This is a genomic window from Corynebacterium callunae (assembly GCF_046592015.1).
In the GTDB taxonomy this organism is placed as follows: domain Bacteria; phylum Actinomycetota; class Actinomycetes; order Mycobacteriales; family Mycobacteriaceae; genus Corynebacterium; species Corynebacterium callunae_A.
Window position 1 is genome coordinate 1 of the sequence record NZ_JAWVOB010000005.1, and the last position, 57671, is coordinate 57671.

Here is a 57671-nt window from a genome sequence, read left to right on the forward strand (position 1 = left end):
AGGAAGCAAGAATTTCGCGAGTATAAAATGTGTTGGGATGGTCATGGCTGAGGACTCGGTTCTGTTCGACAAGAAGAGCCTCTAATAAGATGATCGCTTCGTCAATTCTTCCTGCCTGGCCAACTAGGTCAGCAAGGTTACAGCGAGTGGCAAATGTCTTGGGGTATTCAATATCATATACCCTAGTCTGATCGACAAGAAGAGCCTCTAATAAGATGATCGCTTCGTCAATTCTTCCTGCCTTGCCAATGTAGATGGCAAGATTATGACGAGCTCGCAAGGTGTCTGGGCTATCTGCTCCAAGAACTCTGGTCTGGTCGCCAATCAACGACTCGAATTCAGATATCGCCTCCTGCACCCGCCCAGCTTCCCCCAGGAAGGAGGCAAGATGGCTGCGGGTAGTCAAGGTGTTGGGGTGGTTCGCTCCAAGAACTCTGGTCTGGTCCTTAAGCAACGACTCTAATTCAGATATCGCCTCCTGCACCCGCCCAGCCTGGCCCCGTAGGGAAGCAAGATTGCTGCGGGTAGTCAAGGTGTTGGGGTGGTTCGCTCCAAGAACTCTGGTCTGGTCCTTAAGCAACGACTCTAATTCAGATATCGCCTCCTGCACCCGCCCAGCCTCACCCAGCGCAAGACCAAAGTTGTTGCGGACGACGAACGTGTTAATGTTATCTACGCCAAGGACCTGAATTGCAATCTTCACCAAAGTCTCTAGTTGCAATATCGCCTCCTGCACCCGCCCAGCTTTACCCAGTATGGAAGCAAGAATGGTCCGGGTAGCCAAGGTGTCAGGGTGGTTCGCTCCAAGAACTCTGGTCTGATCCTTAAGCAACGACTCTAATTCAGATATCGCCTCCTGCACCCGCCCCGCGATCCCTAAAAAGGTGGCGAGCTTATTGCGGCTCTTCAAAGCATCCAGGTGGTCTGAACCCAGTGCCGGGACCTGATCGTCAATCAAAGTCTCAAACTCAAGAATCGCTTCAAAAAGGTGTCCGGATTCCCCAAGCCATTCAGCAAGTGATTGTCTCATAGTGAGAGCAAGCTCAGATGAGTTGTCTGGAACTAATGTAAGGGCGCGTCTAACCTTCTTGATAGCAAGTTGGTAATGATAATTCTTCGCATCATTGACCGCGACATTCCATAGTGCGATAGCATCTACGCTGATCGACGCCATTCTTCTGGTTTCCGACATATTCACTAACCATTGGCACGCCAAAGTGGCTTCCTCAGTGTCAGGAAGCACAAATCCGTTCTTGTTCTCATCAATCCACTGTCGTAATAGATTTGCAGCATGCTCAGGAATTTTGTCAATCTCATAGAATTCATCCTCGGCGTGTTTCCGTGCGAGATTGGTGTACATCGCCTCAGTGAAATACTGCACTTCGCTATTTCGGCGACACCATAGTGCTGGATTCACCGCCTGGGCAAGCGCAGTCTGTGCCTCATCGCGGGAGAGATTTATCATGGAGCCGAGGTCCTCGATGATCTGGACAATTGGCTCATACGGAAAATAACCCAGCGGGTCATTAAGAGGATTCGCGGAAGCAGCAACCATTAGTGTTTTACGAACGGTGTTGGGAAGTTCATTCCACCTGTAATTAAGAAGCCAGGTCAAATCCTTATGTCGCAGAGTTCCATTTTTAGCAAGCTCATCACGTAATGAGGATGACACAGCCTTGTTATTCTGGTTGATCGCTTGGCTGACACTCCCGATTGTCAGCCACAATTTGAGCATGAAAGGTGTGGGCAGGTACCTCACAATGTCGCGGGCAATCTGCAGATCCGTTTCCGGCGCGTAATCAAGAAGAAGCTTGACGAGGTCGTTGCCAGAAAGTTCAACAACGTCACAAATCTCAACAGTGTTTGCTACTTTTCCCGCGCGTACCCAGTTTGTAAAAGTGTCGTCCTCAAAGCCGTCGGCAAAGGCTTCTGCCAAGGCCGTACCAATAACGAGCACAGGTCGACCAGTAGGACAATTGATAAGTTCGTCAACTAGTCTGATCAGATCAGAGCCCATTCGATGCATGTCTTCGATAACAACAATGGCTGGGAAGCCTGGAGACGCAACAGCCTTGACTAACTCAGAAAGCTCGCTACCAGCGGTCTCACTTTGAGAAGCAACCTGAATGCCAAGATCAAGTTCTTCAACTAGATTGCGGCGACTAATATAGGAGTTCTTCCTATATTGATCCACTTTGAATCCCCATTTGGCAAGAATAATAGAAAAAGGACCAAAAATTCCTGTCATTTCTAAGGAAGTAAGAGCCCAATCGAGTTTCTCTTCAGGGGGAGCATCACGAACTTTACTAATAACCTTTTTTGTTTGGTCAGTGACTTTCCTCCGGAAATCGGTTGTTTCCTTATAAGCCAGAAGGTATGCGGGCATGTGTGCTAATAATTGAGGTCGCATAGACGTTACTACATCATAGGATCCACCAACCTCCCTGCGTTCACAGTTAAGGCCCCACCAGCTAAACGTTGGTAGCGCATTTTCCGGCCAAAAAAATTCACCCTCCCCAGCCACCGAAGGAGTGATAAGTTTACGGCTCGCCATTGGGTCGCCACCAGCACGGATATCAGAGGTACGAGCATCGGAATCAATAAACCTAGGCCAGTATAAATCCCTTCGTTCTCTACGAAGACGATTAAACAACTCCCGAACGATACGGGTCTTACCTGTGCCCGTCGGCCCGCGCAGAATTACCACATTTGATTCACGACGATCGCCCTCATCAAGCGCAATAACACGCTCATAGAGGTAATTCACTAGCTGATTATGATGTCCAAGAAGTTCCATGACATGATCTTTGCACGCTGTAGCAGATTACGCACCAATTTAAGGCATCGGATTTACTGTGAACCTTTCCCAAAGCGGAGCTCGCCGATACCCACAAAAACCAAGAAACCTCCTGACCTTAGAACGTGAAGTCCAAGATCAGGAGGTAAGAAATCGCTGCGTGCTCCGCGTGCTGCTAATTAGCCACGCATTTCAGCGTTGAAGCGCTCCTTGGCCAAGTCGGCGGCCTTGAGTCGAGACTCATTGGCTTCCTCATCGGTAAGGGTGCGGTCGCTAGCGCGGAAGCGAATGGAGAAGGCCAAAGACTTCTTGCCTTCACCCAGCTGCTCGGAGCGGTAGATATCAAAGAGCTCCACAGCCTCAACAAGTTCGCCAGCACCTTCTTCAACGGTGGCGCGAACTGCTTCTGCAGGCACAGTTTCATCTACAACCAGGGCAATATCCTGGTGCAGGGATGGGAATGCAGAAAGAACAGGTGCAGGCAGCTTTTCGGCGAATGGCAATGCGGTGACATTAAGTTCCATTGCGCAGGTGCGAGCTGGCAAGCCCAGCTTCTCAACAACCTGAGGGTGCAGCTCACCTGCATGACCGACCACCTGTCCGTCGACAAGCAAGGCAGCGCAGCGACCTGGGTGCCAAGGAAGGTACTCAGCGTTGGCCAATTCCACGTCTACACCAGCTGCGCGCGCAACCACGAGTGCGGATTCGATGGCGTCGGCGTAGGTGTACTCGCGGCCCTTGCCCCATGGTCCTTCGAACTCAATGTTGCCGGTGCCCACAGTTGCCACATAAAGAGGCTGCTTAGGCAGGGAATCAATGAGCTCAGCAACAACGGCTTCGGAAGGACGCTCAGCAACGGAAGGCATTGGAGAAACGCCACTGCCCTGCTTGATGGAGACCTGCTGCAGGCCAAAGAGGGAGAAATCCTTGTGTCCGCGGGCCACATTGCGCTTAACGGCATCCAGCATGGAAGGCAGCAAGGTGGTGCCCAAAACATTGCGGTCTGCTTCCAAAGGATTAAGCACAGCCACGGTCTGGCGGCGCTCGTCATCAGCTGCAAGGCCCCAATCATCAAAGGTGGTGCCATCGATGAATGGGCTTGGGATGATCTCGGCGTAGCCGTTATAAGCCAGTGCGTGTCCAACGGCGCGACGGCGCTTTTGCTTATCGCTCAGACCACGGCCAGCAGGTGCGGTTGGCACAATGGTAGGAATTGCTTCCAAACCTTCCAGGCGCAGCACCTCTTCCACGAGGTCAGCAGCCATGGAAATATCAGAACGCCAGGTAGGAGGAGTGACCTCCAGGGTCTCACCATTTACCACCACGGTGCAGCCAACCTCTTCAAGGCGAGCAACAACAGTCTCAGCGGAGTAGTCCACACCCGCAAGCTGGGATGGGCGGTTCACAGACATGGTGATGGTTGGCATGGTTGGAACCTCGCCAACCAAGGTGCGACCAGCATCAACAGTGCCGCCGGCGATCTCAACCAACAAGGTCGCTGCGATATCCAAAGCGATTTCCACAATCGCAGGATCAACACCGCGCTCGTAGCGTCGAGAAGCCTCAGAGCTCAACTTGTGGCGGCGTGAGGTGCGCGCAACGGTGATGCTATCCCAGATTGCAGCCTCAAAGTAGACGTCGGTGGTGGTATCAGAGATCTCGGAGGTAAGTCCACCCATAACGCCGGCCAGGGACTGAATGCCCTTGTCATCGGTGATAACTACGTCTTCTTCGTGGAGTTCACGCTTGACGTGGTCGAGGGTTTCAAACTTCTCCCCTGCCTGTGCATTGCGCACAACCAGGTTGCCTTCAATGAGGTTGGCATCAAAAGCATGCATAGGCTGGCCCAGCAGCAGCATCACATAGTTGGTGACGTCAGTTGCTGCGTTAACCGGACGCTGGCCGGAAAGCATCAGCTCACGCTGCATCCAGAAGGGGGATTCTGCCTTTGGATCAATGCCGGAGACTTTACGCAGGCCAAAGCGCACGGCCTTGGTCTCAGGGCGCAGCTCAATATCAATCAGGCTGCCTGCAACCTCAGGAACTTTAACCTCAATGCCTGCAACCTCTGGGTTGAGGGCGGGGTCGGTGTAGGTCAGCTGGAATGCGGAAGCCAGTTCGCGGGTAAGGCCACGAGCAGAAAGTGCATAGCCGCGGTCTGGGGTGATGTTGACATCAAAAATGGTGTCAGCAAGGCCGAGGATGGGGCGGGCATCCACACCAGGCTCACCCACGGATGGGTCGAGGGTGATAATGCCGGAGTTTTGCTTATCGGCCAGGCCCAATTCTGCAGCGGAGCAGATCATGCCGGCGGACATGCGGCCATAGGTCTCGCGGGCAGCAATGGCGAAGTTGCCAGGCAGTACTGCGCCGGGAAGGCTGACCACAACGGTGTCTCCCTCAGCGAAGTTGCGGGCGCCACAGACGATGGACTGTAGTTCGCCGGTGCCGTTGGCATCGCCAACATTGACGTGGCAATGGCGGATAGGCTTTTTGAAGCCGGTGAGTTCCTCGATGGTTTCTACGCGGCCAATGACCAATGGGCCGGTGGTCTCTGGGATGGCGTGGTAGCCCTCGGTTTCAAAACCGACGCGGACGTATCCGGAATCGAGCTCAGCTGCGGGAACGGACCAACCTGCATTGGCATGGCGAAGCAGTCCCGTCACCCAGTTTTGTGCAATCAACATGGTGGATGTAACTCCTAAAGTTTTTCTAAAAGGTGCGGGGAATTAGGCCTGGATACCGAATGGCAGGGTGAAGCGAATATCGCCCTCGACCATATCGCGCATATCGCTGAGACCATTGCGGAACTGCAGGGTGCGTTCAATACCCATGCCGAAGGCAAAGCCGGTGTATTCCTCAGGGTCAATACCTACTGCACGCAGCACGTTTGGGTTGACCATGCCACAGCCACCCCATTCAATCCAGCCTGCGCCACCCTTCTTATTGGGGAACCAGACGTCAACTTCAGCGGAAGGCTCGGTGAAGGGGAAGTAATTGGAGCGCATGCGGGTCTTGGTTTCCGGTCCAAAGAGCTCCTTGGCCAGGTGATCCAAGGTGCCGCGCAGGTGCGCCATGGTCAGGCCCTTATCCACAGCCAAGCCTTCGATCTGGTGGAACACTGGGGTGTGGGTGGCGTCGAGCTCATCGGTGCGGAAAACGCGGCCAGGGCAGGCGATGTAAATAGGAACTTCGCGGTCCAGCATGGTGCGTACCTGCACTGGTGAGGTGTGGGTACGCATAACCTGGCGGGAGCCCTCTGGTCCGATGTGGAAGGTGTCCTGCAGGGTACGTGCAGGGTGATCAGGCAGGAAGTTTAGGGCGTCGAAGTTGAAGTATTCTGCCTCGACCTCTGGTCCCTCGGAGATTTCCCAGCCCATGCCCACGAAGATATCGGCAATCTGCTCATTCAAAATGGTGATGGGGTGCAGTGCACCAACCTGCTCGCGGGTGGTGTTGACGGTAACGTCCACGCGCTCCAGCTCCAGCACCTCGGCGTTGCGCTTTTCTTCCAGGACTACCTTGACCTGGGCAAAGTGCTTTTCTGCACGGCCGAGTGCCATGTTGACAAAACGGCCCGCATCCTTGCGCTGATCCTTCGGAATGCTGCCGAGGGCGCGACGTGCCTGTGGGATTGGTGCTGCTTCTCCGAGGTGGTCACGGCGCAGTGCGGCGAGCTCCTCAAGGTTTTGAGCGCCGTCGAAAGCCTTGATTGCAGCATCTGCTGCCTCATTCAAACTGGCTTCGGTCAACTGAATTTCGGACACCGTGTAGTCCAGCCCTTCCCTAAAGTTCTAAAAATCAAAGATTAAAATCTGCTCAACTAACCCCGCCATCATACTCCGTTGTGGTAGCTGCTGCGGGGTGAGGTTGCTATAACTGCGCTAGATTACTGCGCGTCTGCTTCATCTTCGCTGGCAAAAAGTGCCTTAGAAGACTCATAAAGGCAAATGGCGGCAGCCGTTGCCAGGTTCAATGATTCCGCACGTCCCCTAATTGGAATGCGAATGCGGTGATCAGCCTTGGCCAAAAGTTCATCGCTTAGGCCATGGGCTTCATTGCCAAAAAGCCAGGCAGTGGGCTTGGAAAGCAGCTCCTCGGCATCATCAAGGTCCACTTCACCATCGGCGGAGGTGGCCAAAATTTGCAGGCCCTTGGAGCGCAGCTGGCCCAGTACGTCATTGACGTCGGTGTTGCGGGCCACCGGAATGTGGAATAGGGAGCCAGCCGAGGCACGCACAGCCTTGGCGCCCTGGGGGTCCACGGTTTCGCCGGCAAAGACGACGGCGTCGGCGCCCACAGAATCAGAAACGCGGATGAGGGTGCCGGCATTGCCGGGCTCGCGGGTTTCTACCGGCACGCTCACCAAGCGTGGCTGGCCGTTGATCGCCTTGCCCACTGACCACATCACGTCGTCGCAAAGCGCAAAAATGCCGGTGGTGGTGACGGTATCGCTGAGGTGCTTGGCAGCTTTATCGGTGATGGGATGGGTGTAGACGTTCATATAACCGGCGGTGCGCACGATTTCCTCGAAGCGCTCGGCGGCCTCCTCGGTGACAAAAAGATCGCGGGCAGCGCCGGTGGCGATTGCTGCCTCAACGGAGTTTTCACCCTCCACGAGGAATTTTTTATCCTTGCGGCGCTGTGCTGCGCGGTGAAGTTTGGCGGCATTTACAATCCGCGGGGTGCGTTCGGTGAACGCCTCATTAAAGTCCAAAGCCATGCGTTAAGACTAACAGGGGCACCATTAAACAACAGATGACACCATTGATTCACCTTGGCGCAACCTTAATAACTTATTCTTGGGCTTTAATTTTTGCCTGCTTGAGTTAAGGAAGATTTATGCATATTGTTGCCCATCGCGGTGCCGAAGACCTGCACTTGGAAAATTCCATGGCCGCATTCCAGGCGGCTGCTCCCGCCGATGCTTTTGAACTTGATATACACGCCACCTTTGATAACCACCTGGTTGTGATGCATGACCGCACCGCCGCGCGCGTGGCCAGCCCGGAATCCCCCTACCGCGACCAACCGCTCGCCTCTTTAACCTTGGAGCAGGTCAAAGAAATAACGCTTATCGACGGCTCCCAGGTCCCAACACTGGAGGAAGTCTTGGCAGCCACCAAGTTGCCCATCCAGGTTGAAATCAAAGCAGCGGGCGCCGTGCCGACGTTGCAGACGCTGCTCGCCTCCCGCCCTTCCGAGCTAGAACGCCTGCTTTTTATCTGCTTTATGGACCCCGCCCTTGAGGAACTAGCAGACCGCATCCCCGCTGCGCGTTTAGGCTTTTTGCGCGAGCATGGCTTTGGCGATCTCAGCATTATTGACCGCGTTCCCGCCCGCAACCTGGCAGCACTTTTACCCAATTGGAAGGGTTTGGAGCTGGCCACCATTTCCGAGCTGCACGCCCGTGATATCAAGGTTGGTTGCTGGACTATCCGCGATGAGCACTCCTTTGCCATTGCCCAGCAAGCAGGTGTGGATTTTGCCACCGTGAGTGATCCCACGCGCTTTTTGAATCCTGGAAAGCCTGGAGCTTTGCACTGGTAGGTAGCCAAAAGCGCGGCCCCGTCTGGACTGACGGGGCCGCGCTTTAATATTTTTTAGGACTGCTTGAGGGCAGCGTTGATGGACCCGATGCGACGGCCATCGCGACCATCAAAGAGGTGAGCATCCTCAGGTGCTGCCACCACATGCACCTTATCTCCTGGACGCAGGCCATGATGGCGGTCAACGCGCACACCAATCTGTGCCCTATCCCCTGCCTCAGCTGGGATAACCTGGACTCGCATATCCTCTGGAATGCCTTCGCCCAGTACATCGGTGTTGGGGTTCTTCACACCTTCAGCCATAATGTAAACCATGGAGTCCGCACCGAGCTCATCGATGTGGCTGACTTCTGCAGCGATCGCACCAGTCTCCTGCGCGGAGGTGATGTACATATGCTCTGGACGGGCGCCGACGATGACCGGGCGGCCTTCATTTTGTGCTGGATCTTGGCGCAATTCCGCCACCAGGTGGTCCGGCAAATTGATGCGGACTCCCCCGCCAACTGTGACGGCTCCACCTTCGAGGGTGCCCTCAATGAGGTTCATCGAAGGAGAACCGATAAAGCTAGCGACGAATGCATTGGCTGGGAAATCATAAAGATTTTGTGGTGTATCCACCTGCTGTAGCACGCCGAGTAGCAGCACTGCGACGCGATCACCCATGGTCATGGCCTCAACCTGATCGTGGGTGACGTAGACGGTCGTAACACCCATGCGACGCTGCAGTGCAGAGATTTCTGCACGGGTGGAGACACGCAGCTTGGCATCCAAGTTGGACAGTGGCTCATCCATGCAGAAAACTGCTGGTTCACGCACGATGGCGCGGCCCATGGCCACACGCTGGCGCTGACCACCGGAAAGTGCTGCAGGCTTGCGGTCTAAATAAGGATCGAGCTGCAAAATGCGAGAGGCTTCCGCCACGCGCTTTTCGATCTCAGTCTTCTTCACCTTTTGGTTTTTCAGAGCAAAGGCCATGTTCTCCCGGACGGTCATATTGGGATAAAGGGCGTAGCTCTGGAAAACCATGGCGATATCACGGTCTTGAGGACGTACCCCCGTGGCGTCTTTGCCGTCGATAAGCAAACGTCCTTCGTCGATAGGCTCAAGGCCGGCGAGCATGCGCAATGAGGTGGACTTGCCGCAGCCCGAGGGGCCGACCAGTACCAAAAACTCACCGTCGGCAATTTCCAAATTGAGCTTATCGACGGCAGCCCGAGCGCCTGGGGTGTACCTTCGGGTGACGTTTTCAAAGACGATTGACGCCATGGTGGTAGCTTCCTTTCGAACAGCGCTGCCCCTCGATGGAGCAGCGCATGGGGGTCGGGCAGATGGGTGTTACTTAGATGAGTGGCTCAATGTCGCGGGTGTAGATGGTGTTGAGCTGGGTCTCGACCTCAGCCAAGGTGACATCGATATCTGCACCGGTGAGGCAGATCTTCTCCAGGGCGTCGCCGATGGTGCGGTCACCGTTTGGCAGCAGCACGCGGAAGTTGTCCTGGGAACGGGTGTGTGGCAACTGCTCCACAGCAACGTTGTAGGCAGGGTTTTCCTTGAGGAATGCAGCGTGCTCGGTGTCCTGAGCAGCATCCTTACGCACTGGCATGTAGCCGGTCTCGCGGGACCAGTAGCCGGTGTTGGAGGTGTTGGTGATGAAGTCAATGAACTTCATAGCGTTGTTCTGGCGCTCCTCGGAGATGCCGGAAGGAATGCCGAGGCCTGCACCGCCGGTTGGGCAAGCGCCTTCGCCTGTTGGGTTTGGCAGTGGAGCAACGCCCCAGTTGAAGGTTGCAGCCTCTGCCACGGAGGAAAGATCACCGGTGGACTGGATGCAGGATCCGATAAGTCCGGTTGCGAACTCGTTGGTGACGTCGGTGGAGACGGTGGCGTAACCGTTATCAACGGTGGACTTGAGCCACTCCACTGCACGGATGGTCTCAGGGGTGGTCAGACGAGACTCCCAGCCCTCAGAGTAGTTGCCGCCGAGGGACCACATTGGGCCTTCGAAGGTCCAGGAGAGGTAGTTGGTTGCGTCGCCCCAACCGTGTGCAAAACCGCTGCCGATTGCTTCCTGCAGCTTAGGACCCCACTCGGAGAATTCTTCCCAAGAGTTTGGACCGCGGTCCTCAAGGCCAGCCTTAGCCCACAGATCCTTGTTGTAGTAGAAGAGGACGGTGGAGCGAGCGAAAGGCAGACCATAGTGGCCACCCTGGTGGGTGTAGTCATTGTAAAGGGAATCAACATAGGTGGAGGTGTCAATGTTGTTGCGCTTTGCAACCTCATCAATGTTGGCGGTTGCACCGTTGATGGCAAAGTTGAACCACTCGGTGTCAGAAAGAACGACGAGATCAGGAAGGTCGCCACCGGAAAGAGCAGCGTTGAACTTCTGGGAAACTTCCTTGTAGTTAGCGCCAGCGTCAATCAGCTGCACCTTAAGGTCTGGGTTTTCTGCCTCGAAGCGGGAGATCAGCTCCAGCTCAACATCCTTGGAGTTTGCAGGGTGGTTGGACCACCAAACGATGGTGTTGGTTGCGCCCTCTGCGGAGGAGCCCTCTTCAGAGGAGGTGCTTCCACCGGTGCCAGCACAAGCAGCCAAGGTAGCGCCAGCGCCAGCGACGCCAACTGCTGCGAGGAAATTACGACGAGAAATCTGAGGATTAAAAGACATTATTTTTCCTTTAATAGTGAGGGTGTTGAGTCGTTCTTTGGGGTTCGAGTGGTTTTGTTTACAGCCGGCGGGCTGGAGTTAGCCCTTAACTGCACCAGAGATGAGACCCTTAATCATGTACTGCTGAAGTGCCAAGAACATCACAAGCACTGGCAGCATGGTCATGATGGTGGCGGCCATGACTGGTCCCCAGTTGGAAACGCCTTCATTGTTTTGCAGCATGGTTAAACCAATAGGCAAGGTTGCGGAGTTTTCCGTTTCGGCCATCAGGAATGGCCACAGGTATTGATTCCATTCATTGACCACGGTGATCATGGAGAAAGCCACCAAGGTAGGCATGGAGATTGGCAGCAACACCTTCCACAACATGCGGAAATGCCCGCAGTGATCCATACGTGCCGCTTCAATAAGTTCCGTAGGAATAGACATGAAGTGGTTACGCATGAGGAAGGTGCCAAACGCAATGCCGGCCAGTGGAATGATGATGCCCTGGTAGGTATCGCGCCATCCCAATTGGCTGACAAGTGCGTAGTTAGAAATAACGGTGACCTCGGAAGGAACCATCAATGCCGAGATAACCAGGAGGAACACCAGGTTACGGCCAGGGAAACGCAGGATGGAGAGAGTATAGGCAGAGATGACACCCAGCACAATTTTGATTGCACATAGAATCAAAGTGATCAAAATTGAGTTTCTGAAGTAGTCAACAAAAGGAACGCGCTCGAATACGCTGCGGTAATTATCCAAACTAAATTCTGAGGGGAGCCAGGTTACTGGCTGGGTGTAGATCTCAGATTGCTGTTTGAAGCTGGTGAGCACGATGAATAGCAGTGGCACTCCGATGAAGAGAATTGCTCCAATCATGCCCACATAGCCCATGATTTTTACCAGCAGGCTTCTATCTGTGGAGATCATTTCTGCTTATTCTCCTTATCCATATAGCGCACCTGGATAACGGTGATGGCCAGCAAAATAAGGAAGAGGACTGTGGCAATGGTGGCGCCATAGCCTGCTCGATAATTGCTGAAGGTTTCGGTGTACACCTGGTAGACCAGCGTTGTGGTGCCATTGCCCAAGGGGCCGCCACGAGTCATCGTGTGAATGATGTCAAAGACCTGAACGGAATTGAGGGTGACGGTAATTGAGAGGAAGAAGGTAGTTGGGCGCAATTGCGGAAGGGTGACCTTCCAAAATCGTGTCCATGCGCTTGCGCCATCTATATCTGCTGCCTCAGCTAGATCCTTGTTAAGTCCCTGCAATGCAGCCAGGTAGATAACAAAGGAGTAGCCCAGGTTCTTCCACACGAAGGTGAAAGTAACCATAAATAGAGCCCATTTGGGATCTTGGTAAAACTGTGGGGAGCTTATTCCCAGACGCAACAAGAGGTCCTGAGCCAAACCGAAGTTGGGATCAAAAACAAATTGGAACGCCACACCAATTGCTGCACCGGAGATCACAAATGGTGCAAAGACCATGGAGCGAACAAAGTTACGGCCAAAGAGCTTTTGGTCCAGCAACATGGCAAGGAGCAAACCCAACACCATTGAGCCCACTACCGCGAAGAAAGTGAATACAAGGGTATTGAGAAGTACTTGGGCGGTATCAGGACGAGTAAAGAACTCTTTGTAGTTGTCCAGCCCAATAAAGGTTGATTTGGATGAGGAAATATTCCAACTAAAGAAAGAAAGTCGGAAGTTATCGATCAGTGGTCTGTACGTAAAAAGTACCAAGAGCAGCAGGTTCGGAGCGAGCAATGCGGCAGCAAGCCACCACTCATTCCGCCTGGAACGCTTGGCACGTTTACGCAAGTTATCCACTTCTGGTTCTAGAAGTAATGTGGACACGATCGGAAATGTTAAGTGATTGAAATGGCCATTGAATGTTTTCTGACTTAATTGATGGCTACTAAAACGTCAATCACATGAGCATTAGGCAAGCATTAGGTTAATTAGTGCTAATTTTCTTTACTTCTAATTGCAGGTTCTCTACATTGGGTGCTGATTTGGGTCTTAAATGCTCCCGTACGGTTCCCTCAGTTCGTTAATATTCGGGTGCGATCAGCTTTCCGTCGAAAAGCAAAAAAGACCTGTCCCCCACCTCCGAAGATGTGGGAAACAGGTCTTTAGTGTTCACTAAAAAGTGATTATGCAGCCTTAGGAGCGTTAACGTCCTCAGGAAGTGCAGCCTTTGCAGCCTCGCAGATTGCGGAGAAGGTTGCAAAGTCGTTAACAGCAAGCTCAGCGAGGATCTTGCGGTCAACCTCGATCTCAGCAAGGCGCAGGCCCTGGATGAGGCGGTTGTAAGTGATGCCATTCATGCGGGCAGCAGCGTTGATGCGCTGGATCCACAGCTTACGGAACTCACCCTTACGAGCGCGACGATCGCGGTAAGAGTAAGTCATGGAGTGCAGCCACTGCTCCTTAGCCTTACGGTAAAGGCGGGAGCGCTGGCCGCGGTAGCCCTTGGCGGACTTGAGAATTTCGCGACGCTTCTTCTTGGCGTTGACGGACCGCTTGACACGTGCCACGGTGGTACTTCCTTAAATCTTGTTGAAAGGTGGAGGGGTTTTGGGCGAAAGTTTTAGAACTTAAGCCTTGCCGAGCAGGCGCTTGATGCGCTTGGTGTCGGCCTTGTCAACCTCAACGATGCCCTTCAGGCGACGGGTACGGGTGGATGACTTGCCCTCGAGAAGGTGGCGGCGGTTAGCCTGCTCGCGAACGAGCTTGCCGGAGCCAGTCACCTTGACGCGCTTTGCGGTGCCCTTGTGGGTCTTGTTCTTCATGAAAGTTGTCCTTAAACCCTATTCGTGTTTATTTCTTGCCCTTGCGCACCGGACCGAGAACCATTGTCATGTTTCTGCCGTCCTGCTTCGCGCGGGTTTCTACGATGCCAAAGTCGGCGACATCGTTTGCCAGGCGCTCAAGGAGTCTGTAGCCAAGCTCTGGGCGGGCCTGCTCACGACCACGGAACATGATCGTAACCTTGACCTTGGATCCCTTCTCAAGGAAGCGGATCACATTGCTCTTCTTCGTCTCATAATCATGATCATCGATCTTGGGACGAAGCTTCTGCTCCTTGACCACTGTCTGCTGCTGATTCTTGCGTGACTCACGGGCCTTTTGAGCCTGTTCGTACTTGAACTTTCCGTAGTCCATAATCTTGCAGACCGGAGGCTTAGCGTTGGGTGCGACCTCGACCAGGTCTAGGTCTGCGTCGAAAGCGAGCTTGCGTGCATCCTCAATACGGACGATGCCTACCTGCTCACCGTTTGGTCCGACAAGACGGACCTCAGGTACTCGGATACGCTCATTAATGCGAGCTTCAGCGCTGATGTGGACTCCTCTGTTAGCAGTGCGGGAAAATATTGACGTACCGAACCACGAAAGGTGATTGCCCCTAACGCAGACCAAAAACCCGTTCATCAATTCTGATGAACGGGAGATCTGACTTCCAAGAGTTATCCACGGGCACTAGTCCGTGACATCACTACTTGCTTTACCTGTATCCAACCGATCGCTCGGCGGCCTTAGGTGGGAAGATCTCCTCTTGCGGCCCTCGCATAGATGTATGCGATGGGCGGTAGTAGAAAACACTGTAACACCACTTGCCCCCAACTCCAAATCGCCTCAAGCCTTTTGGCAAGCATTAGGCCGAAGCCTGTCCAGCGATAGGCCGAGCGTTGGGCCGGGCCTACTTAAATAACAATCCGGTTTCTTCCCAGTATTCGCCAGCTTAACCCCCTACGCTGGGTTTATGGACCTGAACCCACTTGACCGAATCACTCTCAAAGCGGCGATGGAAAAACTCACCGCTTCTGCTTCAGCGCTGGAGGAAGCAAGAAAAGATATCAATTCCTTACTACTCCGACTGGATGCTGCGCCTGCTGGTCAGGCTGCAAGCCTGGAATCCGCGGAAGAGGCGGAAGTAGCTGAGCACAGTCTCACCGCTGCTGGCTCAGTCGGCCACCTTAGAGAGCTTGAGCCCCAGGAGCTTGCGCAACTCCCCCGCAATGCTCCGCATTTCACTCCTGTTCCAACGCATGCCGGATGGAGCTATCCACCAGCCACGCCACCCGCGCCGACTGCCCCGAGCATTTATCCGCCGCCTTCCCCGCCGGCACGACCATCAAAGCCACGTTTGACCTCTGAAGAAAAAATCATGCGCGCAGTTGCCATTGGCGGTGGAATCATCACCGTGGCAGGCATCATCTTGCTGGTCTCTCTAGCCATTCAACGCGGTTGGCTGGGACCACTGGGTCGAGTCATTGGTGCATATCTGCTGGCACTCGCCCTAGTAGCTGCAGCATCCTGGGTGCGTAAGAAGGAAGGTCGTACAGCTGCAATTGTTGCCCTCACTGTCACGTCGCAGCTGGCCTTTATTGCTACTACCTTGGCATTAGTCTTTGTCCTGTACTGGGTTCCAGAGAATCTAGGCTCGCTCATCGTGTTACTGGGCAACGCTGCCTACCTGATACTGGGCAGAATCTGGAGCCACACCAGCAAGCACCAACATCAGACAAGCCCCCAAGAAAGCCCCCACACTGGCTCGGTATTCTTGGCCAGCACCATCGTTACTGGCTTTTGCGCGCTCTATTTCGTCCCCATGAATACAGCCTGGTGGCCCCTCTTTGGCATCTCCGTGGCACTTATTGCATCCTGGAGAATCTCCACCACCAAGTCCCGCATCGCCGCGGCTATCTTTGCGGTGGGCATTCCATTCTTGTTGACCACCGCCTGGGCCATCGAGCTCTGGCCGGCTGTCATCAGCGGCGTGCTCAATGCTCTTCTTTTGGTGGCGCTCACGCTGTGGGATCCACCAGCCATGGACCCCACACGACAAGACGCAGCAGCGCAGACCAGATATTGGCGCAATATTCAGGCGGATTCCAGCTCTTTAATTGCCGGCGTCTTCGCACCGATTCCCATTACTTTGTTCACCGCCTGGCTATTGGCAGACAACGAGCACCCCTGGTTAGCGATGCTGCCGGCCGTCATGGTCGCGGCGCTGAGCCTTTACGGGGCGCTGCAGGGCGCGTCGACAAGCAATGCTCTTTATAAGGGCGGCACGACCCGGATCGCTCAGCTTTGCGCGGCGATGGGTTTGTGCCTGGTCGCCGCGAATTTTGTGGTCGTTTTTGGGGCTTCAACGCCATACCGGACCGCGCTCACGGTGGTGTTTTTGGTGGTCGGCACCGCGTTGCTGCTCGCACTGCGGCGCGTACCAACCACCCTTGACATGGGCATTATCCCCTGGGTGACCTGGCTTTTTGCGGCAGTGTTTATGACCGGCCTGCTACTGCAGCATGTGGTGAGGCTGTCTCCGCTGTGGCTGACTGACCTCAGCGCGCTTATTCAAGCGCTGCTAATCCTGGCTTTTATCCTCGCCGTGGTCACCGGGCGCCGTGTCTTTTATGGGCAATCGTGGTGGTTGCAGGTGCTGGTGGGCGCAATTGTGCTCACACTTTCCGCCACCGCTATCGTCACAATCGTCACCTTTATGGGCAAACTAGTGGGCGGAAATTCCGGAATGTTGCTCGGATTTGTCATCGGGCACGCGGTAGTGTCCATCCTGTGGATGGTGATCGCCGCCTGCGTTATGCTCAGCCGACGCCTCTTCAACGTGACGGGAGCACTGTGGTTCGGCGTCGCACTAGCGCTCGCAGGCACCATCAAGCTGGTCTTTTTCGACCTCGTCGCCCTTTCCGGGGTACCGCGGGCCATCGCCTTCCTGCTCTCAGGAATTGCGCTGCTCAGCATCGCCGCCCTGCGTGGGCGTCGCAACAAACCCGCGCTTCTCGACGAACCCCCTGCCCCTACAGCAGCTCTTTAAGGAACTGGCCGGTATAGGATCCGGCAACCTCCGCAACCTTCTCGGGGGTTCCTTCAGCAACCACGTTGCCACCGCCGGATCCACCCTCGGGACCCATATCCACAATCCAATCCGCAGCCTTGATCACATCGAGGTTGTGTTCAATCACCACCACTGAGTTGCCCTTATCCACCAAGCCTTGAATCACCATCATGAGCTTGCGGATATCTTCAAAGTGCAAACCGGTGGTGGGCTCATCAAGGATGTAAATGGTGCGGCCATTGGAGCGTTTTTGCAGCTCAGATGCCAGCTTCACGCGCTGGGCCTCACCGCCGGACAGTGTGGTGGCAGCTTGGCCGAGGCGGACATAACCCAGGCCAACGTCCACCAAAGTTGCCAGGTAGCGGTGAATGGAGGTGATGGGCTCAAAGAAATCCGCTGCCTCAGAAATGGGCATATCCAAAACTTCCGCAATATTTTTGCCCTTGTACTTCACCTCAAGGGTTTCGCGGTTATAGCGCTGACCATTACATACCTCACAAGGCACATAAACATCGGGCAGGAAGTTCATCTCAATTTTGAGCGTGCCATCACCCTGGCAGGCTTCGCAGCGGCCGCCCTTGATATTGAAGGAAAAACGGCCCGGCTTATAGCCACGCACCTTCGCCTCAGTGGTTTCTGCAAAAAGGTTGCGCACCTTATCAAAAACGCCGGTGTAGGTTGCTGGGTTTGAGCGCGGAGTCCTGCCGATGGGCGATTGATCCACCTGCACTAATTTATCCAGGTGTTCCAGACCTTCCACGCGCTTGGCACGTCCTGGAACCTGGCGGGCGCGGTTGAGCTTATTGGCCAGCACCTTTGCCAAAATCTGATTGATCAGGGTGGATTTACCAGATCCAGAGACACCGGTAATGCAGCACAGCACGCCCAGCGGAATATCAACGTCAATCCCCTGCAGGTTATTTTCTTTGGCGCCAACGATGGTGAGCTTGCGCTCGGGATCGGTCTCGCGGCGCTTATCTGGTACGCCCAAGGTGCGACGGCCCGAAAGGTAAGCGCCGGTAAGGGATTCCTCGCAGTCCAAAATTCCTTTAGGCTCACCCTGGTAGACCACTTCTCCACCGAATTCACCCGCACGAGGTCCAATATCTACCAGCCAGTCAGCACGGCGAATGGTGTCCTCATCGTGTTCGACCACGATGAGGGTGTTTCCGATATCTCGTAGGTGCTCAAGGGTGGTAATCAGGCGCTGGTTATCGCGCTGGTGCAGGCCGATGGAAGGCTCATCCAAAACATAAAGCACACCTGCCAGGCCGGAGCCGATTTGGGTAGCCAGGCGAATACGCTGAGCCTCGCCACCAGATAGGGTGCCCGCAGCGCGGTCCAGGGTGAGGTAGGCCAAGCCCACATCCAGCAGGAATTTCAGGCGGGCGTGGATTTCCTTGAGAACAGCGCCTGCGATAATTTCCTCACGCTTGCCCAGGGTCAAACTATCTAGGAAGTCATATGCACCCTGCACGGATAGCGCCGTAAGTCCTGCGATGGACAAAGCACCATGTGAGCCGGAGTCAAGGCGGACAGCTAGAATTTCGGGCTTAAGACGTGCACCCTTACAGGTGGGGCACGCTACCTCGCGGGTATATCCCAACAGACGGTCTTTTTGGGTGTCGGAATCGGTCTGCTCCAATTTACGGTCAAAATAGCCCATTACTCCCTCAAAAGGAGCGGTCCAAGCGCGCACGCGGCCATAGCGGTTTTTATAACGCACGCTTACTTCTTTTTTGGTGCCATAAATGAGGGCTTTACGTTGGGCAGCGGTGAGATCCTTAAATGGGGTCTCCGGATCAAAGTCCATGACCTTACCCAGGCCTTCAATCAGCTTTTCAAAATAGCTGTGGTTGGGGCTGGAGTTCCAGGGCTGCACTGCTTTACTAACGGGTGCTTCCGGGTCGGGAACGATCAGGTCAATATCAACCTCGGTACGCACACCCAAGCCATCGCAGGCAGGGCAAGCACCATAGGGAGAGTTAAAGGAAAAGGCGCGTGGTTCTAGCTCATCCACTGCCAATTGGTGGCCATTGGGGCAGCTCATCTTCTCCGAGAAGCGACGCAGGCGCTGGGGGTCATCCTCCGCAAGGCCCACAAAATCAAGTACTGCCACGCCATCTGCCAAGCGCAGTGCAGTTTCCAAAGAATCGGTGAGGCGTTGTTTTTGGCTCGCCTTAACCTGCAGGCGGTCAACAACCACGTCAATATCGTGTTTGATCTGCTTTTCTAGTTTGGGTGGATCAGAGAGCTGGTGCACTTCCCCATCAACGCGGACGCGGGAATAGCCCTGAGCTGCCAGATCTGCAAAAAGATCAACAAACTCACCCTTGCGGGTACGGACTACTGGAGCTAGAATCTGGAATTTTAGTCCCTCTTCCATCTCCAGGATTTGGTCCACCATCTGCTGTGGAGTTTGCCTTTCCACCGGCGCATCGCAGACCGGGCAGTGAGCAGTACCAGCGCGCGCATAAAGCAGACGCAGGTAGTCATAAACCTCAGTAATGGTGCCCACAGTTGAGCGTGGGTTGCGATTGGTTGATTTTTGATCAATGGACACTGCAGGTGAAAGGCCATCAATAAAATCCACATCCGGCTTATCCATTTGCCCCAGGAACATGCGGGCATAGCTGGATAACGATTCAACGTATCGGCGCTGACCTTCCGCAAAGATGGTGTCAAAGGCTAATGAGGACTTGCCGGAACCCGACAGTCCTGTAAATACCACCATGGAATCACGTGGTAGATCAATGTTTACACCTTTGAGGTTGTGTTCACGCGCTCCGCGCACTACGAGGCGATCAGCCACTGCTCAACTGCCCTTCAAAATTGATTAGGTTTTAATCAGGATTTATTACTTCGAACATAGCATCGAACGCTTAATTTTCGCTACTCTATCCTTATGACCACTGAACTCACCTTCCACAAGGTTTCTGTCTCCCAGATGGACAATAATTGTTACCTTCTCACCGCAAACGGCAATGGCCTCCTGATCGACGCCGCCGACGACGCTCCTGCACTACTTAAATTAGCCCAGGATGCCGGCGTAAAGATCACAAAGGTTCTAACCACTCACCGCCACCCAGACCATGTTCGCGCGCTGGAAGATATTCTCGACGCCACCGGAGCCACCCATTATGCCCCATTCCTGGAGGTTCCAGCTCTACCTGCAACAGTCGACGTAGAGCTCAACCACGGTGACGTCATTGAATTTGAAGGCATCGAACTCCCCATCATCATCCTGCGTGGCCACACCCCAGGCGGCGCCACCTTGGTGGCAGAGATTGACGGCAAGACCAACCTCTTTGTCGGCGACAGCCTCTTCCCCGGCGGCCTCGGCAAAACCAGCAGCGAGGGCGACTTCGTCCGTCTCTTTAATGACGTTAAAGAGAGGCTTTTCGACGTTTTCCCGGACGACTCCATCGTATGGCCGGGACATGGCAAAGAAACCACCTTGGGTACTGAACGCCCAGAACTCGAAGCATGGTGGGAACGCCGCTGGTAGGTAAATCCAGCTCAATACACCCCCAAAAGTGGCAATGTTTCAACTTTTGGGGGTGCTATTTATTGCCTCAGGTTGCCCACAGAATTGCGGTTGACCCCACAAATTAGGGTAAAAGATGTTCGCATTAAGAACACTTTCGAATTTCAGTGTTAGATAGCTGACAAAACTCCCCAAATGACGCCACCTTCACGACACACCGGTCATAACCTAGGTAAGATCGTCGGATAGAGAATAACTCTGGAGAAAACCCAGGCACCCACTATCTGAGGTGTTCTGGAAAACCGCGTTAGATAGGAGCATAAATACATGATCCGCAAGTTCGCCCGACCAATGCTGGCATCTGTTTACATCACTGATGGTGCAGAGACAATCCTGAATACCCAGGCGCACGTCGAAGGAATCGAGGTGGTCTTGGACCGTATTCGCTATGTGCTCCCTCGTAAATACGCGAAGCGGATCTCCAAGGATCCAGCAGCCATCACCCGCATTATCGGTGGCACCAAGGTAGGCGCAGGTTCTTTGTTGGCACTGGGCCGTGCACCTCGTACCTCTGCCGCAGCTCTGGCGATTGTCAGCGTTCCAACCATCCTGGCCCGCAATGCTTTCTGGGAAACCCAGGATGCCAATGAGAAGCGCGATCGTCGCAATGGCTTCATTACCAATGTTGCACTCCTCGGCGGACTTTTTATTACCGCTGTAGACACCGAGGGCAAGCCTGGTGTGAAGTGGCGCGCTAACCACGCTGCCAAGGTTGGCAAGAAGCAGATTCAGCAGGCACTTCCTACCAAGTCTGAGACCGAAAAGCTCGGCGAGAAAGCTTCTGATTGGATCACCGATACCACCGGCAAGGTCACTGAGTACGCTCACACCGCGCAGGAGTTCGTTGGCGAAAACAAGGATGACTGGTTCAAGACCGCTTCCGAAACCGCTCGCAAGGCTGGTGATACCGTCACCGATTATGCCCACAAGGCAACCGCTTTTGTTGAAGACAACCGCGCTGATTGGCTAAGCGCTGCACAGGCTAATGCCAAGACCGCTCGTAAGTCTGCCGTAAAGGCAGCTACCAAGGCTCAGGATAAGGCTAACTTTGCACTTCAGGTTGCAGAGCAAACCTCCGGTCACGCTGCTAAGAAGGCCAACAAGACCTACGGCAAGCTGCAAAAGCGCGCTGACAAGGCAGTTGACCGTGCCCAGAAGAAGATCGGTTAATTCTTTTTCAGCCCACACTGCAGCGCACGCTTCAGCGTACGCGCAGGAGCTTTAAGATATACCGCCACGCCCCACGTTTTCCGGGGCGTGGCGGTTTTCTCGTCCCACCATGTCCCACCCCACCCGGTGCTATACCCCCTGCTACATGCAATTTTTCCCGTTTCAGCATGGCAAATGCACATCTTCCGCCGCGATCTGGAATGATTGATAGCTTCTTGGTGTTGTATTGAAAACGCAAAACATCACTGTGCTGGCCATTTTTAAATTCCAGGCGGCGCCATATAGCCCCTTCATCTTTGGGTTCTAAGCAGATGAGTTTTCTACCAAGGCAATTAAAGTTAGGTACTTAGATCAGGAATTCAGGAGGTCTAATTTAATGACCACCACAGGCCACTCCACAGCTGGCACAACCCCGGAGCCATCACACCAGGCACCGGCCCCCGCCTTTGAAGCTATCCAGGAGGAACAGGCTTATGTTGACATGCTCTTTCAACGCCTCGATGATGAGGTAAATAGGGCAAATGAGCGGTTGGCGGAAGTGATGAAGGACGTCGACCCTTCCAACCCTGATCCCGAAGCGTTGGTGCGTCGTGAAACCGAGTACCACGGCCTCAATGAAAAACTCGATCGCCTCAATCTCGCGCAATTAGGCCTGGTTTTTGGCCGTATTGACGTCGTTGAAGAATCTCCCGAAGGCCCAGAGAACCCAGTCCCGGGCAAGCCCAACTTGGATCGCCGTTATATCGGCCGCATGGGCCTGGATGCCCGCGAGGATAATTACCGCACGCTCTTGCTGGACTGGCGAGCGCCCATGGCCCGGCCTTTTTACTTGGCCACCACGGTGCAACCAGAGGGTGTGGAACTGCGTCGCCATATCCGCACCCGCGGGCGCACCGTCAGTGGAATCGATGATGAGGTTTTATCTGGCGATGGCGTAACCTCCACTGCACAGCAGCAGGGCGTGGGCTCAGAAAGTGCACTCCACCAGGCGTTACAAGCAGCCCGCACCGGCCACATGAGCAATATTGTGGAGACAATCCAGCGCGAGCAGGATGAAATTATCCGCGATACCACTCGCGGTGTGATGGTCGTGCAGGGCGGCCCGGGAACCGGCAAAACCGCCGTTGCGCTGCACCGCGTTGCTTATTTGCTCTATACCTGGCGCGAGCAGCTGGCAAAATCCGGCGTGCTCATCATCGGCCCCAATAAGACCTTTTTGGAGTATATTTCCCACGTTTTGCCTGAACTTGGTGAAACCGGCGTGGTCCTTTCCACCATTGGCGAACTCTACCCCGGCATCACACCCACAGGTCACGAGGACCTCCTCACCCGCGAAATCAAGGGCTCCGAGGAAATGGCCACCATCCTCAACGAAGCGGTCAAGGCTTATCAAACCGTTCCCGAAATCCCCGTCGAGGTCACCGTCGACGGCATCCTCATCACCATCGATGAGAAAACCGTCGCCAAGTCCCGCACCCGCGCTCGCCGTTCCCGTCAGCCTCATAACCTGGCACGCCCAATTTTCCGCGAACACCTCGTCGAGCAGCTCGCCCACCAGATGGCCCAGACCATTGGCGCCGACCCCTTGGGCGGCAAAAACCTGCTCTCTGCTGCCGACATCGATCAGCTCCACGACGATTTGCTTGACGACGCGGCCCTGTTGCAGGTGGTTGAAGGTTTTTGGCCGGAGCTAATGCCCCAGCAGGTCCTCTCGGACCTGCTCACGGACCCCGAACGCATTGAATTTGCGGCCGCTGGTTATGACGAGGAAACTCATGCAGCTCTTTTGCGCGCGCCGGATGCGCCTTGGGCACCTTCTGATGCAGCATTATTGGATGAGTTGACCACTTTAATTGGTCTCCCCGATCCCGATGAGGCACGTGAAGAGGCTAAAAAGAAGTGGCGCCAAGAAATTGAGGATGCACAGGAAGTCTTGGACGTTCTGAGTTCTTCACAGTCCTCAGATATTGATGTTGATGCCGACATTGATCCCGATGCTGAAATCTTGTCCGCCTTTGACATTATCGACGCTGAAACCCTGGCCCAGCGCCAAGAGGTGCGCGATAATCGCTCCACCGCTGAGCGTGCTAAAGCTGATCACACCTGGGCTTATGGCCACGTTATTGTCGATGAAGCCCAAGAGCTCTCCCCCATGGAATGGCGCATGGTCTTCCGCCGTAGTCCTTCACGCTGGATGACCTTGGTGGGTGATATCGCTCAAACCGGCTCCCCTGCCGGCGTCGATGATTGGTCAGAATCTCTTGATCCATTTATCAAGAACCGTTTCCGTCACCACGAGCTCACGGTGAACTACCGCACCCCGGCAGAAATCATGACTTTTGCCAACCAAATTTTGGCGCAGATCAATCCAAATCTTGCTCCTGCCATGGCGATTCGTGATTCCGGGCGTCCCGTGCAGTTCTTGGCAGCAGACGCCGATATCGCAGCACTAAAACAAGCCTTCCTCAACGAGGACGCCGAACGTAGCGTGGCGGTTATTTCCTCCCACGCTCGCTTTGAGGATGCCGACAACCAATTCCTGGTTGATGACATCAAGGGCTTGGAGTTTGACCACGTTATTGTGGTTGACCCTGCTGGGATTACAGAAGAATCTCCCCAAGGCCTGCAGGATCTTTATGTTGCAGTTACTCGTGCAACCCAGACGCTTACCATCCTTGGGGAGATTTCCCTCTAGCTGTAGGTACTTTTAAGCAAGTGCCTCTGCTGCAGAGGTGGATGGACGTCCAATGAGGTCCTGAAGATCGGTGCTCTCGGAGTAGAGGGCACCCTTTTCAATGCTGCGGTCCCAATCTGCAATCATGGCAGCAATTTCTGCTGGCAGGCCTGCGCCTTCCAGAACCTGCTGGTACTCAGCAACGGTCTGGTTGACGTAGGTTACTGGGGAGCCAATGACCTCAGCGGCTGCGTCGGCAATGCCCTGGTAGCTCAAAGCTGGAGCGCCAGCTAGCTCATAGACCTTGCCACCCTGGTTTTCGCTGGTGATAACCACAGCGGCTGCCTCTGCATAATCCTTGCGAGCAGCTCCTGAGACCTTAGCCTCGCCTGCAGCACCAAAGAATTTGCCCATGGCCTTGCCGCTGTCAATCGCGGATGCGTAGTTCTCCCAGTACCAACCATTGCGCAGCAATGCGTATTCAACGCCACTGTCTGCGAGCAGTTGCTCGGTTTCGCGGTGTTCTTCACCTAGGGAAAGGTCAGAGGTCTCGATGTTGAGCAGGCTGGTGTAGGCGATGAGGGATACACCTGCAGCCTTAGCCGCATTGATGATGTTGGTGTGCTGCGCAGTGCGCTTTCCAACCTCGCTGCCGGAGATTAGAACAAGGCGATCAACACCCTGGAATGATGCGGAGAGTGCTGCTTCATCTTCATAGGAAGCAACGCCGAGTGCAACGCCGCGCTCTGCAAGGTCAGCTGCTTTTTCTTCATTGCGGACAATTGCCACGATGTCTGCGGCAGCAACGCCACGGTTGATGAGGGACTCGATGACGAAGTGTCCAAGGTTTCCGGCTGCACCGGTAACTGCAATACGCATTTTCTATTTCTCTTTCTTCGGAGGAATTAACTTATGCAAACATAGCACTAACAAAAAATAAGTGCAATACTTTCTTTGGTTAAATCTGGAGACTAAGGTTAAAGCCATGACTGACCCAACCGTTGACACTCAAAGCCCAGCTCCCAATGTTTTATCTGCTGCGTGTTCCTCTCGAGTGGCATTACAAGAGGTCACGGGCAAATGGGGCGGATTGACAATTTTGGCCTTGGAACAAAGCGAAGGCCCCCAAAGGTTTTCGGAGATTCGCCGAAAAGTTGAGGGCGTGAGTGATCGCATGCTCTCGCAAACCCTTGGCAAATTAGAGCGAGACGGCATGGTGGAACGCACTGTTCATAGCAGCATTCCGCCCCATGTGGACTACCACCTCACTCCCCTAGGCCTGAAGATTGCTGCTCCTTTAAGGCTGCTTGCTGGCACAGTAGAAGCCGAGTTGGCCAAGGTGTTGGAGGCCCAAGAAGAATTTGATGCTAAAAGCCACAGTGTTTAAGCCAAGAAAGACTAAAGCCGGTTTTCACTCCCCAATCGGAGTGAAAACCGGCTTTTTCTTTAGCAAAAGCTCTTAGTTCACGGTGTGCACAATCATGACATCGCAGTCAGATTGGCGGGCAACATCAGCTGGAACGGAACCCAGCAAACGGCCGGTGAGTGAGTTGATACCACGGTTACCAACTACCAGCAGGTCAGCCTGGTTGTCATTAACCATACCCATAAGAGCTTCAACAGGAGTACCTGGGCGAACCTCGGTCTGAATGTTCTTGCAACCAGCAGCGCGAGCAACCTCAGAAGCCTTTTCCAGGTTTTCACGTGCAGGATCATCACCAAGAATGCTCATGGAATCCTGGCGGAGAGTCTTGGAGGCATCCTCTTTGCTCTCGTAGTAGGCACATCCAATGATCAATGTGGCATCAAAGGCTGCAGCAATTTTCGCAGCGCGCTCCACTGCGAGCAGAGAAGACTTAGATCCATCAGTACCGACGACGACTTTGCTGTAACTCTCGCTCATGTCACCTTTCCCTAAAGCTCTGGGCAGGAAAATCCCTGCTGCTGTGTCATTGGCCTTAAGTCTAACAAAATAGTTGGTGCTTAAGGGTGAATTTACGCTTAGATACCTGCGTCTTTAATTCCACGGAGTTCTTTTTTGAGTTCAAAGATTTCATCCCTTAAACGCCCAGCCAACTCAAACTTCAACTCCCTGGCTGCCGCAGCCATCTGAGCGCTGAGGTCGTCGATAAGCTTTTGTACCTCTTTTGCTGGCAAGCTAGAGATATCCGGCTTGGCAACCACCGCGGCATCCGCAGAAACACCAGTGGATTCTGAGGTGTTTTCATAAACCTGGTCCAGGATATCGGCGATCTTTTTGCGCAGTGGCTGCGGATCAATGCCGTGTTCCTTGTTATAGGCCACCTGCTTTTCGCGGCGTCGATCAGTTTCCTCGATGGCGTTGGCCATGGAATCGGTGATCTTGTCGGCGTACATGATGACCTCGCCGGAGACGTTACGGGCGGCGCGGCCGATGGTCTGAATAAGTGAGGTGGTCGAACGCAGGAAGCCTTCTTTATCGGCGTCCAAAATGGCCACGAGGGAAACTTCGGGCAGGTCAAGGCCCTCGCGGAGCAGGTTAATACCCACCAGCACGTCATATTCGCCAAGGCGCAGCTGACGCAGCAATTCCACACGTTGCAAGGTGTCAATATCTGAGTGGAGGTAGCGGACTTTAATGCCGTTTTCCAGCAGGTAATCGGTGAGGTCCTCGGCCATTTTCTTGGTCAAGGTGGTCACCAAAACGCGCTCCTCCTTAGCGGTGCGCTCGCGAATTTCGTGGATCAGATCATCAATCTGGCCCTTGGTGGGCTTGACCGTAATCTTTGGATCGATCAGGCCAGTAGGCCTAATCACCTGCTCCACAAATTCGCCGCCAGCTGCAGCCATTTCAAACTTGCCTGGAGTTGCAGACATAAAGACCGTTTGGCCACGGCGTTCATCAAATTCTTCCCAGGTCAAAGGGCGGTTATCAAGGGCTGAAGGCAGACGGAAGCCGAATTCCACCAGGTTGCGCTTGCGGGAGGTATCGCCTTCAAACATGCCACCGATTTGCGGCACGGTGACGTGGGACTCGTCAATAATGGTGAGGAAGTCTTCGGGGAAATAATCAATCAGAGTCGCAGGCGCAGTTCCAGCGGCACGGCCATCAATATGGCGCGAGTAGTTCTCAATGCCGGAGCAAAAACCAACCTGTTCAATCATTTCCAGGTCATATTCGGTACGCATGCGCAGACGCTGGGCTTCCAGCAGCTTGCCGCGGTTTTCCAGATCAGCCAGGCGCTCCTCCAGCTCCGCCTTAATATCTGCCACCGCTTTTTCCATGCGCTCAGGCCCTGCAACATAGTGCGTAGCTGGGAAGATACGCACTTCCTTGACGTTGCGCACCACGTCGCCAGTGAGGGGATGGATGTAATAGAGCGCATCAATTTCATCACCAAAAAACTCAATACGCACGGCTAATTCCTCATATGCCGGAATAATATCCACAGTGTCGCCCTTAACGCGGAACGCTCCGCGGGTAAAACCAACATCATTGCGGTCATATTGAATATCCACCAGCAAGCGCAGGAAACGATCACGCTCAATTTCCACGCCGGTTTCCAGCACAATCGAACGGTCCAAATAAGACTGCGGCGTACCCAAACCATAAATACAGGACACCGAGCTCACCACCACCACATCGCGGCGGCTCAACAAGGAAGACGTAGCCGAGTGGCGCAGGCGCTCCACATCCTCATTGATGGAGGAATCCTTTTCAATATAGGTATCCGTCTGCGCAATATAGGCCTCAGGCTGGTAATAGTCGTAGTAAGACACGAAATATTCCACGGCATTATTGGGCAATAATTGGCGCAGCTCATTGGCCAACTGCGCAGCCAAGGTCTTATTCGGCGCCATCACCAAGGTGGGCCGCTGCTGCTGCTCAATCAACCACGCTGCCGTCGCCGATTTACCGGTACCAGTGGCGCCCAAAAGCACGATATCGCGCTCACCACGGTTAAGGCGCTCATCTAATTCTTTAATCGCCGCTGGCTGATCGCCTGCGGGCTCAAATTCACTAATGACCTCAAATTTGTCATCACTACGTTCAATCTCACCAACCGGACGGTGCTCGGAATGGGAGAGGACTGGGTGTTCAGCAGCAAAAGCCATGCCTCACACTCTACGCCACCACGCGGACACAATAAACGTTCATTTTTTCGATTAAGCACCCAGGCGCTTTTCGACGAAAAGATAGTGGTGGAATCACACCTGATTGGATCCCCTGCTTTGTTCGATTGTGTGTTAACTCAAAAATCTTGATGTCCGACCCATATGCTTCAATGCTTCCACACGATAAAAATTCAATCCAGGAGCTGCTTAACGCCATGTCTATCACTATTACTTCAGAATTCGAATCTGCATTGGAATCCATCAATTCGGGACGCCATGTGTTGATTTCAGGCAAAGCAGGCACTGGCAAGTCGACATTGCTTCGTACTTGTTTGGAGTCTCTTCCCAGTGAAAATGTCCTAGTAACTGCTCCCACTGGTGTTGCTGCACTTAATGTCGAAGGATTCACCATCCATAAAGCATTTGGCTTTCGGCCGGGAATGTACCCTGATGATCTCAAACCTGGAGGGGAATGGCATCCAAGCTCCCAGGTAAGAAACGTTCTCAAAGTAATCGACGTACTCGTCATCGATGAAATCTCTATGGTCCGGGCAGACCTTTTCGAAATGATTGATATCGCTTTGCGCAGCATTAGGCGTTCTGAGCAGGCATTTGGTGGCGCGCAACTAGTTCTGGTGGGCGATTTGCTGCAGCTACCTCCAGTAGTGACAAATAGTGAATCCGAAATATTTAGTACGCGCTGGGAATCCCCCTATTTCTTCTCCGCGCATTGTTTTGATGACCTCGAGCTCACAAATATCACTCTGACCACGGTGTGGAGGCAAACTGATAATGAGTTTCTTGAGGTGCTCAATCAAGTTCGCGAAGGTAGCGTCGGGGATGCAGCCTTAAAAATCTTAAACGCTCACGTCGATCCGAATTTTCAAGCTCCCAACGATTGGGTTACCTTGGCTTCACACCGTCGCACGGTAGACAAAATTAACCAGGCACGACTCCAAGAACTTACGGCTGAAAAGTTCATTTCCCACGCTCAATTTGAAGACCATGTTGATAGCAGCTCTTTTAGCGGATCCGAGGAGCTTCACTACTGTGTCGGCGCTCGCGTGATGACGATTATCAACGATTCTCAGAATCGTTTTGTTAATGGCAGTTTTGGATCTATTGTCGCTGCGACCGCCGATTCAATCCAGGTGCGCCTTGACCACAATGGTGAAGTAGTCGACCTAGGAATCCATACCTGGGAAGTGAAACGTCCCTCAATTTCAGAGGGCACACTGGGCAGTGAAGTGATTGCGAGCATCAAACAGTTCCCGGTGATTCTTGCATGGGCAATTACCATCCATAAATCTCAAGGTAAAACTATCCCGAAGCTTTTTATCAATTTAGCTGGCGGAACAACGACCGACGGGCAGTTTTACGTTGCACTCTCTCGTGGTGTTGATCTGGAAAATCTGAAATTCAGTGCACCTGTTGAAGCTCGACATATCCGCGCAAACAACACCTTGGTTCGCCGGATTAGACGTGAAGTCTCCGCCTCAGTCACCGCATCGAGAGTTATTTTCCTCTCCGTTGATGGCGTCAATTTTGGAATAAGTGATCACGTCATCAGAATCCACGCCGTTATTATTCAAGAAGGTGCGGAGGTCGCAGACTTTGGCAGCTGGATTAATCCCATGTCTGACCTAGGCGAATTTGGCCGAACCAATAATGTCCCCGCCGGTGGCCTGACCCTTGCACCAACATTGGGAGATTTCTGGCCGCTGCTAAAGCGACAAGCTGCTGGCGGAATTGTCGTCGGAGATCGCCTCCCTATGCTTGAACGTGCAGTAAGGCATCAAGAAAAAGGTCTCGACCTCGCCGTCGGAGTTGGCTATGACATCTCAGACTTTGAATTTCAACCCCAAGGCAATGACGTAACCCAAAGATGTCAGAGTATGGCCTACGCTTTTCAACAAAACCCCTTTAATCTTGATCGTGGCCAAGTTGTGCCACCGGCCGATCAAGAGTCTGAGGGTGCAGTTTTTATACCTACCTGGGCAAACAACAGCCCGATGAAACTAGACCCCGCCCGCGCCACTGATTCTGACAATGCTTGGGCAGCCTTTTCTGGCGGTCCCACAACTAACCTCGATCAGGCCGAATTGGAGGAAACAGCAGAGATATTATCAGCCTGGGCAATCTCCCGTGGATCTTGGAACACCGCTCAATATGATGACGTTCGTGAACGGGCATCAAAAGCAGGACTGCAACACCTCACCATTGAAGCTCCTGTTGAAGAAACCCAAAATATCGCTGAGCTCTTGACTCCCGGCACTCGAATCGCTTTCACCGGACGCAATGAGCTTTTGGGCGTACCTGCTGATGATGACCGTTTACAAGAACTTTGCGCTGCTAAAGGTCTGGAATATAAGAAATCGGTGTCCAAGAGTCGCTGCGATGTTCTCGTCGCGGGTGATCCAGCGTCAATGTCACGCAAAGCTCAAAATGCGAGGGAATTTGGCAAACCAATTATCTCGCAGGCTGATTTTGAAGATTGGTATCGCTATGGCCCTGTCCTCACTACTCCGGTAGCAGATCCCATTCCTGATTCTCCGATGCCGACCCAGGAGGAAAAATCCGCAGGAACAAAATCACCGGAACTTGCTGCACAGCAATGGGTCGCCCCAGCAGATTTCTTTCAGCCTGGTACTCGAGTGGCTTTCCGCGGATCCACTTTTGTCAACGGTGAGCTTTATACCCAAGGGGAATCTCTCCAAAGCCTATGTGCTTTGCTTGGCTTGGAATATAAGCAGGCCGTAACCAAAACTCGATCCGATGTCCTGGTAACCGACGATCCGCTCGCCACCGATGGCAAAATGTCCTTGGCCTTGCGCTATGAAAAGCCATTAATGCATCAAGAGGATTTCAGTGCATGGGCCACCGCCAAACTTGAAAAGATGGCCGAGGGCAAAATCGAAACCCCAATTGATCTTGAGCCAGCACCTGCCACGGTTGTTGAGGCGCCGGTTGTGCGCCATCATGCACCGATCACTACCGAGCCGGAAAAAGATCCAACTCCTCAAGAACTCATGCAAAAAGCAATCGATTATCAATTGGAAAGCGCAGGCCTGCAGCTTCAGAAATCACCGACACAATTCCTGGCCAAACCGGTAGAAACTGCGCCTACCCTCTCTCCGACAACGAACACTGCTGCTGCCAAATTTAAGAAATGGGGTAAAGCAACAGGAATTCTCTTTGTCCTTAGCAATGTCATCGGCATTGCTGGCGTAACAGGGCTGGGAGCACTTGGAGTTCTTACTTCCTTAGGTATGGCGGTTGTTGTTGCCATTTATGGGGTAAAAGCTGCGCTCTATAAGGCCAATCAAAAGCAATAGTTTTTTCACTCCGTGGTCTTCCAACCACGGGGTTTTTCATGGTTAGCGCTCCCCCTTCACACCCCCTTGTCAAAAAAGCCATCGGCACTATAAGTTTGATCTAAGACTTTTATGTAAACGTTTGCATAGAGCTAAAACAATTCAGAAAGGACACGTCCATGGCTGAAAAACAGTCCATTGTCGTGGTCGGATCGATCAACGCCGATCTGACCACCCACGTCCAAAGACACCCCAACCCCGGCGAAACCCTCCTCGGTAGCGGAGGCACCGTCAGCGCCGGTGGAAAAGGGGCAAACCAAGCAGTCGCAGCAGCTCAGCTCGGTGCCAATGTCTCCATGGTTGGCGCCATCGGAAATGATGCGATGGCCAAAGACGCAATGGTCCACCTGGAAAAATCCGGCGTGGATACCGATCCTGTCGCAACTATTGATGGTCCCACCGGCCTGGCAGTAATCACCGTCTCCGCCGATGGAGAAAACACCATCATCGTCGTTCCAGGCGCAAACGCTCAGGTGGATGCGGGTTTCGTCGAAAAGCACGCAGAGCTTATTAAGTCCGCCGGCATTGTGCTGCTGCAAGGAGAAATCCCAGCTAGCGGCTTTGCGCGTGCGGTGGACCTGGCGCAGGGTCGAGTGGTTGTTAACCTCGCACCAGTTGTTGAGGTTGGACATGAGCAACTTCTCAAGGCCAATCCTTTGGTGGTTAATGAACATGAAGGTGCCTTGGTGCTGGAGCTGCTCGGTGCTCCCCTCCAGTCCGGTGACCCCCAATATTTGCTCAAAGCACTGCTTGAACAGGGCTTTAATACTGTTGTGATGACTCTAGGAGCTAAGGGTGCGCTTGTTGCTGATGCACAAGGCCTCACAGAGATTCCAACTCCGACTATCCACGCTGTCGATACCACCGGTAGTGGCGATGGCTTTGTGGGCGCACTCGTCGCAAAGCTTGCCGACGGCGCCGACCTGGTTGCCGCCTCCAAGTTTGCGGCGCGCGTTGGCGCTTTTGCCGCCACCCGGGCGGGCGCGCAGGCTTCCTACCCCACCCTCGATGATGAGCTACCCTCCTAAAAAACGAAAAGAGCCTGAACATGTCAACTCCTGTGGAGCCGAGAAAAGCCTCGGCCGCAACTGTTGTGCCCCTCATGATTACGCTGCTGGTGGCGGTTTTTGCGTTCCAGCCCAACGCGTCAATGCTGGCGCCTGCGCTGGCCACCATGGAGGTCGAGCTAAATGCCACGACCGCCCCAATTGGTATGACCCAAACCTGATGCGTTCGGCTATTTAGTACCGGTTTTCTGGATATCGGGAACCGATGTTCTGGATATCGGAAACCGGGGGTAGTTTTCCTGTCACACTTTGAGGGACGGCCCGCACACTGACGAAAGTGCGGGTCGCATTCCCCTCAAGGAGACCATCATGACTACCGATTACCGGTCGATCATGTTGTGGCTGTTAGACGGGCGATCCTACACAGAGATCTCCAGATCTCTTGGATGCTCCCGAAAGACCATCAGCCATACCAAATATGTCCTGACCAACCAGAATCTCACTGTTGAGCAGATACAAAATCTGTCATCTGCCCAGATTGAGGAGCTCTTTCCCGACAACCGGCGTCGCGACCCAGCACAATTCCCCCAGCCCGACATGGCGACCATCGCCAAGCGACGGATGACCCGCACACGTGTCACCCGCAAAGTTGAATGGGAACGCTACCTGAGGTTGCCTGCCCCACCTGGAGGCGAGCATTACTCTTACCCGCAGTTTTGCTCACTGTTTGAAGACTACGTCGATGAAAACAATCTCACCGCCGCGGTCAACCACCTTCCAGGCGATGTCATGGAGGTCGACTGGGCAGGGGAAACCATGACCGTGGTGGACCCGTTGTCGGGTCAGGAACACAAAGTCCAGATCTTTGTGGCAACCCTGCCGTTTTCCGGCATGATTCATGCCAGTGGCTGGTTTAACCAGCGGCATGCGCAACTGGCTCTACGCCCACCAGCAGGCCTTTGACTACTTCAGTGGTGTCACCCGGATCGTGGTTCCTGATAACGCGTCCACAGCCACAAACCAAGTCGCCAAGACCACCCGGGTGCGGGATCTGAACAAGCAGTACGCCACCTTCAGCACTCATTTCGGGTTCGGGGCTGTGGCTGCCAAGCCCTACACGCCGAAGGATAAACCCAGTGTGGAAAAAGGCGTCGATATTGCCGAACGCTGGATCATTGAATACCTCGATGACCGCACGTTCTTTTCCCTTGACCAACTCAACCACGCCATCAGTGAGCGGGTGGACTGGATCAATAACCGTTCACAGTTCCGGGGACATGATATTTCCAGACACGAGATCTTTGACGAGTTCGAACAACCAGAACTACTGAGCCTGCCCGATGAGCACTGGTCCTGGGCGCAGTGGCGTAAATCCAAAGTGGGGATGAATTACCACATCAGAGTGGATAATCACTTCTATTCGGTGCCGTGGAAACTGGCAGGAAAAACCGTGGAGACCTGCATCCTGGACACCGCCATCGAGGTGATCTTTGATAATGAAATTGTCGCCCGGCATCGCCGTGCGCCCGCGAACTTTCAGTACTCCACTCTGGATGAGCATGTTACCCCATCGCATAAGGATTTGGGACAACGCTGGGATCGGTACCGGATTTTATCCTGGGCGCAGAGTATAGGGACTTCCACCTTCACCGTCATCGAGCAGATGTTTAACGCCAGGAAAGTCGAAGCCCAAGCCTATAATAGTGCCCTTGCTGTACTGGCTCTATCCAAGGATTACTCCCGGGTCGAATTGGAACAGGCTTGCCAGATCATCGTGGCCGCCAAACAGGTGCCATCGACCCGCAAAGTCAAAGATCACCTGTCCAACCTGCGTAAACACCCTGAGGTGCTAGTGGATTCACCGCAGATCACAGCACCGTCGCCACCGCGACGAGTATCCACCAGGCCGGCGTCGTTGCCGGATAATTCCAGCGTGCGTGGTGCGGGTGCCTTTGTGTTTAAGGAGGTAGACTAAGCAATGACACTGTCAGCAGAGGATATGGATCTGTTCAAGGATCTACGGATGGCTGAATTCGGACGCGTGATCCAGGAAATCATTGATGACCCTGATCGGGACCACGACAGCTTTGAAGACAAAGTTAAAGAGGCCCTTTATGCCCAGCGTAACGCCAGGGACAGCCGACGCATCGAGAGGTTGATGCGGGAGGCCTGTTTGCAGCAATCTGTTGCGGCGTTGGAGCGTTTTGATGTCACGACCGACCGCGGGATCACCACTGATCGGATCAACCGGTTGGCGACGGGCGAGTGGATCATTCATGGGCAAGATATTTCGATTACCGGTGCCACAGGCACGGGTAAAAGTTTCCTGGCTCAAGCACTGGGTGTCAATGCGTGTCGGATGCAGTTTCATACCAGGTATTTTCGGATGTCAGATCTTGGCGACGATTTCGACATGTTGCGTGAGAACACGATGAAGCGGAAGAAATTCATGGCGTCATTAATGAAAGCATCGTTGGTGATTATTGATGATTTCTTGGCGACAACGGTGTCGCAGCACGCCTTGGAGCAGGTGTTTAATTTGCTGGTGGCCAGAGAACGGTCATCGACGGTGATCGCCAGTCAGCATCAGCCGGATTATTGGTATTCCGTGTTTGCCGATGCCGCGATCGCCGATGCGGTGTTGAGTCGGCTGTCTACCAACGGGGTACTGTTCCGGCTCAAGGGTGAGGATATGCGAACCCGTCCTGAGGTGGAGGCTGGAACTCAGGTGGTTAATACCACGATTCCTCGTCATTTGTGACGTTAGTTTGCGGTCGCGGGGGTAAAACGAGCGGTACCGCATAGTCAGAACGGCGGTACCGCTTCATAAGAACATCGGTTTCCAAAGAAAGCGCGGATCATCACACAAGGCATTGTGGCAAACCATTAGAATTCGCATCGAATACCCTAATGATTCCACACGATTTAAGTAGGCCGAGCCATGGGCAAATGATTCAGTCTTTCGAACCATCATTGGCAGCTGATGCGACACATATCTACTGCGTGGTACACACCACTTGGAGGGGAGAGCAAACCGCAACCGGTGAGATCTCTATTTTTATTTCTCCATGGACCAGAGAGGTTTGTATTGAGAAAAGTACGAAGCCCTATAATCAGTTCGCACCTTTAATTATTGCTGGAAAGATGACAATAATGTCGAAACCTACGTTCAATCAAGAAGGATTCTGCTGAGCTGGAACATTCAGAGTATTCGGGAGAAAGTTCCTGATTGTTGGACGGGCCCTTTCACTGCCCAGATCCATGTCGATTTTGAAAAACCTTCAGGCAAAGTTGCAGAGATGCCCCTCTATCTAGAACATGCGATTGAGATGTAGAGGTTTAGCGTTGACAAGCGTCATTTTAGGTGCGTACCCAGCCATCGTCACCACGCCTCACCAACCCGCGTTCAGAGAATGCCACCAGCCAGCCCTCCATGGGCCAGACACCCCAAATGGAGTGGAAGCGCGTCGCGTTAGCCAAGATATCATCGAGGTGCTCGACCGGTGGTAAGGATACTGGGTGCCACTGATGATAGGCGTGGGCTCCGCCCACCCAGCGCAGTTTTTTACCCTGCGCCCGGAGGCGGAACGCGAAATCAGTATCTTCGCCTCCATATCCAACGTAACCCTCATCAAAACCTCCGCTATCCTGCCATGCGGAAGCAGTCATCGCGAAGGAAAGCGACCAAAATAACTTCCACTCTTCTTCTGTCCCTAACCTACTCTGCCCTGCGGGCAGGTTCGGACGCGCTGGGTGGGGGTTAGTCAACTCCAGCAAAGTGTCTAATTGATATCCCCGATCGTCAGGTTCCTGAAGGTAGGTGACCGGACCACAGAGCACTTCATCAGGCCAGTTACGCGCTGCCTCCACGTAGAAAGGTATTAAGAAGGGCCCTGGAATGCAATCAGCATCAAGGAAAATCAGTAGCTCGACCCCGTCTGCCATAGCCCTGGAAGCCACTTCGTTGCGGGCACGCGCCAGGTTCATATCTGTGTCAATATAACCACGGTAGTGTGGAGTACCTTGTGCCCATTTCTTCAATCCTTCCAGCTGCATGTCCACATGCTCTTGTCGTGAATCATCAGCTATGGTCACTACCGCATACTTCATATTCTGGTTAATTTCCTTCCACGTTGGCCACATTATTAATCACCGCTGCAGCTCTTTCAACTGCACCTTCGGCTTGCCAGAGGTGCCAGTTCGCTGCTCTATTCCTCGCGTGTTCAAACAAGACCTCCCATTCTCCCGGTTCCGGGAATGTGGTGGGAACTACTGCAATCCGGGCTTGGGCCAGCGTCTTTGCGGTGGCGCTCTGCTCACCAAAGGGACGGTCCTGCGGGAGGATAATCGCAGGAGTTCTAGTAATGGCAAGGTCAGCTACGGAGTTCTGTCCGGCCGCTGCGATCGCTACCGAAGCACTCAAAAGCAGTGGAATAGGGTTGTCCACGAACTTATCTCCGCCAAGCACCGTGGCCTCCGGCCAGGTATGACTATCAAAGTCATCACCGCCTGCACCACGAAGGATTACGACACCGGACCGTTGGCATGACTTCGTCGGAGGTTCGAAGCGGGAGATTCCACCAACCATGTGGAGCTTATTCTCGTGGGCAATCAGATGAGTGGGTACGGGAACCCAATCCGGCCATGCAGCGATTATGGCGCTAGCCTGGTGATAGCTCAATTGATGGGGTTGATCATGGCGAAAGCCTGGCATGGCGATCGTAATTACGGGAATGCCCATCAGACGTACGAAGACAGCGATCTCGACGGAACAATCTACATAGAATGCGCGGGGGCGATGCTTGGTGATCCAGGCGGCGATAAGCGCCAAACGCTGCGTGTGTCCTGGTACTCCTATAGGCGACCAATGGAGAGTCCCCCCAGCCGTCAGATCCCGGGGGATGGGATTATCCGGATCAGTGTCCAAGGGCAACTGAATATCCGCGCCCGGTGCGGAGGAAAAGATCACAGTTTCCTCTTTCAGATGCCTAGCAATAGAACGCACGCGGTGCAGGTGCCCGCTACCGCTGTGGTGTGCATACATGCCGATCATGGCTGGGCCTCCTCATGGGCAAAAGTGGCGGTACGGGACACAACTCCGGTGGTGACTGGAGCTTTTTTCGGGTCCGATCTCCCTGTTGTCACTTTTCTATACACCGCGAGGTAGCGGTCGAGGAAAGCAGCTATACCATAATTTTCACGGGCATAATGGGCGACCCTTGTGCGGTCGATGAACCTCGAATCACGAATGGCCTGAGCGAGCGCTTCGACGTTACCAGCCTCTACCGAAGGGCATGGTGAGGCCTCTAGTACGTCAGCCATCCCACCACGGGCAAATGCCGCGACTGGGGTGCCACAAGACATCGCCTCGATGGAGACCAACCCGAAGGGTTCTTCCCACTCCGGGGTGATCACCGCGACGCGAGAATGACCAACCCGCTCCGCCAGTAGGGTGTGATTGAGAGTTCCGATCCACTGCACATCGTTGCCTAGACGCGGTACGATCTCACTTGCCCAATAGGTCGGGCTGGAACGTCGGCCCACAATCGTCAGTGGGATTCCAGCCTTGCGGCAGGCGTCGATAGCCAAGTGTGGTGCCTTCTCCGGCACGATACGTCCAAACCAAATAGCACTCTCGCCTCCAGACCCCTCTCGCCAGACAGAGCAATCCACCGCGTTAGGGATGACCTGGATTCCAGGCAGAGCCCAGCTGGCGGCGGTAGAGTTGCTGACTGCGGTAAAAACGCTTCTCGATTCCGGCGCCACCGCTGCCATACGATCTACCGGTGGGCAGTGCAAGGTGGTAACCAGGGGCAGGGTCTGTGATAACAACAGTTCCGGGTGCAAACTATTGTTATGCACCACGTCGTAGTCGCTTGCCTCAAGGTGCGCCCGCAGACGCGCGAACGCCCGATCCTCCTGTTCCGAATGCCCAGGCGGATAAGCGTGATCGTTTTCCTCGGCGGTAGTGAACCGCCAATCTGGTCTGGGGAACTCAAAATCACGGACATGTCCCTCGGACCCAGCTGTGGCGTACAAGTCCACCTCATGCCCTCGATTGCGCAAACTATTGACTAGGATGCCGCAATATGCCTCTAGGCCACCGGCATAGGGTTCAATAATGGGGTGTCGCCCCGGTGCAACAACAGCAATTTTCATAGCTCACCCGCTGCAGTGAGATAAACGTGACGATGTTGGCCACTGACATCTGGCACCGGGTGTGGACGCACGGGGTAGCAGCTTTCTAGCATTGCCACAGCGCGAGCTGCATCTTTGCCGTCACCGGTGCGGTAGGTAGCCACACCATCATCACCCGGCATCTGAGATGCATAACAACCACAATCCGGGACGGCCACGCTGACGCCGAGATCGCGGCACATGCGCAACCAGCCAGAATGGGTTCCACATTTATATGGCAATACGACCACTCGGTGTCGAGCGATCGTGGTGTGCAATGTTTGATCATCCATGGGCATGTGCACGTAATCGGCCATACTTGTTAGTTCCAATGGCCCATTCTCATGGATGTAGATCTCTGCGCCTAGATCGCGATAAAACCCCGGATCGGTGATGACATTGGCGCGCACCGATTTAAGGAACACCCCGGCGCGGTTAGTAGTTGGGTGTGGTTGACCTTTGGTGATCGCGGGGTGTGGAGTCACCTCTACTGCGCTGCCATAACGCCTGTAGACGACCTCCGCTGCCTGCTGCGAAAGCGTGAATACATGAGTAGCAGCCCGAGTAAGAATGCGCAGTTGTTCGTGGTAATTGCTCTGGTCAGTCAGGTGGGGATTATCCAAATCATGAATCGTGAGCACCAGCGGAATACCAATGCGATCGAGCACTTCAGTGAACTGTCTGGTCTGTTCCAAGGTAAGATGTTCAAACCCGAAATGAACATGAACCACATCCACCTTCCGTGAGTTGTGCCACCATTCAGGTGTAAACGCGGGGTGGGGCCACCACTGCTCTGGGTTATCAGGGTTCACCACTGGATCTGGCAACACTGTGATTTCTTCCCATCCCCCCACGGGTTGCAACGCTCGCGGGTATGGATGGCCTGCCGGGATGGACAGCACTTTGATTGGCACAGCACCACCTTTCTAGATATGGGCGACTCATCTTGTATAACCTGTAATATTATCTTTAATGAATACGCAGGCATGTGGTAATAAACTTTTGGAAACTTCTACTGTGGCCCGCCGTCGCCATTACGCAGACTTCTACCGACTTCGTGTTCCCATCCAAATCAGTGAAAATCCCACTATAGTTGTAGTTGGCAACTGCCAGGCGGAATCCTTGCGCATACTCCTTGATTCCACCGGAGCTGTGAATTCTTTCCGCATCCCCGCCATCCACGAATGGACCAGCGAAGATATCGATCTTATTAGGGTGGTGCTGCAGACCACCGATATTCTGATCATGCAGCCGGTGCACGAAAACTATCGGGGGTTGCCCTGTGGCACCGACCAGTTGGCCCGTTTTCTGCCCGATAGTGGCAGTGTGGTTAGGTTCCCGGTATTGCGTTTTGATGGCCTCATGCCCTATCAGGCTATCATCCGCTCCCCAAACGATTCGTCTCTCAATCCGCCGGTTGTGCCTTACCACGATCTGCGGACTCTAGTAGCTGCGTCACGAGGAATCGACGCTCCAGCTGTGCCTTCCATAGAGGAAGAAAGTCTGCGTGAACTGGCCAAGATGAGCATTGCTGAGCTGCGGAAGCGTGAAGAGGCACATGGCACGGTGAGGGTTTCGGACTTTATTGAAACCTGGCCTATATGGCATACCATTAACCATCCTGACAACAGCACCTTGGAATTTCTCGCATATCAGGTACTGTCAGCCATCGGTGTATCCGGTGAGGTGCAGGATCCTGGCCGTGAATTACTGGGCGGCTTAGATGCCCCGATAGATGCCATTGCTGCCCGCGCCTTAGGTATAACGGTAATGGGACGTGAGACGTGGCATCCTCTACCCTTAGAAGATATCCATCAAGCTCAGCTTGCGTTCTACCGTGAGCACTCAGAGGTAGTGAATGCAGGAATGAAGCGTCATGCGCAGCGACTGAGATTGCTAGGTTTGATCTAGAAATGTAGTCCGATGGATGGAATCAATGAACCATGACGATGACCGACCATGGAACTTGCCCCCGCAGCCTCGGTGGGTTTTGATAAAGTCGCAGATCATTGCCCAATGCAATGCTTGGCTTGAGAAGGAGCGCTACGGATGCATATAACCCACCTGTTAGTAGGTCCCGCAGAACACGGTGTAACCGAATACGCGCGACTACTAGCAGCTCACAGTGGCGGCCTCCGAGCTGGTCTTGAAGACACCCTTCACCCGGGCCCGATCCATGTTACGTTTACCGACCACCTTTTCGGCCCCGATCCAGAGTCCGCAGTGGATGCCGTTTTGGCCGCTGTAGAGGGTCATCCGTTTAGTGTTTCCTTCCATGACGTACCTCAACCCGAGGAAGGACTAGAGCGTTTCGAACGTCGCAGTAATGCTTACCAGCGCTTGGCCCGAATGGCTGACCTCTCTGTGACTAACTCATGCCATGAGGCTTCCTTCTTCGACAGTGATATACATGTCATCGCTCTGCCGCTTCCTGAGGCACCCGCCCCCGCCAGCACCCCGGATCCTGGTACTGTCGGCGTCCTCGGTTTTATCTATCCAGGCAAAGGCCATGAGACCATTGCCACAGCGGCGAGGCAGGTGGACGGACTTTCTGTTCGCGCACTCGGCACGTACTCCTTAGGCCATGAGAACATGGAGTTGCCCGGGGTGGAAGTTACCGGTTACCTTTCCGATGCTGACCTGTGGGCGGAGATGGACCGCATTGCCATCCCCGTATGCGCCCACCGACACTTCTCTGCGTCAGGATCTTTAATGCGCTGGCTCGCTGCCGGAAGACGTGTGTTGGTAGCCGATAGCGATTATGCCCGTGAGGTTGCAGCTAATCATCCCGAGCAGGTGGTGGTGGTCAACGATTGGCCTTCTGCGCTCGCCGAAGCGGCCAATGACCCAGAATTTACCCAGCGCGTTAACACACTCCCTACCTGGGGGTGGCAGGAGGTGTCCACCTCCTGGCAGGATCTATGGATCACACATTTCGGACCATGGCTGCGTGGCAACATACCACCAAGCCCTGTTGATGATCCGGCAGCAGTCAGCGTCGTAATTCCCTATTACAACGACATCGACTCCTTAAAAAAAGTCATCGCAGGGATCGAGAAAAACAACCATGAAGGCGAAGTGGAGATTATTATCGCCGACGACGGATCCGACATTCCGCCTGAGGTTACCTCGACGTTGCCCATTACAGTAGTTCGCCAGGAAGACCAGGGGTTTCGTGCAGCAGCCGCACGCAACTTAGGCGCCCGGGCAGCCTCTCACGAGGTGTTAGTTTTCCTCGACGGCGATACGGTCCCCCGCCCTGGGTATTTAAGTGCGATGAGCAGATGGATCACAGCTGATCCCCGCAGTGTGGTGGTGGGTACCCGTCTTCAGGACGGAGTAGAACCGCAGTGGCTCCGCGATGCCTGGGAATATACCCGCCACCTGTGCCTATCTGATGATACCTCCTGGCGCTTCATTATTTCCTCAGTGCTAGGTACCTCGAAGCAATTGTTTTCTCAGGTCGACGGGTTCGACGAGACAATGATTGGTTATGGTGGAGAAGATTGGGAATTCGGATGGCGACTGTGGAACACCGGTGCTATCTTCATTCACGATCCCGAAGCCGTCGCCGATCACCTTGAGCCGGAGTGGGATGTCCGCGTCCAGCCTGAGAAGGACAAGCTCGCGCAGAAAAATACTGAGTCTATCGCCCTGGCTTCACGCATAACTCACCCGATAGCGCGCCCTGCCGGTGTTTTTTTCGAGCAACAAGACATTGTTGTTTCCCTTCCAGGGAATACTCCCGAACCAGTGGTGACAGCATGGCTCCAAGCAGGTGACGTTTGTGTGGTAGGTCCCATGTCCGAGCTATTTCAAGCCGATCCACGCGTGGGTTTTGCAACAGGGAGGATCAGCATCGAACTTAGCCAACCCCTCTGCCCTCCCACGGATCTCGCAGAATGCCTCCTGCGTGTGGAGCAGCTCGGTGGCCACGGAGTTTTGCGCTACAAAAACCGGAATGTAGGGCAAATCCGATATAAGCGAATTACTTGCCAAACCCCCGCAATTATCCACACCCAGATGCATCCGTGGCAGGGATCATTACGATTGGAAAGATGGTTTGCCAGCTGGTGACCCCTGTGCTATTACCATCAAGGCCATTTTCGACCGGACAAGGCTTTGGGAGGATTGGAGTTGTGAGAGAAGATTTCTCATCGCTTTGGTTGTAGCGTCTAAATACCATATCTGAAACGGAGACTAGCCGTAGGGCTTTTACTCGGTGCCCGCTTCCACGTCTCGGGTAAGAACCGCAATGTAATAGTTCACCGTCTACGCTTATGGAGCAAAATACCTTGGCTAGCTGGTTACATTCGGAAAAATTCACCAGCCACCTCTCGCCGAACATGAGCTATCAAACCCTTAAACGCTGAAGTGGAGATAGTCACAGAACCAATTGAGACAAAAGGGTCATCTTAATGAAAGTATTCCCCCGATTCCTACCCCTGTCGCCAACGTAGCCATGCACGTAATAGGTTGAAATAACAGTTTATGTAAACGATTGCATCAAGGTAGGCAATGAAATAAGGAGGGGGCGTCGTGGCGACGGACAAATTCCGACCGACTCTTAAAGATGTCGCTCTCCAAGCAGGTGTCTCCATCGCCACAGCATCGCGAGCACTGGCGGATAATCCGGCGGTTGCTGCATCGACTCGTCAAAGAATCCAGCAATTAGCCTCTGATCTGGGCTACCGGGCCAATGCTCAAGCTCGTGCGCTTCGCAGTTCTCGCAGCAACACCATTGGTGTGGTTGTTCCCAGCCTGATTAATCATTACTTCGCCGCCATGGTTACGGAGATTCAAAGCACCGCTAGCAAAGCCGGACTTGCCACGATTACCACCAACAGCAATGAAGATGCCACCACCATGTCTGGGTCTTTGGAGTTTCTCACCTAGCATGGTGTCGATGGAATCATCTGCGTGCCAAATGAAGAATGCGCGAATCAACTAGAGGGCTTGCAGAAGCAAGGAATGCCAGTGGTGTTGGTTGACCGAGAGCTTCCAGGAGACTCCACCATCCCAACGGCGACCTCTAACCCCCAACCAGGAATCGCCGCAGCAGTAGAACTCCTGGCTCACAACAACGCGTTGCCGATTGGTTATCTCTCTGGTCCCATGGACACCTCAACAGGTAGAGAGCGATTAGAGGCTTTCAAAGCAGCCTGTGCCAACTCTAAAATCGGCGAGCAGCTCGTTTTTCTAGGTGGGTACGAATAAAGCGTTGGGTTTGAAGGCGCTACAAAATTGCTCGGCCAAGGAGCTAAAACTCTTTTTGCTGGCGATTCCATGATGACGATCGGTGTCATTGAAGCCTGCCATAAGGCTAATTTGGTTATCGGCAAGGATGTCAGCGTGATTGGTTTTGATACCCATCCGCTTTTTGCCCTGCAGCCTCATCCATTGACAGTGATTGATCAAAATGTGGAACAACTAGCCCAACGAGCAGTGTCTATCCTCACCGAACTAATTGCAGGCACGGTGCCCAGCGTCACGAAAACTACGATCCCCACTGCCCTTATTCAGCGTGAATCAATCATCAACTCCACTTAAAGGAAGAAGGATGGACTCCCCAATGAGTAATTTAACCGGTACCGACATAGTCGTCGTCGGATCCATCAATGCCGATCTCACCGCGAAAGTTCAACGCCACCCTGAACCCGGAGAAACCCTCCTGGGCAGCGGCGGCACAGTTAGTGCTGGTGGCAAAGGTGCCAATCAAGCTGTGGCGGCAGCACAATTAGGTGCCAAAGTCACCATGATCGGTGCGGTTGGAACTGATCAAATGGCTGGCGAGGCGCTGACACATTTGCATCAATCAGGAGCAGATATGTCCGCGATTGCCACCGTGGATGGTCCCACTGGTCTTGCCATCATCACGGTGTCTGACGATGGGGAAAACACCATCATCATTATCCCTGGCGCTAACTCTTCTGTCACCGCAGAATTTGTTGATAAACGCTCCCAACTCATTGAGAACGCCGACATTGTGTTGCTTCAAGGTGAGATCCCTGCCGATGGTTTCGAGCGTCCCGTCGACCTTTCACAAGGACGTGTGGTGATCAATCTGGCTCCACTTGTGCCCGTGGGACATGCTCAGCTGCGCCGTGCTGATCCATTGCTGGTCAATGAACACGAAGGCGCTCTGGTGCTGGACATGCTTGGAACACCAGCGACGACTTCGGATCCCCCAGGTTTGGTCAATGAATTGCTGGAGCAGGGTTTTGCTTCCGTGGTGATGACACTTGGTGCCGAAGGTGCTCTGGTTGGCACGCCGGGCCAACTCACGGCAATTCCTACACCAAAAATCCAGGCAGTCGATACAACCGGAAGTGGAAACGCGTTTGCGGGGGCACTCGTCGCAAAGCTCTCTGAAGGCGCTGGCCTTATAGAGGCCGCAACTTTTGCTTCGCGCGTTGGCGCTTATGCCGCCACGAAGCCGGGCGCTAAAGCCTCCTACCCCACCCTGACCACTGAACTCCCCTCAACCATTCACTGAAAAGAGAACACTGATGTCACTTCCTGTTCAGCCGAGTAAAACCTCGGCCGCCACAGTCATACCATTGATGATCGCTCTACTGGTCGCAGTATTCGCCTTCCAGCTCAACGCGTCAATGCTGGCGCCAGCGCTGGCTACGATGGAAACTGAACTTAATGCAACAGCTGCCCAAATCGGTATGACGCAGACTGCCTTCTTCACCGCGGCTGCACTGTTTTCCCTGTTCCTGCCACGTTGGGGTGATCTGATTGGTCGCCGCAAAGTGCTGGTCGGCATGATGATTGTCACCGGTATTGGATGTGTTGTCGCTGCCTTTGCTCCGAATGTGACCATCCTCTTCCTGGGTCGTCTGATTCAAGGTGTTGCTGGCCCAACCGTGCCACTGTGTCTGATCATTCTGCGTCAGCAGGTAACCAATGAAAAGCAATATGCGCTGCTTCTCGGAATTGTCACCTCTGTCAACGGTGGTATCGGCGGCGTGGACGCGATGGCTGGTGGCTGGCTGAAACGCTTGGTTTCCGTTCCATCTTCTGGGTCATGGCTGCCTTTTGTGCTGTCGCTGCCCTCTCGCTCCCCTTCAGTGTGAAGGAATCCACCGCTGAAGAAACCCCGAAGATGGACTGGCTTGGTGTGCTGCCCCTGGCGGTATCCATTGGTTCCTTGCTCATGGCCTTCAACGAAGCCGGCAAGCTCGGTGCAGCAAACTGGGTCCTTGTGGTTGTGCTATTCATCATCGGTATCGCCGGAGTCATCTTCTTCTACAACATCGAAAAACGCGTTAAGCACCCGCTGGTCAGTGTCGAATACCTCGGAATCTCAATCTTCGTGGGTATTACTTATGCAGGTATTGCCAACATCATGCTCAATGGCCTGGGCATCGTACTCTCCCCTGCTAACAACCAAGGCTATCTGCCTGGCATGAACGCCGGTGCCTTCAACTTGGGTGCAGGTATTTCCTTCGCCATCCTCTTCGCAGTCTCCACGGCATTCGGTGACAACGACGGAGGATACGCCGCAGGCATGTGGGCTGGCGTGATCATCTTGGTCCTCGCCTTCCTCTGCTCCCTGCTGATCCCACGCCCAGAATCAATCACGGATACAGTGGCAGCCCAAGTCCAGGCTGAAGAAGCCGCTCAAGCCGCCAGCTAAATCCTCATACTTGAACTAAGGAGTTTTCCCCTATGACCACCAAGATCATCCTCGACTGCGATCCAGGACACGACGACGCTGTAGCCATGCTGCTCGCAGCCGGTAGTCCAGAAATTGAACTGCTTGGAATCACCACGGTCGGCGGCAACCAGACGTTGGACAAGGTCACCCACAATACGCAGGTCGTAGCCACCATCGCAGATATCAATGCCCCTATCTACCGTGGTGTCACCCGACCACTAGTGCGCTCCGTTGAAGTAGCCGAAGACATTCACGGCGATACCGGCATGGAAATCCACAACTTTGAGCTGCCAGAACCCACCAAACAGGTGGAAGATGTCCATGCAGTGGACTTCATTATCGACACAATCATGAACAATGAACCCGGCACCGTAGCCCTGGTTCCCACCGGACCACTGACCAACATCGCGCTAGCAGTCCGAAAAGAACCACGCATCGCCGAGCGTGTCAAGGAAGTTGTCCTCATGGGCGGTGGCTACCACGTAGGAAACTGGACCGCCGTAGCCGAATTCAACATCAAAATCGACCCCGAAGCAGCCCACATCGTATTCAACGAAAAGTGGCCACTGACCATGGTCGGCCTCGACCTTACCCACCAGGCACTCGCAACACCTGAGATCGAAGCCAAGTTCAACGAGCTGGGCACCGACGTCGCCGATTTCGTCGTCGCGCTTTTCGACGCCTTCCGCAAGAACTACCAAGATGCCCAGGGCTTTGATAACCCACCAGTGCACGATCCTTGCGCCGTTGCCTACCTCATCGATAATTCAGTGTTCACCACGCGCAAGGCTCCACTTGATGTAGAGCTCACGGGTGCGCTCACCACCGGAATGACCGTTGCAGATTTCCGCTCCCCAGCGCCTGCCGATTGCACCACTCAGGTTGCGGTAGAGCTGGACTTTGAAAAGTTCTGGAACTTGGTTATCACCGCCGTCGAGCGAGTCGGCTAAACCTGCTTTTCTAAGTGGCTTTCCAAATGCTGCTGCAATTGCTGACCTGCAGCAGCCATATCAAAACGAGTTTTAAGCACTGTGCGTTCTTTATTTAACACATAAAAACGCGCAGTGCTTTTTACTTCTTTAGCAGTCGGTGAGTTCACCACAGTGGACTGCTCAAAATCAAAGCGCAGCTCGCCATCAAACTCTGCAACAGCGCCTTCCAAAAGCTCAGTTTGGCCCGTGGGCTGAGCGAGAGTGAATTCCAGCTTGCCCTCCCCCACAGGACGGAAAAATCCCAGCTCGGTATGCATCGGACCGTGTGCACCCTGCGTCCTTTGATCGTAGCGCAAAAAGGGCTTGCCAGGAATCGCACTAAAAGTTACGGTCTCGCGGTATTCAAAACCCGCAATAGTCGGATAATATCCACTGCCTTGTCCACTCCACGTACCGATTAAGAAGGAAAATGGCGCAACATTTGGGTGAAGGCTCATAAGCACTAAGCCTAGCCATTTACCCCAGTTTCGCGTCCGCGCAGCGGTTTTTCGTCGAAAAGCGTCTTATTTTAAGAGCACGTAGGAATGCGATTTCCACTCGTGGAGCTTCTCACCCTCGCGCTGCCAGCGCGCATAAAGCGCCGAAACTGTGTCATCAATCAATACCGCTTCCAGGCATTGGCGCAGCTTATCCTTCATCGCCGGAGTTTGGAGCCTTTCGACGTCCACCTCCGCTCCTTCTGCAGGCTGATTGCCGGCCGCCAGGTGTGCGAGCGCGATAATCAGCGCACCCTGGTCCTCCTCGATATGCCGCTGGCCAATGTCAGGTAACAACTCCGCAGGATCAAGGTGCCCCTCGCGGAGATCCTCCAACACTTCCTGAGCTTCCTCGTTATCAAAGGGACCAGTATTCCAAATCTTCATGGGCGCTAGAATACCGCTTTTGGGAGGGCTGGTGTGGGTTTAGGTTGCAACGTATCTTGATGCTGACGAAAAACTGCAATCGTGAATCAGATAAATATCTGTCCAAGGATGCTACTTAGAACGCGTCAAAATCTCCGCAATAACCTTCTTCATATTCGCCTTAAGATCATCCAAACTACCGTTATTGTCAATCACCACATCAGCAGCTTTCAAACGCACCTCATCAGGCACCTGCGAATCAATGCGGCGACGCACATCTTCCTCACCCAAACCGCGCTTTTCGACGAGGCGACGCACGCGCTCCTCAGCGTTGACGTCCACCACCAGCACCATATCCATGTTGCGGTCTAGCCCTTTATCTACCAGCAGGGGCATATCGTAAATGGCCACCTTGGTGCCATTGGCCTCAGCTTCTGCAAAACGACGCGCGGTTTCCTCCGCGATCTTTGGGTGCGTAATCGAATTTAGCAGCGCTGTGTGTTCCGGATCCACGAAGGCCTTGGCTGCAAGACCTGGGCGATCCAGGGTTCCATCCTCATTGAGGATTTCCGGCCCGAAGGCCTCTACGAGTTCTGCAAGGGCGGGTTGGCCAGGTTCAACAATTTCGCGGGCGATGCGGTCTGCGTCGATAATCAAAAATCCCTCAGACGACAAAAGATCGGCAACGGTTGACTTACCGCTGCCGATCCCACCGGTCAGTCCAATCTTTAACATACTGACCAGATTAGTGCTTTTTGCCCTGTTATGGGCGTTTTTTGAGGCTATTCCGCTCCATTGACCTTGATGACGGTCGTGGTGGAGTCTGCATGTGCTGCTTCGATGCCAACAATCTCACCGAACTTCGCTGCATTAGAGACCACAACTGGGGTGATCAATGGCAGGTTCTTGGAGCGAATGAACTCTGGGTCAAAGGTGATCAAAGGATCTCCAGCCTTGACCTGCTGCTTGCGCTCCACGTGAACCTGGAAGCCTCCGCCACCCAGCTGGACAGTATCCAAGCCAACATGGATGAGCAGCTCAATGCCACTTTCCAATCGCAGAGCAACTGCGTGGCCGGTCTTCTGCACCAAAATAACGGTGGCATCTGCCGGAGCAACAACAGTATTTCCGGTTGGCTCAATGGCGATACCTGGTCCCAGCTTGCCAGCAGCGAAGATAGGATCTGGAACCTCAGACAGTGAAACTGCTTTGCCCTCGAGTGGAGAAACAATCTCAACCACTTCACCAGCTGCAAGACGAGGCTTGGTGGCTACTGCGGTTGCAGCGGCTGCGCCACCTGCGACTGCGGTACCTGCTGCTGCTGGAGCAACAGCAGGTGCTGCGGTGTTGTTATCCTCAGCTGCCTGAGCTGCAGCGGCCTGTGCCTTTGCCTCTTCGCGCTCTGCATCCGAGCGGTAATCGAAGAAGAGAACCAGAAGCATAGAGGTAAAGAATGCTGCTGCGATACCAACGGTGTAGCCCAACCAAGGATCCATTGCTGGGATGGTGAGCAAGGAGGTGAACACGAAAGCGTATGCCTTGATGTTGAAGATACCCATCACGATGCCGCCGACCAAGCAGCCTGGCAGCAGACGGAAGTAGGTCTTCTTGAAGCGCAGGAGCACGCCGTAAAGGGAAGGCTCAGAAATACCGCCGAGCAAACCAGCGAGCATGCCACCCATGGAAACCTGGCGCATTCCTCGGTTCTTTTCCTTCAAAGCGATCAAGAATACGCCAGTGACCAGGCCGAAGCAGGCGAAGTTCCAGGCGCCCATTGGTCCCTGAATGAAGTCATAACCCAAGGTATTCAGGTTTTGAACCATGATGGCGTTTAGTGGCCAGTGCAAGCCCAAAGGCACCAAGAATGGGTAGAGCAAAGGAATCAGAATGGACAGAATGAATGGGCTGAAGTTGTTAACAGTATCCAGCAAGTTGGAGATGCCGTTACCAATGCCAATTCCGAAAGGTCCAAGCAGGAATGCGGTAGCTGGGATCATGATGAGCAGGGAGAAGAATGGCACGAACACCATCTGCACTGCTTCAGGGATGATCTTCTTCAGACCCTTTTCCACCCAGTACAGACCAATTGCTGCAATCAGTGGTGGGAAAACCTGGCCGGAGTAGTCGTTCAACACCATGGGCATACCGAATACAGTCACGGTATCGCCAGCGGAGCCAAGTGCGAGGAACTCTGGGGTCAGCAGTGCGGCTGGGATAGCTGCACCGATCCACTCATTAGCTCCAAGCTTACGAGCTGCGGTAGCACCCACCATGATTGGCAGGAAGTAGAAAACCGAACGCCACATGGAGTGCAGGAATACATAAGTATCAGGCTGCTCATCCATTGGTGCGCGGAAGTCCTGCAAACCGAAGGTATCTGCAAGAACAAGGAGAGTAATAATCAGGGAGGCACCAAGCAGTGCCCACAGAATTGGGCGGAAGGTATCAGAGAGGAACTCAAAGGCATAGTCCACCCAAGAGAACTTGCCTCGAACTCCGCCATATTCCTTCTTGGATGCTGCTGGCTTTGGAGCATCGCCACCAGCGAACTGGCCCATACCATCAAGCTTGAGCATTTCTTGGTAATAGTTGGCAACAGATCCACCCATTACTACCTGCATACCGGTAGAGCCCTGTGGCACAACGCCGAGCACGGAAGGATCGGAATCAATCTCTGCTTGCTTAACTGCAGATTGATCTCGAACCTGGAAGCGCAGACGAGTGGCACAGTGGGTCATCGACGTAATATTGTCTGGACCACCGAGGTTATCCAGAATATGCTGCGATGTCGTCGTGAGTTTGGACGCCATGTCAAACCTTTCTGAACGCGCGGCTTTAGTCTTCCCGCAGGAAGTTATCCACCGCAACGAAATGGAGCCGTCAGGACCGCGGTTCGATCCTGCAGCGCATACCAATTCTTCGGAGCTTCCCCATCCGGTAGATGGGTTGGCTTCTCAAGAAAACGATTGCACACAAAACAAAATTTTTTCCTGATTGCTCAGGCTGCTTTTTAGTTTCTTCAGGCAAGCTCCCCAATCTTTGTGATGGGGAACACTTACGTCCGAATAAGTGGTAAGTCTCCCTAATGATATGTCCGAATACCTCACAAAACAAGACGAAACACACAGGCACAAACAAATACAAAAGTTTTGCGCCGGAGAACTCCACATAAGGCCACTACAAAGGCTATAAGTGGCCAAACCTTTACCTAACGCTTCAGGGCTGAAAAAGTTCCCCCAATTTTTCAAAGGCCGATAAAGCGATGAATTTCCGCAAATACGGTTTAGCCCCAACGCTTCCTCTTCAGGGCCTCAAACGCTAATCTGAGGGGACATTTTTGAGCCCTTTTAGCTATTAAATTCACTATCTGTGCCAGATCCTACAAACTCAAGCACCCCTTGTTGATTCTTGTAGATTCTGGCACAAAAAAGCATGCTCATTTGTCCCTGAGTCTACAAAAACTAAATACCAAACCCTTTACTTGTAGGATCTGGCACAGTTTAAGGCCACTCAGGTCTTTTTATGCCCTCACAAGAGATGTCCGAGACACTTCCAGGGTTTTCTTGAGCCCCGAAGCGACATTTTCCCTGAGCTTCTCCCGCATTTCAGCGAGCAAGCCCCCCCCCAAAAAAAAGAGCCGAACCCAAAAGCATACAAAACACCCCGCTTCCCTTTGCCCTAAAGCAAATGAAAACGGGGTGTTTATGCGGAGCAAGCTCTAATGATGTCCACTGTCAACGTCAATGGACACCTTAGTGCTAGGTGCAGGAATTATTAGTTGCCTGCAAGCTTCTCGCGCAGAGCAGCAAGCTGCTCGTCGGAAGCGAGGGATCCACCGGTTGTCTCTTCGGAAGATGCTGCTGCTGGAGCTGCCTCTTCAGACTCGGAGGAGTAGTTGCCTGCAGGAGCCTCGGCAGCTGCCTCTTCTGCCTGCTGGCGACGACGCTCGATCTGAGCGGTGTGAGCGGTGAAGCGACGCTCGGACTCTGCGTAGCGAGCCTCCCATGCCTGACGCTGCTCATCGAAGCCTTCGAGCCATTCGTTGGTCTCTGGATCGAAGCCCTCAGGGAAGATGTAGTTACCCTGCTCGTCGTAGGAGTCAGCCATGCCGTACTTGGATGGATCGAACTCTTCGGTGTAGTCCTCATCAGCCTGCTTGAGGGAGAGGGAGATACGACGACGCTCGAGATCGATGTCGATGACCTTGACCATAACCTCTTCGCCAACAGCGACGACCTGGTCAGGAACCTCAACGTGGCGCTGAGCCAGCTCGGAGATGTGGACGAGGCCCTCGATGCCCTCTTCGACGCGAACGAACGCACCGAATGGAACAAGCTTGGTGACCTTGCCTGGCACGATCTGTCCCACAGCGTGGGTACGTGCGAAGACGCGCCATGGATCTTCCTGAGTTGCCTTCAGGGAGAGGGATACGCGCTCGCGGTCGAGATCAACGTCGAGAACCTCAACGGTGACTTCGTCGCCAACGGTGACAACCTCAGATGGGTGGTCGATGTGCTTCCAAGAAAGCTCGGAAACGTGAACCAGTCCGTCGACACCGCCGAGATCGACGAATGCGCCGAAGTTGACGATGGAAGAGACGACGCCCTTGCGGACCTGGCCCTTCTGGAGCTGGTGCAAGAACTCGGAACGGACCTCAGACTGGGTCTGCTCGAGGAATGCACGGCGGGAAAGAACAACGTTGTTGCGGTTCTTGTCCAGCTCGATGATCTTAGCTTCGAGCTCCTGGCCGATGTATGGGTCCAGGTCACGAACGCGACGCATTTCGACGAGGGATGCTGGCAGGAAGCCACGCAGTCCGATGTCGATGATAAGGCCGCCCTTGACGACCTCGATGACGGTGCCGGTAACAGGCTCGTCCTTCTCCTTGAGCTCCTCGATGGCTCCCCATGCACGCTCGTACTGAGCACGCTTCTTGGAAAGGATCAGACGACCTTCCTTGTCTTCCTTGGTGAGGACAAGTGCGTCGATCAGGTCGCCAACTTCGACGACATCGTCAGGATCAACATCGTGCTTGATGGAAAGCTCGCGGGATGGGATAACACCCTCGGTCTTGTATCCGATGTCGAGAAGAACCTCGTCACGATCGACCTTCACCACGGTGCCTTCGACGATGTCACCATCGTTGAAGTACTTGATGGTTGCGTCGATTGCTGCAAGGAAGTCCTCAGCAGAGCCAATATCGTTGATGGCTACCTGAGGTGCATTGTTGGTGGGCATATGTAAATTGCTCCGAAATGGATAGGAAATTTAGAATGGACAGGAAGCAATGTCTCCCAAATACCCTGTATGGACGGGGTTTTGATTTCACGTACAAGCTCGGTGTGCTTTCCTACAAGAACACGCCAATACCCTACGCAGCGACACGCCTAACCAAGACTACGCCGTTGTTGCAGCTAGAGCAAATACAATAGCAAGAATGGGCACACATGATACCAGTGAGACTAATGAGTTTTCACGCGCTAACCGCTCTTGGTGGGATTTAGACGCGCAGGACTATCACGAGCGCCACGGATCTTATCTCGGCACGGACCATCCCCATGGCGAATTTTATTGGTGCCCGGAGATGCTGCACGAAAGAGATCTCAGACTCCTCGGGCGCCCCCAGGAACTGCGCAATAAGAAAATTCTCGAAATCGGATGTGGCTCTGCGCCCTGTTCACGCTGGTTATCCCACGATGTGCCAGATGCATTTATCACCGGCTTTGATATTTCCCGGGAAATGCTGCGCCACGCCGGCACCAACCACAAAGTATCTCTCCTCCAAGCCGATGCCATGGCACTTCCCTTCCAAGACAACTCCTTTGACCTGGTATTTTCAGTATTCGGCGCCATCCCCTTTGTCGAGAATTCCGCGGCACTCATGCAAGAACTTGCCCGCGTGCTTAAACCCGGTGGCCGACTGATTTTTTCTATCACCCATCCCATGCGTTGGATTTTCCCCGACGATCCCGGCCCCGCGGGCCTCACCGCCACCATCAGCTACTTCGATCAGGGTGGCTACGTGGAAGAAGACGAGGAAACCGGGCAATTAACCTATGCCGAACAGCACCGCACCATGGGTGCGCGGATCAAAGAGCTTATCGACGCAAGCTTTGTGCTCGATCAGGTTTTGGAACCAGAATGGCCCCAAGATCTCACTGAGACCTGGGGCCAATGGTCGCCATTAAGAGGTCAACTCTTTCCTGGCACTGCCATTTTTATTGCAACCTTGAATTAACCCGCAACCTCGAATCCCACAAGTTAAATACGGAAAATCTCTCGCAAAAACTAGTGCGCGGCAGCGTCCCAGTTCGGGCCGTCACCTGCGGAAACTTCCAGAGGAACGGACAAGGTAATAGCGCTGTCCATTTCTCTTTCCACAATCTCGCGGACCTGCTCCAGCTCACCGGTGGCAATTTCTACCACTAATTCATCGTGAACCTGCAGCAATACGCGGGATTTCACTCCGGCAGCACGGAGTTCCCGGTCCACGCGAATCATCGCCACCTTAATAATGTCAGCAGCCGTGCCCTGGATAGGTGCATTAAGGGCAGCGCGCTCCGCGTTTTCACGAGCCACACGGTTATCGGAGGTTAGCTCTGGCAGGTAGCGGCGGCGGCCAAAGAGGGTTTCGGTGTAACCTGCCTTGCGGGCTTTTTCCACTACTTCACCCAGGTAACGCTGCACGCCACCGAAGCGCTCAAAGTAGGACTCCATAATGGACTTGGCTTCACCGGCCGAGATTCCCAATTGCTGGGAAAGACCAAAGGCAGAAAGACCATAAACCAGACCATAGGACATGGCCTTTACACGGCGGCGCAGCTCTGGCGTAACGCCATCAATTGGCACATCAAAGACCTTAGAACCCACATAATTGTGCAGGTCTTCGCCCTCGCGGTAGGCCTCGATCAAACCTGGGTCCTGGGATAGGTGCGCCATCACACGCATTTCAATCTGCGAGTAGTCGGCAGTAAGCAAGGTTTCAAAGCCTTCGCCCACCACAAAAGCGGAACGAATCTTGCGTCCAGCCTCAGTACGGACCGGAATATTTTGCAGGTTGGGATCCGTGGAGGACAGTCGACCAGTTGAGGCAACCGTCTGATTAAAGGTGGTGTGAATACGCCCATCAGGTGCAACTTCGCGGATAAGACCCTCCAAGGTGGTCTTCATCTTTTGCACCTGGCGGTGTGCCAACAACCGATCCAAGAAGGGGTGCGGATTCTTAACTGCCAGCGCCTCAATTTCCGCGGCTGCGGTTGAATAACCAGTCTTGGTCTTCTTGGTTTTGGGCAGGCCCAGGGTCTCAAAAAGCACTACCTGCAGCTGCTTGGGACTGGACAAATTCAGCGTGGGATCGCCTGCGAGCTCGCGGGCCGCTTCCTCTTCTTGAGCAACCTGATCAATAAAGGCCTCTAGCTGCTGCTCGAGGGTATCCACATCCACGGCAATGCCAATGGCTTCCATACGCGCCAAAATTCCTGCCAGTGGAATTTCCAAATCGCGATAAAGCTCAAAAGCTTGAATATCTTGAAGCTGCTTGGTGAGTTCCTCAGACAGTTCCAAAATCGCAATGGCATCGTCCACCAAGGACTGATCATCGGCAGCATCGAGCAAAGTCAACTGTCCACCATTGTCATTGGTGCTCAAACTGCGTTGTAAGTGCCGCTGGTAAACGTCGGCAAGCTCATAAGTACGTTGCCCTGGGCGCAACAGGTAGGCGGCAATGGCGGTGTCATGCGCCACCCCGTTTAGCTCAAAACCGCGGCCGGCCAGCATGTGGTAGGCGGCTTTGGCGCCGTGCAGCAGCTTGGGGTCCGCAGACGCCAGCCACGTGGCCAACGCAGCCTCGTCCTCCGTGCTGATATCAGCCAAATCGGCCAAGACCGCATGGCGGGCGGTATCGGCGATACCGACCACATAAGCGTCGCCACCTGCAGGTTTAGCCACACCGGTGAGTGCCAGCGCAAGTGGTTGGCCAGCGCGGGCTGGCAGCCACTTAGCCAAAGGGAGCGTATCGACGACAACCTGCTCGGCTTCTTCAGCAACAGTTTCGGCCACATTGCCCTCGGCTTTAATAACAGCCAGGACACGCTCGCGCAGGTTGGTTCCAAACTCCAAGTCATCAAACTTGGAGGCAATTTCTGGCACCTGTGCAGGTTTCATCTCCAGATCATCAGGTCCTACCGGCAGCTCCAGGTCTTTGACCATCTCGGTGAGCTTGCGGTTCATGCGTACCTGATCGATGCGTTCGCGCAGGCTATCGCCTACTTTGCCCTTGATTTCATCGGCATGCTCCAGCAGATTTTCCAAGGTGCCATATTCCACGATCCACTTCTTCGCGGTCTTCTCACCCACACCCGGAATATTGGGCAGGTTATCGGAAGGATCACCACGCAGAGCTGCAAATTCTGGGTACTGCTGCGGGGTGAGGCCATACTTCTCCTCCACGGCTTCCGGGGTAAAGCGGTGCAAAACCGAAACACCCTTCATGGGATAAAGCACTGTGGTGGTGTCATTAACCAACTGGAAGGAATCGCGGTCACCGGTCACGATGAGCGTGTTATATCCCAGGGGCTTTGCCGCTACCGACAAGCTGGCGATCACATCATCGGCCTCAAAATCCACCTTTTCAATGGTGGTAATGCCCAAGGTTGCCAGCACCTCCTTAAGGATTTCTACCTGGCCCTTAAATTCTGGAGGGGTGGCATCGCGCTGGGCTTTATAGGCCGGGAACATATCCGTGCGGAAGGTCTTTCGTCCCACGTCAAAGGCCACCGCAATGTGCGAGGGCTGCTCTTCTTTGAGCAAGGTGGAGAGCATGGAGAGAAAGCCATAGACAGCATTCGTGGATTGACCTCCCGTTGTTGAGAAATTCTCGGCGGGAAGGGCGAAAAATGCACGGAAGGCCATGGAGTGGCCGTCGATAAGCATGAGGGTCTGGTCAGTCTTCTCAGTCACTTATCCGAGTGTAGGCGAGTGAGTAATTTGGCGATACATTCCCCCGCTTCACCACCCGATTTCCATTTTGTGGGCAATTTGGTCTAATATTTCTTCCAGTCAGCAAGACAAGTTCTTTCGGGTTCTTGTTATGGTTGATTTTTAATGCCCTTGTAGCCCAATTGGCAGAGGCAACGGATTCAAAACCCGTCCAGTGTGAGTTCGAGTCTCACCAGGGGCACCACTACCAGCGGAAACGCTGAAATACTTTAGCCGAAAAGGGCTAAAGTGACAGAAAAGTGTCAGAATAATCGACACACAAGCAAACG

The 57671-nt window shown here is 53.8% G+C and carries 41 protein-coding genes, 1 tRNA gene and 3 pseudogenes; 20 read left to right on the forward strand and 25 right to left on the reverse strand.

The features are described from left to right. The 4 genes from SFC07_RS06845 to SFC07_RS06860 form a co-directional block, all read right to left on the reverse strand. Positions 1 to 2797, reverse strand: a 2797-nt coding sequence (locus tag SFC07_RS06845) for a tetratricopeptide repeat protein (protein ID WP_411207489.1), incomplete at its 3' end; no start/stop codon positions are given. A 179-nt stretch (positions 2798 to 2976) separates the two neighbouring features. Continuing rightward, positions 2977 to 5484, reverse strand: a complete 2508-nt coding sequence (gene pheT, locus SFC07_RS06850) for a phenylalanine--tRNA ligase subunit beta (RefSeq protein WP_411207490.1) — start codon at positions 5482 to 5484, stop codon at positions 2977 to 2979. 42 nt (positions 5485 to 5526) lie between these two features. Continuing rightward, positions 5527 to 6564 carry a phenylalanine--tRNA ligase subunit alpha gene (gene pheS, locus SFC07_RS06855; protein WP_411207491.1) on the reverse strand — a complete coding sequence of 346 codons (1038 nt, stop codon included), beginning with the start codon at positions 6562 to 6564 and terminating at the stop codon, positions 5527 to 5529. Between the two features lie 122 nt (positions 6565 to 6686). Beyond that, positions 6687 to 7520, reverse strand: a complete 834-nt coding sequence (locus SFC07_RS06860) for a TrmH family RNA methyltransferase (protein WP_411207492.1) — start codon at positions 7518 to 7520, stop codon at positions 6687 to 6689. Positions 7521 to 7639: 119 nt separating this feature from the next. Between SFC07_RS06860 and SFC07_RS06865 the strand changes: the two genes are divergently transcribed. After that, the gene (locus SFC07_RS06865) at positions 7640 to 8347 is read left to right on the forward strand and encodes a glycerophosphodiester phosphodiesterase (RefSeq protein ID WP_411207493.1); all 708 of its coding nucleotides are present in this window, start codon (positions 7640 to 7642) and stop codon (positions 8345 to 8347) included. A gap of 53 nt (positions 8348 to 8400) precedes the next feature. Here SFC07_RS06865 and SFC07_RS06870 read toward each other — a convergent pair whose 3' ends face one another. The 7 genes from SFC07_RS06870 to infC all read right to left on the reverse strand — a co-directional run bounded on the left by SFC07_RS06870 (position 8401) and on the right by infC (position 14433). Next, positions 8401 to 9612 (reverse strand): ABC transporter ATP-binding protein, encoded by a 1212-nt coding sequence (locus tag SFC07_RS06870; protein WP_411207494.1) that lies wholly within the window; start codon positions 9610 to 9612, stop codon positions 8401 to 8403. Positions 9613 to 9685: 73 nt separating this feature from the next. Further along, positions 9686 to 11011 (reverse strand): ABC transporter substrate-binding protein, encoded by a 1326-nt coding sequence (locus SFC07_RS06875; RefSeq protein ID WP_411207496.1) that lies wholly within the window; start codon positions 11009 to 11011, stop codon positions 9686 to 9688. A gap of 78 nt (positions 11012 to 11089) precedes the next feature. Beyond that, positions 11090 to 11926: a carbohydrate ABC transporter permease gene (locus tag SFC07_RS06880; RefSeq protein WP_411207497.1), complete on the reverse strand. Its 837-nt coding sequence runs from the start codon at positions 11924 to 11926 to the stop codon at positions 11090 to 11092. Next, a complete protein-coding gene (locus tag SFC07_RS06885; RefSeq protein ID WP_411207498.1) occupies positions 11923 to 12855 on the reverse strand; it encodes a carbohydrate ABC transporter permease in 933 nt (310 codons plus the stop codon). Before SFC07_RS06885 ends, SFC07_RS06880 begins: the two co-directional genes overlap by 4 nt. 299 nt (positions 12856 to 13154) lie before the next feature. Beyond that, complete coding sequence (gene rplT, locus SFC07_RS06890; RefSeq protein ID WP_015651153.1) at positions 13155 to 13538, reverse strand: 50S ribosomal protein L20; 384 nt, start codon at positions 13536 to 13538, stop codon at positions 13155 to 13157. 60 nt (positions 13539 to 13598) lie between these two features. Continuing rightward, the gene (gene rpmI / locus SFC07_RS06895; RefSeq protein ID WP_411207499.1) at positions 13599 to 13793 is read right to left on the reverse strand and encodes a 50S ribosomal protein L35; all 195 of its coding nucleotides are present in this window, start codon (positions 13791 to 13793) and stop codon (positions 13599 to 13601) included. Between the two features lie 28 nt (positions 13794 to 13821). Next, entirely contained in the window at positions 13822 to 14433 is a 612-nt protein-coding gene (gene infC / locus SFC07_RS06900) for a translation initiation factor IF-3 (RefSeq protein ID WP_411207500.1), read from the reverse strand. 331 nt (positions 14434 to 14764) lie between these two features. Between infC and SFC07_RS06905 the strand changes: the two genes are divergently transcribed. Beyond that, positions 14765 to 16840 (forward strand): DUF2339 domain-containing protein, encoded by a 2076-nt coding sequence (locus SFC07_RS06905; protein ID WP_411207501.1) that lies wholly within the window; start codon positions 14765 to 14767, stop codon positions 16838 to 16840. On the opposite strand, the gene uvrA is transcribed toward SFC07_RS06905, so the two are convergent. Beyond that, positions 16824 to 19673 (reverse strand): excinuclease ABC subunit UvrA, encoded by a 2850-nt coding sequence (gene uvrA / locus SFC07_RS06910; RefSeq protein WP_411207502.1) that lies wholly within the window; start codon positions 19671 to 19673, stop codon positions 16824 to 16826. The two genes, SFC07_RS06905 and uvrA, sit on opposite strands and share 17 nt — an antisense overlap. A 93-nt stretch (positions 19674 to 19766) precedes the next feature. Here uvrA and SFC07_RS06915 point away from each other — a divergent pair, with 93 nt between their 5' ends. The 3 genes from SFC07_RS06915 to SFC07_RS06925 all read left to right on the forward strand — a co-directional run bounded on the left by SFC07_RS06915 (position 19767) and on the right by SFC07_RS06925 (position 24273). Beyond that, positions 19767 to 20369 (forward strand): MBL fold metallo-hydrolase, encoded by a 603-nt coding sequence (locus SFC07_RS06915; RefSeq protein ID WP_411207503.1) that lies wholly within the window; start codon positions 19767 to 19769, stop codon positions 20367 to 20369. 306 nt (positions 20370 to 20675) lie between these two features. After that, on the forward strand, positions 20676 to 21578 hold the full coding sequence (locus SFC07_RS06920; RefSeq protein ID WP_411207504.1) for a DoxX family protein: 903 nt from the start codon (positions 20676 to 20678) through the stop codon (positions 21576 to 21578). Between the two features lie 376 nt (positions 21579 to 21954). Beyond that, positions 21955 to 24273, forward strand: a complete 2319-nt coding sequence (locus SFC07_RS06925; RefSeq protein ID WP_411207505.1) for a HelD family protein — start codon at positions 21955 to 21957, stop codon at positions 24271 to 24273. A gap of 12 nt (positions 24274 to 24285) precedes the next feature. Here SFC07_RS06925 and SFC07_RS06930 read toward each other — a convergent pair whose 3' ends face one another. Then, the gene (locus SFC07_RS06930; RefSeq protein WP_411207506.1) at positions 24286 to 25131 is read right to left on the reverse strand and encodes an SDR family oxidoreductase; all 846 of its coding nucleotides are present in this window, start codon (positions 25129 to 25131) and stop codon (positions 24286 to 24288) included. A gap of 106 nt (positions 25132 to 25237) precedes the next feature. Here SFC07_RS06930 and SFC07_RS06935 point away from each other — a divergent pair, with 106 nt between their 5' ends. Next, on the forward strand, positions 25238 to 25639 hold the full coding sequence (locus SFC07_RS06935) for a winged helix-turn-helix transcriptional regulator (protein WP_411207507.1): 402 nt from the start codon (positions 25238 to 25240) through the stop codon (positions 25637 to 25639). A gap of 72 nt (positions 25640 to 25711) precedes the next feature. Here the strand turns inward: SFC07_RS06935 and SFC07_RS06940 are convergent, their stop codons facing one another. Together SFC07_RS06940 and uvrB are read right to left on the reverse strand one after the other, a co-directional pair. Continuing rightward, positions 25712 to 26155, reverse strand: coding sequence for a universal stress protein (locus SFC07_RS06940; RefSeq protein ID WP_411207508.1), 444 nt, complete (start codon positions 26153 to 26155; stop codon positions 25712 to 25714). Between the two features lie 98 nt (positions 26156 to 26253). Beyond that, positions 26254 to 28347: an excinuclease ABC subunit UvrB gene (uvrB, locus tag SFC07_RS06945; protein ID WP_411207509.1), complete on the reverse strand. Its 2094-nt coding sequence runs from the start codon at positions 28345 to 28347 to the stop codon at positions 26254 to 26256. A 215-nt stretch (positions 28348 to 28562) separates the two neighbouring features. Between uvrB and SFC07_RS06950 the strand changes: the two genes are divergently transcribed. The 6 genes and pseudogenes from SFC07_RS06950 (at position 28563) to SFC07_RS06975 (ending at position 35489) form a co-directional block, all read left to right on the forward strand. Beyond that, the gene (locus SFC07_RS06950; protein WP_411207510.1) at positions 28563 to 31682 is read left to right on the forward strand and encodes an AAA family ATPase; all 3120 of its coding nucleotides are present in this window, start codon (positions 28563 to 28565) and stop codon (positions 31680 to 31682) included. Positions 31683 to 31840: 158 nt separating this feature from the next. Then, positions 31841 to 32749 carry a ribokinase gene (locus SFC07_RS06955; protein WP_411207511.1) on the forward strand — a complete coding sequence of 303 codons (909 nt, stop codon included), beginning with the start codon at positions 31841 to 31843 and terminating at the stop codon, positions 32747 to 32749. Between the two features lie 20 nt (positions 32750 to 32769). Continuing rightward, positions 32770 to 32946 (forward strand): annotated as a pseudogene (locus SFC07_RS06960) (MFS transporter); the annotation flags it as partial. Between the two features lie 151 nt (positions 32947 to 33097). After that, complete coding sequence (locus SFC07_RS06965; RefSeq protein ID WP_411207512.1) at positions 33098 to 33691, forward strand: hypothetical protein; 594 nt, start codon at positions 33098 to 33100, stop codon at positions 33689 to 33691. Then, a complete protein-coding gene (locus SFC07_RS06970) occupies positions 33633 to 34703 on the forward strand; it encodes a Mu transposase domain-containing protein (protein ID WP_411207513.1) in 1071 nt (356 codons plus the stop codon). The genes SFC07_RS06965 and SFC07_RS06970 overlap by 59 nt, the downstream gene beginning before the upstream one ends. 3 nt (positions 34704 to 34706) lie before the next feature. Beyond that, on the forward strand, positions 34707 to 35489 hold the full coding sequence (locus SFC07_RS06975) for an ATP-binding protein (protein WP_411207514.1): 783 nt from the start codon (positions 34707 to 34709) through the stop codon (positions 35487 to 35489). 599 nt (positions 35490 to 36088) lie between these two features. Here the strand turns inward: SFC07_RS06975 and SFC07_RS06980 are convergent. The 4 genes from SFC07_RS06980 to SFC07_RS06995 are packed head-to-tail and all read right to left on the reverse strand — an operon-like array spanning position 36089 to position 39759. Continuing rightward, positions 36089 to 36838 carry a glycosyltransferase family 2 protein gene (locus SFC07_RS06980; RefSeq protein ID WP_411207515.1) on the reverse strand — a complete coding sequence of 250 codons (750 nt, stop codon included), beginning with the start codon at positions 36836 to 36838 and terminating at the stop codon, positions 36089 to 36091. 7 nt (positions 36839 to 36845) lie between these two features. Then, positions 36846 to 37781: a glycosyltransferase gene (locus SFC07_RS06985; RefSeq protein ID WP_411207516.1), complete on the reverse strand. Its 936-nt coding sequence runs from the start codon at positions 37779 to 37781 to the stop codon at positions 36846 to 36848. Further along, positions 37778 to 38887, reverse strand: a complete 1110-nt coding sequence (locus SFC07_RS06990) for a glycosyltransferase family 4 protein (protein ID WP_411207517.1) — start codon at positions 38885 to 38887, stop codon at positions 37778 to 37780. Before SFC07_RS06990 ends, SFC07_RS06985 begins: the two co-directional genes overlap by 4 nt. Beyond that, a complete protein-coding gene (locus tag SFC07_RS06995) occupies positions 38884 to 39759 on the reverse strand; it encodes a glycosyltransferase (RefSeq protein ID WP_411207665.1) in 876 nt (291 codons plus the stop codon). Before SFC07_RS06995 ends, SFC07_RS06990 begins: the two co-directional genes overlap by 4 nt. A 118-nt stretch (positions 39760 to 39877) precedes the next feature. Between SFC07_RS06995 and SFC07_RS07000 the strand changes: the two genes are divergently transcribed. The 6 genes and pseudogenes from SFC07_RS07000 (at position 39878) to SFC07_RS07025 (ending at position 47521) form a co-directional block, all read left to right on the forward strand. Then, positions 39878 to 40816 carry a WcbI family polysaccharide biosynthesis putative acetyltransferase gene (locus SFC07_RS07000; RefSeq protein WP_411207518.1) on the forward strand — a complete coding sequence of 313 codons (939 nt, stop codon included), beginning with the start codon at positions 39878 to 39880 and terminating at the stop codon, positions 40814 to 40816. Positions 40817 to 40954: 138 nt separating this feature from the next. Beyond that, positions 40955 to 42982 carry a glycosyltransferase gene (locus SFC07_RS07005; RefSeq protein WP_411207519.1) on the forward strand — a complete coding sequence of 676 codons (2028 nt, stop codon included), beginning with the start codon at positions 40955 to 40957 and terminating at the stop codon, positions 42980 to 42982. A gap of 462 nt (positions 42983 to 43444) precedes the next feature. Then, positions 43445 to 44455: pseudogene (locus tag SFC07_RS07010) on the forward strand (substrate-binding domain-containing protein). A gap of 22 nt (positions 44456 to 44477) precedes the next feature. After that, the gene (locus tag SFC07_RS07015; RefSeq protein ID WP_411207520.1) at positions 44478 to 45401 is read left to right on the forward strand and encodes a ribokinase; all 924 of its coding nucleotides are present in this window, start codon (positions 44478 to 44480) and stop codon (positions 45399 to 45401) included. 13 nt (positions 45402 to 45414) lie between these two features. Further along, positions 45415 to 46550: pseudogene (locus SFC07_RS07020) on the forward strand (MFS transporter). Positions 46551 to 46582: 32 nt separating this feature from the next. Then, on the forward strand, positions 46583 to 47521 hold the full coding sequence (locus tag SFC07_RS07025) for a nucleoside hydrolase (protein WP_411207521.1): 939 nt from the start codon (positions 46583 to 46585) through the stop codon (positions 47519 to 47521). On the opposite strand, the gene SFC07_RS07030 is transcribed toward SFC07_RS07025, so the two are convergent. The 5 genes from SFC07_RS07030 to rpsA form a co-directional block, all read right to left on the reverse strand. Further along, positions 47518 to 48000: an FABP family protein gene (locus SFC07_RS07030; protein WP_411207522.1), complete on the reverse strand. Its 483-nt coding sequence runs from the start codon at positions 47998 to 48000 to the stop codon at positions 47518 to 47520. The genes SFC07_RS07025 and SFC07_RS07030 overlap by 4 nt on opposite strands. Positions 48001 to 48066: 66 nt before the next feature. Continuing rightward, positions 48067 to 48426 carry a DUF4259 domain-containing protein gene (locus SFC07_RS07035; RefSeq protein WP_411207523.1) on the reverse strand — a complete coding sequence of 120 codons (360 nt, stop codon included), beginning with the start codon at positions 48424 to 48426 and terminating at the stop codon, positions 48067 to 48069. 111 nt (positions 48427 to 48537) lie between these two features. Beyond that, entirely contained in the window at positions 48538 to 49140 is a 603-nt protein-coding gene (coaE, locus tag SFC07_RS07040; RefSeq protein WP_411207524.1) for a dephospho-CoA kinase, read from the reverse strand. A 47-nt stretch (positions 49141 to 49187) separates the two neighbouring features. Further along, positions 49188 to 51215, reverse strand: a complete 2028-nt coding sequence (locus tag SFC07_RS07045) for a glucose PTS transporter subunit IIA (RefSeq protein WP_411207525.1) — start codon at positions 51213 to 51215, stop codon at positions 49188 to 49190. 964 nt (positions 51216 to 52179) lie between these two features. Continuing rightward, on the reverse strand, positions 52180 to 53643 hold the full coding sequence (gene rpsA, locus SFC07_RS07050; protein ID WP_411207526.1) for a 30S ribosomal protein S1: 1464 nt from the start codon (positions 53641 to 53643) through the stop codon (positions 52180 to 52182). Between the two features lie 199 nt (positions 53644 to 53842). On the opposite strand from rpsA, the gene SFC07_RS07055 reads away from it, so the two are divergent. Continuing rightward, entirely contained in the window at positions 53843 to 54643 is an 801-nt protein-coding gene (locus tag SFC07_RS07055) for a class I SAM-dependent methyltransferase (protein WP_411207527.1), read from the forward strand. 50 nt (positions 54644 to 54693) lie between these two features. On the opposite strand, the gene polA is transcribed toward SFC07_RS07055, so the two are convergent. Then, positions 54694 to 57336 carry a DNA polymerase I gene (gene polA, locus SFC07_RS07060; protein WP_411207666.1) on the reverse strand — a complete coding sequence of 881 codons (2643 nt, stop codon included), beginning with the start codon at positions 57334 to 57336 and terminating at the stop codon, positions 54694 to 54696. A gap of 173 nt (positions 57337 to 57509) precedes the next feature. Between polA and SFC07_RS07065 the strand changes: the two genes are divergently transcribed. Then, positions 57510 to 57586: transfer RNA gene (locus SFC07_RS07065), tRNA-Leu, on the forward strand. Positions 57587 to 57671 lie beyond the last annotated feature (85 nt).

Coding starts and splice junctions, on each gene's coding strand:
- SFC07_RS06990 (WP_411207517.1), bottom strand. CDS start 38,887: ATGAAAATTGCTGTTGTTGCACCGGGGCGACACCCCATTATTGAACCC.
- SFC07_RS07035 (WP_411207523.1), bottom strand. CDS start 48,426: ATGAAGATTTGGAATACTGGTCCCTTTGATAACGAGGAAGCTCAGGAA.
- uvrB (WP_411207509.1), bottom strand. CDS start 28,347: ATGGCTTTTGCTGCTGAACACCCAGTCCTCTCCCATTCCGAGCACCGT.
- SFC07_RS06915 (WP_411207503.1), top strand. CDS start 19,767: ATGACCACTGAACTCACCTTCCACAAGGTTTCTGTCTCCCAGATGGAC.
- SFC07_RS06950 (WP_411207510.1), top strand. CDS start 28,563: ATGTCTATCACTATTACTTCAGAATTCGAATCTGCATTGGAATCCATC.
- SFC07_RS06865 (WP_411207493.1), top strand. CDS start 7,640: ATGCATATTGTTGCCCATCGCGGTGCCGAAGACCTGCACTTGGAAAAT.
- infC (WP_411207500.1), bottom strand. CDS start 14,433: ATGAACGGGTTTTTGGTCTGCGTTAGGGGCAATCACCTTTCGTGGTTC.
- rpsA (WP_411207526.1), bottom strand. CDS start 53,643: ATGCCCACCAACAATGCACCTCAGGTAGCCATCAACGATATTGGCTCT.
- rpmI (WP_411207499.1), bottom strand. CDS start 13,793: ATGAAGAACAAGACCCACAAGGGCACCGCAAAGCGCGTCAAGGTGACT.
- SFC07_RS06985 (WP_411207516.1), bottom strand. CDS start 37,781: ATGATCGGCATGTATGCACACCACAGCGGTAGCGGGCACCTGCACCGC.
- coaE (WP_411207524.1), bottom strand. CDS start 49,140: ATGTTAAAGATTGGACTGACCGGTGGGATCGGCAGCGGTAAGTCAACC.
- SFC07_RS06940 (WP_411207508.1), bottom strand. CDS start 26,155: ATGAGCGAGAGTTACAGCAAAGTCGTCGTCGGTACTGATGGATCTAAG.
- SFC07_RS06880 (WP_411207497.1), bottom strand. CDS start 11,926: ATGATCTCCACAGATAGAAGCCTGCTGGTAAAAATCATGGGCTATGTG.
- SFC07_RS06875 (WP_411207496.1), bottom strand. CDS start 11,011: ATGTCTTTTAATCCTCAGATTTCTCGTCGTAATTTCCTCGCAGCAGTT.
- SFC07_RS06870 (WP_411207494.1), bottom strand. CDS start 9,612: ATGGCGTCAATCGTCTTTGAAAACGTCACCCGAAGGTACACCCCAGGC.
- SFC07_RS06920 (WP_411207504.1), top strand. CDS start 20,676: ATGATCCGCAAGTTCGCCCGACCAATGCTGGCATCTGTTTACATCACT.
- SFC07_RS07005 (WP_411207519.1), top strand. CDS start 40,955: ATGCATATAACCCACCTGTTAGTAGGTCCCGCAGAACACGGTGTAACC.
- polA (WP_411207666.1), bottom strand. CDS start 57,336: ATGCTTATCGACGGCCACTCCATGGCCTTCCGTGCATTTTTCGCCCTT.
- SFC07_RS06965 (WP_411207512.1), top strand. CDS start 33,098: ATGACTACCGATTACCGGTCGATCATGTTGTGGCTGTTAGACGGGCGA.
- SFC07_RS06860 (WP_411207492.1), bottom strand. CDS start 7,520: ATGGCTTTGGACTTTAATGAGGCGTTCACCGAACGCACCCCGCGGATT.
- SFC07_RS06905 (WP_411207501.1), top strand. CDS start 14,765: ATGGACCTGAACCCACTTGACCGAATCACTCTCAAAGCGGCGATGGAA.
- SFC07_RS07000 (WP_411207518.1), top strand. CDS start 39,878: ATGAATACGCAGGCATGTGGTAATAAACTTTTGGAAACTTCTACTGTG.
- SFC07_RS06980 (WP_411207515.1), bottom strand. CDS start 36,838: ATGAAGTATGCGGTAGTGACCATAGCTGATGATTCACGACAAGAGCAT.
- SFC07_RS07025 (WP_411207521.1), top strand. CDS start 46,583: ATGACCACCAAGATCATCCTCGACTGCGATCCAGGACACGACGACGCT.
- SFC07_RS07030 (WP_411207522.1), bottom strand. CDS start 48,000: ATGAGCCTTCACCCAAATGTTGCGCCATTTTCCTTCTTAATCGGTACG.
- SFC07_RS06975 (WP_411207514.1), top strand. CDS start 34,707: ATGACACTGTCAGCAGAGGATATGGATCTGTTCAAGGATCTACGGATG.
- SFC07_RS06935 (WP_411207507.1), top strand. CDS start 25,238: ATGACTGACCCAACCGTTGACACTCAAAGCCCAGCTCCCAATGTTTTA.
- SFC07_RS06930 (WP_411207506.1), bottom strand. CDS start 25,131: ATGCGTATTGCAGTTACCGGTGCAGCCGGAAACCTTGGACACTTCGTC.
- SFC07_RS06955 (WP_411207511.1), top strand. CDS start 31,841: ATGGCTGAAAAACAGTCCATTGTCGTGGTCGGATCGATCAACGCCGAT.
- SFC07_RS07045 (WP_411207525.1), bottom strand. CDS start 51,215: ATGGCGTCCAAACTCACGACGACATCGCAGCATATTCTGGATAACCTC.
- SFC07_RS06925 (WP_411207505.1), top strand. CDS start 21,955: ATGACCACCACAGGCCACTCCACAGCTGGCACAACCCCGGAGCCATCA.
- SFC07_RS07055 (WP_411207527.1), top strand. CDS start 53,843: ATGGGCACACATGATACCAGTGAGACTAATGAGTTTTCACGCGCTAAC.
- SFC07_RS07015 (WP_411207520.1), top strand. CDS start 44,478: ATGAGTAATTTAACCGGTACCGACATAGTCGTCGTCGGATCCATCAAT.
- pheT (WP_411207490.1), bottom strand. CDS start 5,484: ATGTTGATTGCACAAAACTGGGTGACGGGACTGCTTCGCCATGCCAAT.